The 52264-nt window shown below is 38.3% G+C and carries 43 protein-coding genes (1 of these 43 running past the window's edge); 21 read left to right on the top strand and 22 right to left on the bottom strand.

All coding sequences use genetic code 11. The features are described from left to right. Both ACIQZ6_RS02350 and ACIQZ6_RS02355 read left to right on the top strand, forming a co-directional pair. A protein-coding gene (locus tag ACIQZ6_RS02350) for a gluconate:H+ symporter (protein WP_395807819.1) crosses the window boundary here: on the top strand, positions 1-825 show its 3' portion. It extends 495 nt beyond the left edge of the window; the window shows 825 of its 1320 coding nt (coding positions 496-1320); its start codon lies off the left edge, out of view; the stop codon is at positions 823-825. A gap of 60 nt (positions 826-885) precedes the next feature. Beyond that, positions 886-2466: an amidohydrolase family protein gene (locus ACIQZ6_RS02355; protein WP_395807821.1), complete on the top strand. Its 1581-nt coding sequence runs from the start codon at positions 886-888 to the stop codon at positions 2464-2466. Between the two features lie 268 nt (positions 2467-2734). On the opposite strand, the gene ACIQZ6_RS02360 is transcribed toward ACIQZ6_RS02355, so the two are convergent. Continuing rightward, complete coding sequence (locus tag ACIQZ6_RS02360; protein ID WP_395807822.1) at positions 2735-3520, bottom strand: O-methyltransferase; 786 nt, start codon at positions 3518-3520, stop codon at positions 2735-2737. A 116-nt stretch (positions 3521-3636) separates the two neighbouring features. On the opposite strand from ACIQZ6_RS02360, the gene ACIQZ6_RS02365 reads away from it, so the two are divergent. After that, positions 3637-4521 (top strand): transglutaminase-like domain-containing protein, encoded by an 885-nt coding sequence (locus ACIQZ6_RS02365; RefSeq protein WP_395807824.1) that lies wholly within the window; start codon positions 3637-3639, stop codon positions 4519-4521. Between the two features lie 506 nt (positions 4522-5027). Here the strand turns inward: ACIQZ6_RS02365 and prfB are convergent. The 3 genes from prfB to ACIQZ6_RS02380 all read right to left on the bottom strand — a co-directional run bounded on the left by prfB (position 5028) and on the right by ACIQZ6_RS02380 (position 8904). Next, positions 5028-6105 (bottom strand): peptide chain release factor 2 gene (gene prfB, locus ACIQZ6_RS02370; protein ID WP_395807826.1). Its coding sequence is split into 2 segments (ribosomal slippage): positions 5028-6044 and positions 6046-6105, totalling 1077 coding nucleotides; the frame shifts between segments, so codons are not numbered across the junction. A gap of 77 nt (positions 6106-6182) precedes the next feature. After that, the gene (locus ACIQZ6_RS02375) at positions 6183-7586 is read right to left on the bottom strand and encodes a M16 family metallopeptidase (protein ID WP_395807828.1); all 1404 of its coding nucleotides are present in this window, start codon (positions 7584-7586) and stop codon (positions 6183-6185) included. A gap of 4 nt (positions 7587-7590) precedes the next feature. Next, on the bottom strand, positions 7591-8904 hold the full coding sequence (locus ACIQZ6_RS02380) for a M16 family metallopeptidase (RefSeq protein WP_395807830.1): 1314 nt from the start codon (positions 8902-8904) through the stop codon (positions 7591-7593). A gap of 99 nt (positions 8905-9003) precedes the next feature. On the opposite strand from ACIQZ6_RS02380, the gene pgi reads away from it, so the two are divergent. Continuing rightward, positions 9004-10665: a glucose-6-phosphate isomerase gene (gene pgi / locus ACIQZ6_RS02385; protein ID WP_395807832.1), complete on the top strand. Its 1662-nt coding sequence runs from the start codon at positions 9004-9006 to the stop codon at positions 10663-10665. 31 nt (positions 10666-10696) lie between these two features. Here the strand turns inward: pgi and ACIQZ6_RS02390 are convergent, their stop codons facing one another. The 8 genes from ACIQZ6_RS02390 to ACIQZ6_RS02425 all read right to left on the bottom strand — a co-directional run bounded on the left by ACIQZ6_RS02390 (position 10697) and on the right by ACIQZ6_RS02425 (position 21451). Beyond that, entirely contained in the window at positions 10697-11761 is a 1065-nt protein-coding gene (locus ACIQZ6_RS02390; RefSeq protein ID WP_395807834.1) for a glutaminyl-peptide cyclotransferase, read from the bottom strand. A 29-nt stretch (positions 11762-11790) separates the two neighbouring features. After that, positions 11791-12150, bottom strand: coding sequence for a YraN family protein (locus tag ACIQZ6_RS02395; RefSeq protein WP_395807836.1), 360 nt, complete (start codon positions 12148-12150; stop codon positions 11791-11793). Next, on the bottom strand, positions 12150-14072 hold the full coding sequence (gene dnaG, locus ACIQZ6_RS02400; RefSeq protein WP_395807837.1) for a DNA primase: 1923 nt from the start codon (positions 14070-14072) through the stop codon (positions 12150-12152). Before dnaG ends, ACIQZ6_RS02395 begins: the two co-directional genes overlap by 1 nt. A gap of 168 nt (positions 14073-14240) precedes the next feature. Further along, complete coding sequence (locus ACIQZ6_RS02405) at positions 14241-15179, bottom strand: hypothetical protein (RefSeq protein ID WP_395807839.1); 939 nt, start codon at positions 15177-15179, stop codon at positions 14241-14243. 33 nt (positions 15180-15212) lie between these two features. Beyond that, the gene (locus ACIQZ6_RS02410; RefSeq protein WP_395807841.1) at positions 15213-16397 is read right to left on the bottom strand and encodes a M20 family metallopeptidase; all 1185 of its coding nucleotides are present in this window, start codon (positions 16395-16397) and stop codon (positions 15213-15215) included. Then, positions 16397-16804, bottom strand: coding sequence for an SPOR domain-containing protein (locus ACIQZ6_RS02415; RefSeq protein WP_395807843.1), 408 nt, complete (start codon positions 16802-16804; stop codon positions 16397-16399). The genes ACIQZ6_RS02410 and ACIQZ6_RS02415 overlap by 1 nt, the downstream gene beginning before the upstream one ends. 4 nt (positions 16805-16808) lie before the next feature. Further along, positions 16809-20111 (bottom strand): preprotein translocase subunit SecA, encoded by a 3303-nt coding sequence (gene secA / locus ACIQZ6_RS02420; RefSeq protein WP_395807845.1) that lies wholly within the window; start codon positions 20109-20111, stop codon positions 16809-16811. 188 nt (positions 20112-20299) lie between these two features. Then, complete coding sequence (locus ACIQZ6_RS02425; RefSeq protein ID WP_395807847.1) at positions 20300-21451, bottom strand: amidohydrolase family protein; 1152 nt, start codon at positions 21449-21451, stop codon at positions 20300-20302. Between the two features lie 285 nt (positions 21452-21736). On the opposite strand from ACIQZ6_RS02425, the gene purD reads away from it, so the two are divergent. Next, a complete protein-coding gene (gene purD / locus ACIQZ6_RS02430; protein ID WP_395807849.1) occupies positions 21737-23032 on the top strand; it encodes a phosphoribosylamine--glycine ligase in 1296 nt (431 codons plus the stop codon). A 3-nt stretch (positions 23033-23035) separates the two neighbouring features. Here purD and ACIQZ6_RS02435 read toward each other — a convergent pair whose 3' ends face one another. Next, positions 23036-24181, bottom strand: a complete 1146-nt coding sequence (locus ACIQZ6_RS02435) for a redoxin domain-containing protein (protein WP_395807851.1) — start codon at positions 24179-24181, stop codon at positions 23036-23038. Positions 24182-24433: 252 nt separating this feature from the next. Between ACIQZ6_RS02435 and ACIQZ6_RS02440 the strand changes: the two genes are divergently transcribed. Then, entirely contained in the window at positions 24434-25639 is a 1206-nt protein-coding gene (locus tag ACIQZ6_RS02440) for a galactokinase (RefSeq protein ID WP_395807853.1), read from the top strand. 208 nt (positions 25640-25847) lie between these two features. On the opposite strand, the gene ACIQZ6_RS02445 is transcribed toward ACIQZ6_RS02440, so the two are convergent. From ACIQZ6_RS02445 to xylA, 4 genes are all read right to left on the bottom strand, one after another. Further along, entirely contained in the window at positions 25848-26156 is a 309-nt protein-coding gene (locus ACIQZ6_RS02445; RefSeq protein ID WP_395807855.1) for a helix-turn-helix domain-containing protein, read from the bottom strand. Between the two features lie 2 nt (positions 26157-26158). Beyond that, the gene (locus tag ACIQZ6_RS02450; protein WP_395807857.1) at positions 26159-26515 is read right to left on the bottom strand and encodes a type II toxin-antitoxin system RelE/ParE family toxin; all 357 of its coding nucleotides are present in this window, start codon (positions 26513-26515) and stop codon (positions 26159-26161) included. A gap of 185 nt (positions 26516-26700) precedes the next feature. Further along, positions 26701-27045 carry a DHCW motif cupin fold protein gene (locus ACIQZ6_RS02455; protein WP_395807859.1) on the bottom strand — a complete coding sequence of 115 codons (345 nt, stop codon included), beginning with the start codon at positions 27043-27045 and terminating at the stop codon, positions 26701-26703. 5 nt (positions 27046-27050) lie between these two features. Beyond that, positions 27051-28382: a xylose isomerase gene (gene xylA / locus ACIQZ6_RS02460; RefSeq protein ID WP_395807861.1), complete on the bottom strand. Its 1332-nt coding sequence runs from the start codon at positions 28380-28382 to the stop codon at positions 27051-27053. Positions 28383-28648: 266 nt separating this feature from the next. Here xylA and ACIQZ6_RS02465 point away from each other — a divergent pair, with 266 nt between their 5' ends. Beyond that, positions 28649-29854, top strand: a complete 1206-nt coding sequence (locus tag ACIQZ6_RS02465; protein WP_395807863.1) for a prolyl oligopeptidase family serine peptidase — start codon at positions 28649-28651, stop codon at positions 29852-29854. Between the two features lie 55 nt (positions 29855-29909). On the opposite strand, the gene ACIQZ6_RS02470 is transcribed toward ACIQZ6_RS02465, so the two are convergent. Together ACIQZ6_RS02470 and ACIQZ6_RS02475 are read right to left on the bottom strand one after the other, a co-directional pair. Then, a complete protein-coding gene (locus tag ACIQZ6_RS02470; protein WP_395807865.1) occupies positions 29910-31382 on the bottom strand; it encodes a xylulokinase in 1473 nt (490 codons plus the stop codon). A 160-nt stretch (positions 31383-31542) separates the two neighbouring features. Further along, positions 31543-32724: a formimidoylglutamase gene (locus tag ACIQZ6_RS02475; RefSeq protein WP_395807867.1), complete on the bottom strand. Its 1182-nt coding sequence runs from the start codon at positions 32722-32724 to the stop codon at positions 31543-31545. A 159-nt stretch (positions 32725-32883) separates the two neighbouring features. Here ACIQZ6_RS02475 and ACIQZ6_RS02480 point away from each other — a divergent pair, with 159 nt between their 5' ends. From ACIQZ6_RS02480 to ACIQZ6_RS02490, 3 genes are all read left to right on the top strand, one after another. Next, the gene (locus ACIQZ6_RS02480; protein ID WP_395807869.1) at positions 32884-33855 is read left to right on the top strand and encodes an NAD-dependent epimerase/dehydratase family protein; all 972 of its coding nucleotides are present in this window, start codon (positions 32884-32886) and stop codon (positions 33853-33855) included. After that, a complete protein-coding gene (locus ACIQZ6_RS02485) occupies positions 33836-35167 on the top strand; it encodes an HAD-IB family phosphatase (protein WP_395807871.1) in 1332 nt (443 codons plus the stop codon). Before ACIQZ6_RS02480 ends, ACIQZ6_RS02485 begins: the two co-directional genes overlap by 20 nt. 208 nt (positions 35168-35375) lie before the next feature. After that, positions 35376-36446: a branched-chain amino acid aminotransferase gene (locus tag ACIQZ6_RS02490; protein ID WP_395807873.1), complete on the top strand. Its 1071-nt coding sequence runs from the start codon at positions 35376-35378 to the stop codon at positions 36444-36446. A gap of 155 nt (positions 36447-36601) precedes the next feature. Here ACIQZ6_RS02490 and ACIQZ6_RS02495 read toward each other — a convergent pair whose 3' ends face one another. Beyond that, positions 36602-38401, bottom strand: a complete 1800-nt coding sequence (locus ACIQZ6_RS02495; protein WP_395807875.1) for a hypothetical protein — start codon at positions 38399-38401, stop codon at positions 36602-36604. Between the two features lie 160 nt (positions 38402-38561). Between ACIQZ6_RS02495 and miaB the strand changes: the two genes are divergently transcribed. The 7 genes from miaB to groL all read left to right on the top strand — a co-directional run bounded on the left by miaB (position 38562) and on the right by groL (position 45680). Further along, positions 38562-39983: a tRNA (N6-isopentenyl adenosine(37)-C2)-methylthiotransferase MiaB gene (gene miaB, locus ACIQZ6_RS02500; protein ID WP_395807877.1), complete on the top strand. Its 1422-nt coding sequence runs from the start codon at positions 38562-38564 to the stop codon at positions 39981-39983. Between the two features lie 55 nt (positions 39984-40038). After that, a complete protein-coding gene (locus ACIQZ6_RS02505; protein WP_395807879.1) occupies positions 40039-41274 on the top strand; it encodes a sigma-54 interaction domain-containing protein in 1236 nt (411 codons plus the stop codon). 14 nt (positions 41275-41288) lie between these two features. Further along, the gene (locus tag ACIQZ6_RS02510) at positions 41289-41807 is read left to right on the top strand and encodes an LptE family protein (RefSeq protein ID WP_395807881.1); all 519 of its coding nucleotides are present in this window, start codon (positions 41289-41291) and stop codon (positions 41805-41807) included. A 31-nt stretch (positions 41808-41838) separates the two neighbouring features. Next, positions 41839-43017 carry a hypothetical protein gene (locus ACIQZ6_RS02515; RefSeq protein ID WP_395807882.1) on the top strand — a complete coding sequence of 393 codons (1179 nt, stop codon included), beginning with the start codon at positions 41839-41841 and terminating at the stop codon, positions 43015-43017. A 5-nt stretch (positions 43018-43022) separates the two neighbouring features. Further along, positions 43023-43361: a preprotein translocase subunit SecG gene (gene secG, locus ACIQZ6_RS02520; RefSeq protein ID WP_395807884.1), complete on the top strand. Its 339-nt coding sequence runs from the start codon at positions 43023-43025 to the stop codon at positions 43359-43361. 218 nt (positions 43362-43579) lie between these two features. Continuing rightward, the gene (gene groES / locus ACIQZ6_RS02525; RefSeq protein WP_090705455.1) at positions 43580-43873 is read left to right on the top strand and encodes a co-chaperone GroES; all 294 of its coding nucleotides are present in this window, start codon (positions 43580-43582) and stop codon (positions 43871-43873) included. 163 nt (positions 43874-44036) lie between these two features. Next, positions 44037-45680, top strand: a complete 1644-nt coding sequence (gene groL, locus ACIQZ6_RS02530; protein ID WP_306551254.1) for a chaperonin GroEL — start codon at positions 44037-44039, stop codon at positions 45678-45680. Positions 45681-46229: 549 nt separating this feature from the next. On the opposite strand, the gene lipB is transcribed toward groL, so the two are convergent. Both lipB and ACIQZ6_RS02540 read right to left on the bottom strand, forming a co-directional pair. Beyond that, entirely contained in the window at positions 46230-46928 is a 699-nt protein-coding gene (lipB, locus tag ACIQZ6_RS02535; protein ID WP_395807886.1) for a lipoyl(octanoyl) transferase LipB, read from the bottom strand. Further along, complete coding sequence (locus ACIQZ6_RS02540; RefSeq protein ID WP_395807888.1) at positions 46918-47571, bottom strand: 4'-phosphopantetheinyl transferase family protein; 654 nt, start codon at positions 47569-47571, stop codon at positions 46918-46920. Before ACIQZ6_RS02540 ends, lipB begins: the two co-directional genes overlap by 11 nt. A gap of 70 nt (positions 47572-47641) precedes the next feature. On the opposite strand from ACIQZ6_RS02540, the gene dcd reads away from it, so the two are divergent. From dcd to ACIQZ6_RS02560, 4 genes are all read left to right on the top strand, one after another. Further along, positions 47642-48178, top strand: coding sequence for a dCTP deaminase (gene dcd, locus ACIQZ6_RS02545; protein WP_395807890.1), 537 nt, complete (start codon positions 47642-47644; stop codon positions 48176-48178). A gap of 168 nt (positions 48179-48346) precedes the next feature. Beyond that, the gene (locus ACIQZ6_RS02550; RefSeq protein ID WP_395807892.1) at positions 48347-51055 is read left to right on the top strand and encodes a TonB-dependent receptor plug domain-containing protein; all 2709 of its coding nucleotides are present in this window, start codon (positions 48347-48349) and stop codon (positions 51053-51055) included. A 2-nt stretch (positions 51056-51057) separates the two neighbouring features. Next, positions 51058-51825, top strand: a complete 768-nt coding sequence (locus ACIQZ6_RS02555) for an enoyl-CoA hydratase/isomerase family protein (RefSeq protein ID WP_395807894.1) — start codon at positions 51058-51060, stop codon at positions 51823-51825. Position 51826: 1 nt separating this feature from the next. Further along, positions 51827-52264 (top strand): SDR family NAD(P)-dependent oxidoreductase (locus tag ACIQZ6_RS02560; RefSeq protein WP_395807896.1); only part of this gene is annotated, 438 nt, incomplete at its 3' end.

Here is a 52264-nt window from a genome sequence, read left to right on the forward strand (position 1 = left end):
ATTATTTTTAAAGCAGATATTGGGAAAACATTATTGTATGGAACCCTGATATCTATTCCTGCAATAATTATGGCCGGATTAATTTTTCCTGAGTTTGTTAAAAAAATCAAAGCCAACCCACCTAAAGAAATTTTTAATATCAAACATTTTGAAGACAATGAAATGCCTGGGTTCAATACCAGTGTTATCGTAGCACTGATCCCGGTTATTTTAATGGGTTTTGCTACTGCAAGTACTTTATTATTGCCTACTACATCTTCTATTACAAAAACCCTGCAGTTTATTGGCGATCCCGGCATTGCCATGTTACTTGCCTTGTTGATAGCCATCTTTGTTTTGGGTATTGCTAGAGGAATAAAAATGAAAACGTTAATGGATAAATCAGCTTTATCCTTAAATGCCGTTACAACAATACTCATGCTAATTGCAGCTGGTGGTGCATTTAAACAGATATTATTGGATAGTGGAACAGGTGATGCCATAGTTGGCTTTTTTAAAGGCTCCACCTTATCGCCGCTTTTACTCGGATGGCTAATTGCAACGCTGCTTAGAATAGCGGTGGGCTCTGCAACAGTTGCAGGATTAACGGCAGCAGGAATTGTACAACCATTGATTGGACCTATGCAAGTTAATCCTGAATTAATGGTACTTTCTATTGGTGCCGGTAGCTTAATGTGTTCTCATGTAAATGATACCGGGTTCTGGATTTTTAAAGAATATTTTGGATTAAGCATAAAAGATACATTTAAAACATGGAGCATCATGGAAACCATTGTAGGCATTATGGGATTATTTGGAGTATTAGCCTTAAATACATTTTTATAAACCGCAGTAAATAATTTGAACAAACCGTGCATTTTTTGCTTGATTTTTAACACTAAGAACATGAAAACAATATTTCTATTGGGTTCTATATTTTTTTGCTCATTTGTTGTAAATGGACAAACAATAGCAGACCTGCTTATTCGAAATGGAAAAATTTATGACGGTACAGGAAATTCCTGGTATTATGGTGATTTGGCAATAAAAAATGGCAGAATTATCAAAACCGGACATATAGCTGATATGCAGGCCAAAAAGACCATTGATGCCAAAGGCTTGATCGTGGCACCTGGTTTTATTGATGTTCATGGGCATATTGAAGGGGGTATTACTGAAACTCCCACAGCTAATAACTATATTTTTGATGGCGTAACAACAGTTATTACTGGCAATTGTGGAGGGTCGGCTGAAAATATTGGCTCTTTTTTTCAAGAAATCAATACAATCAGGCCTTCTATTAATGTTGCCACTCTATTCGGGCATAATACCGTTCGAGCACAAGTCATGAACAGAGATAACAGAACTCCCACAAATCTGGAACAGAAAAAGATGGAAAGTCTGGTAGAACAAGCAATGAAACAAGGTGCTGTTGGTTTGTCTACAGGATTAATCTATATCCCAGGTACATTCGCCAAAACGGAAGAGGTTAGCGGACTGGCTAGGGCAGCAGGAAAGTATAAGGGTGTTTACGCATCTCATATCCGGAATGAGGAAAATAAAGCAGTTGATGCTATTAATGAGGCAATAAATATTGGTAAAGAAGCAAATATTCCTGTACAGATCTCTCACTTTAAGATAGGTGGTAAATCAAATTGGGGCAAATCAAACATTACCCTTGGCTTAGTAAAACAGGCGCGCCTTGACGGTTGGGATGTTACGATCGATCAATATCCATACACCGCAAGCAGCACGAATCTGGGAATACGATTACCAGACTGGGCGTTTGCAGGCGGAAACGATAGCATGAAGGTACGTTTGAACAACCCGCTTGTAAGAGCTCAGATCAAAAAAGAAATGTTGCAGCAGTTAGCCAGCTATAAATTTCCTAATTACAGCTATGCAGTTGTTGCCAACTATCCTTCAGACACCACTTACAATGGAAAGAATATCTCTGAAATTAATAAACTGATGGGAAGAAGGGCAAAAGTTAAATTTGAAGCCGAGACCATTATGGATATGGTTGAAAAAGGAGGTGCCCAAATGGTCTATAATAGCATGAATGAAGCCGATGTGAAAAATATCATGCAATATCCATTCAGTATGTTTGGTGCTGATGCTGGTGTTCCTGTACCAGGGCGCGGAATGCCACATCCACGTGGATATGGTTCTAATGCAAGGGTTTTAGGCAAATATGTCAGAGATGAAAACGTACTTTCCATGGAGGATGCTATTCGGAGGATGACCTCATTAGCTGCACAAAAATTCGGGTTAAATGATAGAGGCCTGTTACTCGCAAATTACGCTGCTGATATCGTGATATTCAGCGAATCAGAAGTAACCGACATGGCTACCTTTCAAAAACCACATGCTTACTCTAAAGGGTTTAAATATGTAGTTGTGAATGGTGAGTTAGTGGTTGAAAACGAAAAACACTTAGGTACCAGAAGTGGGAAAGCGTTGTATGGGTTGGGGTATGTGGAGTGAGGTAAGAAGTGTGTTGTCTGTTGTCTGTTGACTGAGGTAAGAAGTGTGTTGTCTGTTGTCTGTTGTCTGTTGACTGAGGTAAGAAGTGTGTTGTCTGTTGTCTGTTGTCTGTTGTCTGTTGACTGAGGTATGAAGTATGAAGTATGAAGTATGAGGTAGGAGGTCTGAGGTAGGAAGGAAGGGAAGGGGTGTTGTCTGTTGTCTGGCTATCGTACCCATCCTGATAACTGATAACTGATAACAGATAACAGATAACTGATAACTCACCTTAAAACCGAATAACAAAATCTTCTTTTGCCTGTGCTTTTCTGACGAATACCAGTCCGATTTGAAAAAGATCAAAAGTTACACTGACTTCTGGATGTGCTTTAATTTGTTCCCAGGCATCTTTCATGTCCTGACTCCTGTAAATATTATCAACTATCAGTATTGATTCCTCGCTTAGCTTTGGTAAACACCACCTAAAATAGTTCAGAATAGCTTCTTTAGGATGTTTGCCATTTATTAATACGAAATCAAGTTCAGTAATATCTTTAATGACTTCTGGAAACAACTCATCAAAATTCCCAACAAGGAGTTCTAAATTTTGAATATTGAGCTTATCAAGATTTTCATGCGTAATTTCTGCTGTTTCAGGATACCTCTCTAAACTAATAATCTGAGCATTTGGCGCTGCTTTTGCAAGGTATGCTGTGGTAATACCTAAGCAATTACCCAATTCAATAATAGTTGACGGATTTACATCTAAAACAAGGCGATGAATGAGCTGATCTAGCCTGGCAGGCTTTAAACTATTCCTGGCAAATGTGCTAATCTTCTTTTGTTTATTCTGGTTAAGAAGTGAACCAACTCCAAGATCAGTGATAGGTATACTGCGCACATCAAGGAATAATTCAGACCGTAATTTCTCAATGTCAGAATAAACCTTTTTGGCATGAAAATCATAAATAACTTGATCAACCAGACGGTAGGCAAAGGGTGAATGTACGCCATGCCGCGTTTTGGCTTTCAATCGATATTTAAGGAAATCAACCGCCACTTGGAGATTTATCATGGGGCTAAAGATAGTTTTCAGATGTGAGATCTGAAATATGAGATTTGAGATAGAAGAAGCTTATAGCCAAAACCTCATAAGAACAAGCACATTTTTGCGTAAATTTGTAATCACAAATGAACGAAAAAGAAGTACAATCTCTTATAAAATTGCTCGATGACCCGGATGTTGAAATATCCAGTCACGTGGAAGAAAAGCTCTTGTCTATTGGCAATGAGGTGATTGGCTATCTGGAAAATGCCTGGTCACATTCTTTAGATGCAATGCTTCAAGAGAGGATTGAAAATCTGGTACACAAGATCCAGTTTAGTAATGTAAAACGAGAACTCGAACTTTGGTATATCTCAGGATCATACGACCTTTTGCAGGGAATGCTAATCATCAATAAATATCAATACCCAGACCTAGATGAACAGAAGATAATCAATCAGATCGAAGATATTAAAAGGGATATCTGGATGCAGTTGATTTATGAAATGAGTGCGGTTGAAAAGGTGAAGATAATCAATCATGTAATCTATGAAACTCATGGATTTTCAGGCAATACTAGCAACCATCAGGATCCTCAGAATTCATACCTAAGTCAGGTATTGGAAAGTAGAAAAGGAAATCAGATCCTACTGGCAGTAATCTATTCGATTATTGCGCAAAAACTCGATATTCCCATCTATGGGGTTAACCTACCGCAGCATTTTGTGCTGGCCTATGTGGATGAAGAACCAGCAGAACATAACATTAATTCGGAAAACGATTTCGAAAATCGCATCTTATTTTATATTAATGCATTTAATAAAGGTTTTCTTTTTGGAAGAAAAGATGTGGATGGATTCTTAAAACAACTTAATCTCAAACCTCAGCATCATTTCTATGAGCCTTGCAGTAATGTTGAGATTATTCAGCGGGTACTTCGAAACCTCATCAGTGCTTATGAAAAGCTATCATCAGTAGAGAAAGTTGCTGAAGTTCAAGAGATGCTGGGGATTTTTCCGGAACCGAGATAAGGGAGGGGGGAAGGTTATAGGTAATAGGTTATAGGTTATAAGTAATAGGTTATAGGTAATAGGTAATAGGTTATAAGTTTAAAGCTGAAAGGGGGAAGCTGAAAGGGGAAAGCTGAAAGGAGAAAGGCAGTTGTCTGTTATCTGTTGTCTGAGGTATGAAGTATGAGGTCTGAAGCAGAATCTATATCCCAATACTCTATACTCACTACTCAATACTCAAAATCTGTTGTCTGTTATCAGTTGTCTGTTGTCTGAAGCAGAATCTATATCTCAATACTCAAAATCTGTTGTCTGTTATCAGTTGTCTGTTGTCTGAAGCAGAATCTATATCTCAATACGCTATACTCACTACTCACTACTCAAAATCAGTTATCAGATTTTGGGAAATAGAATAAATTTCAAATTAGCACTGAATTGTCTTGGTTCTTTGCTCTTGGTTCTTTGTTCTTTACTCTTTACTCCTTGTTCTTTTGTCTTGGATCTTGGTTCTTGATACTTGGATCTAACTAAAATTCCATCAAATAAGCCTTCAAAAATTCATCTAGATCGCCATCAAGAACTGCCTGAGCATTAGATGTTTCATAATTTGTGCGCAGATCTTTCACCAGTTTATATGGATGTAGCACATAATTCCGAATCTGTGAACCCCATTCTATCTTCTTCTTATTTCCCTCAATGGTTGCTGAAGCTTCTTGACGCTTACGCATTTCTGCCTCATAAAGCTGCGATTTTAATAGTCGGATAGCATTCTCTTTATTCTGAAGCTGAGAACGTGATTCCTGATTTTTAATGATAATCCCAGATGGTTTATGATATAAACGAACGGCGGTTTCTACCTTATTCACATTCTGACCTCCAGCACCGCCAGAGCGGAAGGTTTCAAATTCAATATCTGCCGGGTTAACATAAATCTCAATGGTATCATCTACCAATGGGTACACATACACTGAAGCAAATGAGGTATGTCGCTTTGCATTCGAATCAAAAGGTGAAATTCTAACCAACCTATGAACACCATTCTCGCCTTTTAAATACCCATAGGCAAAATTACCTTCAAATTGTATGGTTACAGTCTTGATTCCAGCTACATCGCCTTCTTGATAATCTTGTTCACTAACCTTAAATCCATGCTTTTCGCCCCACATAACATACATTCTGAGTAGCATAGCTGCCCAGTCGCAACTTTCGGTACCTCCAGCCCCGGCAGTAATTTGCATCACCGCATTCAGCTGATCTTCTTCAGAACTGAGCATATTTTTGAACTCTAGCTCTTCTATCTTTTTAACTGTAATATCAAATTGCTCCTTTAGTTCAGATTCTGTGGCATCTCCAGATTGGAAAAAATCGAGCATGACAGTAACATCTTCAACGGATGCTTCCGCAAGTTGGAACTCATCGGTCCATTTTTTCTTAGTGTTTATTGAATGTAATGCTTTTTCGGCCTCCTTAGGGTCATCCCAGAAATCGGGTCTCAGGGCAATATCCTGTTCATTTTTGAGATCATCTAACTTCTTGTCGATGTCAAAGATGCCTCCTCAGAGACGTTATTCTGTCTCTTAAATCCTGAATATTTTCTTTGGTCATAATGCAAAAATAGAAAAAAATTACTCATCAATTGAGTAAAAGCTGACAGGATATTGAATTTTGTCAGCCTATAAATCTTAAAATCCGTCGGCCTTAATATCCTTTTCTATAACAGGACCATACTTTGCTGCAATACTCCTAATATCTTCTGATTTACCAATCAATAAAAATTGAAGCTTATCTTTTGGAAAATATTTAGTGATGATCTCTTTTGACCTGGCCAACGTAAGTCCATCAACATTGCTCTGAAAATTATTAATGAACGACTCATTAAAGCCATACCAAAACATCTGAGTCAATAAACCAGCTAATTGCCCGGCAGTTTCATAACGCGGCGGAAACTGCCCTTTAACATAATTCTTTGCCGAAGCCAGTGTCTTTTCGTCAAAACCTGTTGCATGCAAACTATCCAGCACATGCAAGGTTTTTTCAACTGTTGGAAGCGTAGTTTTTACGGCTGTAAAAGTTGAAATGGAGAAGGTACCAGAGTTTTTTAAAGGTGAGAAACTACTTCTGGCTCCATAGGTAAGCCCGGAATTAACCCGAAGCTCATCATTTAACCAGGAAGTAAAGCGACCACCAAAAACGGTATTAACCACTTCAATAGCCACAAAATCGGGGTTATCGCGACGAATTCCCATTCCTCCAATTAAAAAAGTAGTTTCGCGAGCGTCTTCTTTATTCACCAGAAGTACCCGGGCCGTTTGGGGTATACTAACAGCCTGAGCAGCAAGGTTGCTCTGCGGAAGACCGGTCCTTTTCCATGCACCAAACAGGCTAGTTATACGTGCTTTCATCACTTTTGTATTGAAATCACCAACAATAGCAATTGCAGAACCTTGCGGACCATAATTATTTTTGTAAAAGGTCTTTAAATCATCCACATTGAATTTCCCAACAGTAGCTGGACTTCCATTTACAGCATTTGCATATACATGGGCACCATAGATGAATTTATCCCAGTAGGCATTGATCACATTTCTGGGGCTTAACTTTGCCTGCTCAAGATTTGAAAGAACACGCTTTCTCTCCTTTTCAAATTCGTCTTTATCAAATACTGGATCCAGCATCACTTCTTTAAGAATTGGGAGAACTTTTTCAGCATCCTTAGCTGCAAATTTTGAAGTAATTGTTGCTGATTCTTTACTTGCAAAGGTATTCAGATCTGCTCCTATAAAGTCAAGATCCTCCTCAATTTTGGTTTTTGAATACGATTTGGTACCATATTGTAAACCTGCGGCGGTTAAACTTGCCAGACCAGATTTCTCAGCATCATAGATAGCTCCAGCAGAAACAATGGCAGAAACACTGATCAACGGAACTTCATGCTGTTCCATTAAGTAAACGGTTAATCCATTGGGTAAAGTAAACTTTTCATAAACGGGCACTTTAAATGCCAAGGGTGTTTTTTGGGCAATTGCCGGGCTACAAAGTACCAATGCAATCAGAACAGCTGAGATATTTCTTATTAATTTCTTCATTTCCTTATTCTTCTACGTTCGATTTCAAAATACCAACAGTACGATTTGACTTATTAAAATATTGGCTTGCCACACGCTTCACATCCTCAATACTTACCTTTGAATATTCAGCAGGCGCATCGAACATCTTTCGGTAATCACCAAAAAACAATTCATACGTCCCAATATTATTCGACTTTCCATTGATTGTCTCAATCTGAGCATAAAACTCGACCAGCTTCTGATTCTTGATTTTTTGAAGTTCATTTTCAGTGATTCCATCTTTTTTTATTTTATCAATCTCTGCATAAATGGCTGATTCTATATCTACTTCCTTTACTCCTTTTGCTGCAATAGCATATATATTAAACAGGTTAGGATCGAAACTTTCGCTGAAATCAGATCCAACCATATTTGCCAGCTGCTTTTTATCAATCAATTCTGAATACAGTCTTGATGAATTTCCGCTACTAAGTACGGCGTTCAAAATACTTAATGAATAATAATCCTTATTTGTGGCTTCGGGCGTATGGTAGCCAATCATTAAATAAGGACTTGGAACTTCCTTCTGAATGCTTACCCTGCGCTCTCCTGTTTGTGGAGGCTCAACCAGATGAACCGCCTTGGGAGGTGCATTTGCAGGTATTGGAGCCATGTATTTCTCTGCCATTTTCTTAACTTCATCAACCTTTACATTTCCTGAAATTACTACCACACAGTTATTGGGGGCATAATAAGTCTTGAAATATTTTTCAAGATCTTCTTTTGTCCAATTTTTTATATCCGTCTCATAACCAATTACCGTCCAGTGATATGGATGCTCCTGAAATGCGCTTGCATTCAATGCATCACTTAACATATTCCATGGAGAATTTTCAAGACCAGTACTGCGCTCGGAAAGAACTACACCGCGCTCACTTTCCACCATTTTAGAATCTATATTCAAGCTGGCAATACGATCTGACTCGAGGTCAAAAATAGTCTCCATCGAATTTACTGGAAACCAATCTGTATAAACCGTAACATTTTGTGTAGTGTATGCATTATTAGCTCCACCATTAAATTCCATGGTTTGGTCAAACATTTTAGGCCCGTATTTCTTTGCTCCATTAAACATCATATGCTCAAAGAAGTGAGATAAGCCTGTGATACCAGGATGTTCATTTCGGGAACCTACCTTATAGAACAAGTACATATTGGCATTGGGAATTGAATTGTCTTCAGCGACTAGGAATTTCATTCCGTTATTTAAGGTAAATGTTTTAATATCATCGGCCTTGGTTTGTGCAAACAGGGGAATACAATAGCCCATGAGCAGAATGCTTAGTAATTTCTTCATTGGTAGGTATTTGGCTAATTGGAATTTTATTCAAATTAATAGATATTAAGTCTAATTTTACAATTAAATTGATTTTTCTTTAACCTATTATCGAAATTTATGCTTCCCCGCCATAATTTAACTTCAACAGATACATTCAAAGCCCTTTCTGACCATTTCAACAGGATCAAAAAGGAGAAAATAATCGATCTATTCAAGGATAATACACGATTTAAACAATTTTCAATCACCTTCGGAGATATTTTACTCGATTACTCTAAGAATAGAATCAATTCAGAGACCCATGAGCTATTATTGAAGCTAGCCAAAGAATGTGAGTTGAAACAAGCCATTGAAGCTATGTTCAGAGGTGAAAAGATAAATGAAACTGAAGGAAGGGCAGTTTTACATACCGCATTACGTAACCCAAACCATTCGGGTTTTAATCTGGAGGGTAAAGATATATTAGCTGATATTCATCGAGTTTTAACTAAAATGGAACTGTTTTCTGACCGGGTGATTGGCGGGCAATGGAAAGGTTATACGGGCAAAGCAATTACTCATATTGTGAATATTGGCATTGGCGGCTCGGATCTAGGACCCGTTATGGTAACTGAAGCACTAAAAGCCTACAGGAATCATATAAAATTACACTTCGTTTCAAATGTGGATGGCTCTCATATCGTAGAAACACTTAAAGAACTTGATCCGGAAACTACCTTATTCATGATTGCCTCCAAGACATTTACTACCCAGGAGACTATGGCTAATGCCTATTCTGCTCGCAACTGGTTTCTAAAAGGTAGCGCCGCAGAAGAAGATGTGGCCAAACATTTTGTGGCCATCTCAACTAATGAGCAAGAAGTTTCAAAATTCGGGATTGATACGGCTAATATGTTTGAATTCTGGGATTGGGTTGGTGGAAGATATTCGCTTTGGAGTGCCATCGGACTCAGCATAGCCTGCGGTATCGGATATTCCAATTTTAAGGCTTTATTGGATGGTGCACATGATGCCGATGAGCATTTCAGAAATACAGACTTTGATAAAAATATTCCGGTAACGCTGGCACTTCTAGGTGTTTGGTACAGCAATTTTTTTGGTGCTGAAAGTCATGCGATTTTACCATATGATCAGTATATGCATCGCTTTGCTGCCTATTTCCAGCAGGGAGATATGGAAAGTAATGGAAAATCAACTGACCGCAATGGTATGGCTATCCACTATCAAACTGGTTCAGTGATTTGGGGTGAGCCAGGCACTAACGGACAACATGCTTTCTTTCAACTCATACATCAAGGCACTAAACTTATTCCTTGTGATTTTATAGCACCCGCTCAGAGCCATAATCCAATTGGAAATCATCATCAGTTACTCTTATCTAATTTCTTTGCTCAGACTGAAGCTTTAATGAATGGCAAAAGTAAAGATCAGGTTGTGGCTGAGCTGAAAGCTGCCGGAAATACTGAAGATGAAATAAAAAACCTGGCGCCATTCAAGGTTTTTGAAGGTAATAGGCCTACCAATTCGATACTGATAAAAAAAATCACACCCCATACTTTAGGTTCGCTTATCGCGATTTACGAACATAAAATATTTGTTCAGGGTATAATATGGAACATTTTTAGTTTCGATCAGTGGGGTGTTGAGCTAGGCAAGCAACTGGCAGGGCGTATTTTGCCAGAGTTGAAAGATGAACAAGCGGTTACTGGGCATGATGCTTCAACTAATGGCTTGATCAATCAGTATAAGGTTTGGAGGGAAAGGAAAGGGGAAAGCTGAAAGCTCAAAGCTGAAAGGGTAAAGGGCAATCCTACTGCGGGCTCAGTTTAATCTGAAACAGTTTATCCCATTTCTTGCCGGTTACAAATAGGCGTTTGCCTTTGCTATCCCAAGCAATTCCATTCAGTACAAATCCATCAAAATCTTTCATGGTTCTGTCTGAATCTGGATAAAGATTGGTAAGATCAAGCTCGCCGGTAACCTGACCATTTACAGGGTCGATCATAACGATGCGATTGGAATTATAAATATTCGCAAAAATTCTACCATTAATAAATTCAAGCTCATTCAGCTCATTAACCGGCCCATTGTCATCGTAAACCTCAATAGAACCTTCCTGCATATACGTATCCTTATTCAGAATAAAAATTGAATTGCTGCCATTGGTGCTGTAAATAACTTTACCATCATTGCACAAGCCCCAGCCTTCTCTCTGATACTGGCCCTGAAATTCACGAAGTAATTTAAACGAATTCAAATCAAATTCAAGGTTCAGATTGTTTTGATACGTCAGCATCAAGATTTTATCGCCAACAATGGTTATCCCCTCAGAAAACAGCTCATCTCTAACCTTGGTAATCTGCAAAATTTTGCCTGTAGCAGGATCGGTTTTTCGCATACTTGACTCACCCAACAAACCATCGCTTTCATATAGAAATCCGTTATGAAATTCTAAACCCTGAGTATATGAACTGGTATCATGCTTCAAGGTTTGCTGAACAGTAAAATTGAATTTTTGGGGTACCAGCGTAGATTTTACGACAATATTAGTACTAATCTCTTCTGGCTCGGCATTTCCACGGTAAATTTTCGCGGTTATTGACTTAATTCCCAGTGGAAGTTGATTAGTTGGTACACTAACAGGCTTTTCACCTACCAACTTCTGCAATTTGACTCCATCAGCAAAATACACAATAGAATCTGCCTTAGCATTCAAACTAAGCTCCAGATTTACTGAATCACCAAGGTTTACTGAAGTCCCTGCCTCTGGACTGATCCAACTAGATGCAGAACTGGTGTTTTCTTTAGGTTCATTCGAGCAATTCGCAAACAAGAAAATAGAACCTAGAGAAAGACAAATTAATTTATTTCGCATGATTGCATTTTTAAAGTATTTAGCCAATCTTATGGCCAAAACGCATCTTCAATATGGTTAATAACAGGATTGCCAAAATTATCAAACAAAACTGAAATTATATCAAATCTTATTTCATGCTGATGGCTCATTAAATGAATGTACTCTTCAGCAGCAAGCACCAGATGTTTTTGTTTATCAGGACTTACAAAGTCTTCAGGTTCTGCAAAAGAGTTATTTCTTCGTGTTTTTACCTCAACAAAGATAATAGTAGAGTTTTTATAGACAATCAGATCAATCTCCGACTTTTTAAACACCCAGTTCTCTTCTAGAATCTCAAACCCTAATTCTTCTAGATATCCCTTTGCCAGCTTTTCACCATCCCTGCCTAAGATATTATGAACGGCCATTATTTGAGAATCACGGAACCCAGAAAATTGGAAATCCCCTTTTCAACTTCTTTCACCTGCATATAATGCCGCATCAGTATGGTCTGATTATCACTATCAGTCTCAGCCTGAATATCATCACGAATTTTCTTAAGAATACGGTCAACCTTACGCTTCTTTAAATGAAAAATTCCTCCTAGAATTGTTAATCTCAAATTTGTACTCTCATTCCTCACATAGATCTTCCTTTTTGCATACCAGTTATCACTTAAAATATAGGGCGATGACACCATTGCTATGGCAAGGTCGGCAATCTCATGATCTGTATGTTTAATAAAATCCTGTTCTGAAGGTAAGGCACCGTTTTCGAGCTGCTTTTTATATTCATCAATGATTCTGGCACATAAGACATTTTCGAAATTGACATCGGCCAGATTGGCAATAATGTAGGGTGCAATATAGGTATCGGTAATATCATCCCAATGCACTAATTCATGCCCATAGTTCAATAAAAGACGAATTATTTCTCGTTCCTGCTTTTCATCGGTGTCGGATATTCCGGCAAGTTCAGGCTCAATGGAAATAGGAATGGTATCCGGATTGTTTTGAGGTGTATAGCTATTGGTGTCCTTTTTTATCTTTCCTAAACGAATCTTATTTAATTCTGAAATAAGAACCCGCTCTTCAATCTGCAGCAGGGAACTGCACTCCCGAACAAAAACTGAGGCTTTGATACCATCAGGAATCTTGGCAATACTTTCAACTACCTCGCGGATAATTCCAGCCCTTTTGATTGGATCATTTCCGGCATCCTTTAACAGAATTCCGGTCTTGTATAAAATAAAATCCTTTTTATTCTGTTCAATATGAGTTTTAAAGGCAGCACTCCCAAATTCTTGCACATACGAATCAGGGTCATGGCTATCTGGGAAATTGACCACCTTTACGTTCAATCCCTCTTCTAGGATCATATCCAGCCCTCTTAACGAAGCTTTTATTCCGGCTTCATCCCCATCATACAGAATGGTAATATTTTTTGTGAACCGACCAATCATTCGAATCTGCTCAATAGTTAATGATGTGCCTGATGAAGCAACCACATTTTCTACCCCAGCCTGATGGACCGACAAAACATCGGCATAACCTTCTACCAAGTAGCAATTGTCTTCATCGCGCATTGATTTTTTAGCGAAGAACAATCCATACAGCACATTCGACTTATGATAAATATCGCTTTCTGGCGAATTAACATATTTAGGAACAGCCTTGTCTGTCTTTAAGGTACGGCCGCCAAAACCAATAACTCTTCCGGTAAAACTATGAATCGGGAACATGACTCTGCCACGAAAACGATCGTATAATTTTTCATTATCCTTGCGGATGGTTAAACCGGTATCTTCCAGGAATTGAATATTATATCCTTCCTTTAATCCTTGCTGGGTTAATGCATCCCAAATATCCGGCGAATAGCCTAATTCAAACTTTTTAATAATATCATCACGGAAACCTCTCTCCTTAAAATAGCTGAGTCCGATACTTTTTCCTTCATCTGTTTCCATCATTTGCTGATGGAAAAATTTAGCGGCCCAGCCGGAAACGATGTATAAACTTTCTCGCCGATCGTTTACAGCCTGCTCTTCAGGAGAATTTTCAACCTCCTCAATCTCAATACTATATTTATTGGCTAGGTAGCGAAGTGCCTCAGGGTAGGTGGCCTTTTCATGTTCCATAATAAAACGAACAGAATCGCCACCTTGGCCACATCCAAAACACTTAAATATGCCTTTCCCTACTGATACATGAAAAGAAGGAGTCTTTTCATTATGAAAAGGACAGAGACCAATCATACTGGTACCGCGCTTTTTCAAGGACACAAAATCACCTACAACTTCCTCTATACGGGATGTTTCAATGATCTTGTCTACGGTCTCTTTAGGAATCAAACTATTTATTTGGAATTTAAAATTAGTGATTTTTTTGTTCTGAAAATTGAAAGGCTAATAAATCAGAAAAAAATCTCAAGTCTACCCGTTCAAACTATAAAAATGCTTCATACCTGAAATATAAATCCAAACAGAAAGATTTATGATCCGATATAAGTAAACCTTAACTTATTTATAACCCTTATGCAGGATTAAAAAACTGGCTCTTTCCTCTCTTTTAAAAGGGATATCCCAATTGCCCTGATAAGTAATCTTGGTAGGTAACAGGGTCTGATCTGAGCCAAAATAACCTAATTCAATATTCATCTGCACATCAAATTCGAAGGCTAGATTATCATATTTCATATCTACATAACGACCAAGGATCTGAAAATTACGCATATCAAAGATCGTGGTTAATTCCTTGATCATCAATCCATCTTTGGTCCAATTGGAAAGATCAGGCTTCATTTTAACTTTAAATCGGTATACCGGGATTGAATCGAGGTAGGTTCCTCTATAAAAGGAGTAGTCATAGTACTGCCTCATGTTTGGAGTAAAGATCCGAGTCTTACTACCAATAAAAGGAACTCCCTTAATTGGCCGCCCAGGACTAAAAATCAAGGTCTTCAATTTATCTTTATACGACTCATTACTTTCTCCTTTGGCTCCGGTTATGGGTGCTGAAGGAACAAAATCTGAGTTATAGGCATTCATAAAAATGTAGTCAAACATCTCTACGGTATAGAGTGAAAATTTCCCATTATTTTTAAAGACCTTTCCTTCATCCTTCTTTTCAAGGAATTGCATTTTATAAGGCCCATCATTATTGTGATAAATTTTACGGTAAATCTTGCCCTCTACTGCATTCTTCTTATCATACGTAAAAACTCTGTTTTCGGCCGTGAATGTATACCTCTTCATGTTGCGGAAGGCCTCATAGAAGCTGGTATCATTGATAATTTCATTGATAAAACTTTCAACTGTTAAACGTGTTGAAGTAACTGTTATCGCCGAATCAATGGTGACAGTAAGTACAGTATCGGGGTTGAAACGAGGAATCTGCTGAGCAAAACTAACGCTGCAAATGCTCATTAGGCTCAGAATAAAATATAGTCTCTTTATCATAAATTTTACCTCTTTGACTAAACCGGCAGCTACTTAATTTCCTAACTGCTTCAGGGCAATGTAGGTCATTAAACCAGTGCTTAATCTAAGTGAATCTTCATCCACATCAAACGTTGGGGTATGTACTGAAGATGTGATTCCGCGTGAAATATTTCCAGTTCCTAATCGGTAGAAACATGCATCAGAAACCTGCGAATAATAGGCAAAGTCTTCAGCAGCCATCCAAATATCCAGATCAAGAACGTTTTCTTTTCCTAAATAGTCTTCGGCATAGGCACGAGCATCAGCAGTAAGCACTTCTTCATTGATCAGGAATGGATATCCACGAACAATATTAAAATCACAGCTCCCACCCATTGCTTCGGCAATACCTTCGGCCATTTTTTTCATTTTTTCATGTGCCTTAGCTCTCCATTCTTCATCCATAGTGCGGAAAGTACCTTCTAGATAAACTTCATTGGGAATTACATTGGTTGCACCATTGGCAATCACTTTACCAAATGATAAAACAGAAGGAGTTTTAGGATCAGCCACACGACTAATGATCTGCTGTAATGCAATGATAATATGGGAGGTAATCAACACAGGGTCTATATTCTGCTGAGGCTGAGCCCCATGACCACCCTTGCCATGCACAGTTACATAGATTTCATCTGTAGAGGCCATATATTTTCCGGAGCGGAAACCAACCTTACCTGATTCAATCAGTGGCATTACATGCTGACCAAGCACTGCATTGGGTTTTGGATTTTCTAAGACACCTTCTTTAATCATCATGTTTGCACCACCAGGTAATTTCTCTTCGGCTGGTTGAAATATCAATTTTACTGTTCCGCCAAATTCATTCTTCAGCTCAGTCAAGATTTTTGCTGTTCCCAGAAGTGATGAAGTGTGCACATCATGTCCGCAGGCATGCATAACCCCCGGATTTTTCGACTTATACACCACATCATTTGCTTCAACGATTGGAAGTGCATCCATATCGGCCCTAAGAGCCACTACCGCATCCGATTGCTTTGCTCCTTTGATCAAGGCTACCAATCCGGTATTTGCCATTTTCTTGTATTCAATACCAAGTTCATCCAGCTTTTGGGCTACAAAGGCAGCAGTCTCGTATTCGTGAAATGAAAGTTCAGGATTAGCATGCAAATGACGGCGGTTAGCTACAACATCGCTATGAATCTGATTGGCTAGGTTGGTAATTTTATCTTTTAACATTATTGAAGAATTATCATTTCAGAGAAAATGAACATAGACGAATAATACCTCTTTAGTTCATTCATAAATTTTTCAGCTTCGAGCCGAGTTCGGAAATCACCAACTCTAACCCTGTAATTTGGCTGTACATAACTAATATAAATTTTGTATGCTGGAAAGCGTACTTTAAATTTTGTATGCTCTGCATAAGCCTGTTGGCGCTCCAAACCTGAAAATATCTGTACCCTGAAACCGGATACTTCAATACTACTCCCAGATCTGTTATCCTTGCTCAGAGTCAAACGTTTAGCAATCAGGCTATCAATCTGTGGATCTTTTGTGACCTTCAGCGTTCCTATCTCCTGAGCTGAAACGCTAGAGATACAAACGATAAGAAACAAAAATCCGATAAAACTTTTCCAGCCCATTAGCCTATTCTACTCCAACACCATGACAGTTCTTATACTTCTTACCGCTACCGCAAGGACAAGGGTCATTTCTTCCGATCTTATTTTCAACGCGAATAGGCTGAGATTTTTGCAATTCCCTAGTATCATCTACCGGCATGCCACCTGCCGTTTGCCCTAGTTCAGGTTTTGACACCTTTAACTTACTCAAATCCTGGCGCTGTTGAGGACGAGCTTCACGAACTTGACTAGGGTCTTGCGATGGTATATTTCCTTTAAACAGGAAGCTGACAATATCTTTATTTACTGTAGCAAGCATTTGTTTGAACATATTAAATGCTTCCATTTTATACACGATCAATGGATCTTTCTGCTCATAAACGGCATTCTGAACAGATTGCTTCAGCTCATCCATCTCACGTAAGTGCTCTTTCCAGGCATCATCGATAAGTGCCAAAACAACGGTTTTTTCGAAGGCTTTGAACACATCATGGCCTTTACTATCCACTGCTTTTTTAAGATTGGCAGCTACCTGTACCGAGCGAACACCATCAGAGAATGGAACTACTATATTTTCAATCTGATCGCCACGCTCTTTTAACACGTCTCGAAGTACTGGGAAAGTTTGCTGGGCAATTGCTTCCAGTTTACGGTGATAGAAACTCTCAACCTTTTCAAAGATCCTGTCTGTAAGATTATGAATATTGGTCTCAGCAAATTGCTTTTCAGTCATTTCTGGATCTACCAAGAAAATACGGATGATCTCCATCTCAAAGCCTTCAAAATTACCTTGCTCTTTGTATTCTGTGCAAATGTCTTCCACCACATCAAAAATGGTATTATTCAGATCCACATCCAGACGCTCTCCAAACAACGCATTTTTACGTTTTGCATAGATTACCGAACGCTGAGAGTTCATCACATCATCATACTCCAGCAATCGCTTACGAACACCAAAATTGTTCTCTTCTACTTTACGTTGTGCACGCTCAATAGATTTGGTGATCATTGAGTGCTGAATTACTTCGCCTTCTTCAATACCCATTCTCAGCATAATATTGGAGATACGCTCTGATCCGAATAAACGCATTAGGTTATCTTCTAATGAAACGAAGAACTGACTTGAACCCGGGTCACCCTGACGACCGGCACGACCACGCAACTGTCTGTCGACACGACGAGATTCATGACGCTCAGTACCTACAATTGCCAAACCACCCGCTTCTTTCACACCTGAACCAAGCTTGATGTCTGTACCACGACCCGCCATATTGGTTGCTATGGTTACTGTTCCTGCCTGCCCTGCTTCTGCAACGATATCTGCTTCTTTTTGGTGAAGTTTTGCATTCAGTACATTATGTTTGATGCCTCTTAGTTTAAGCATTCTGCTCAGTAGCTCCGAGATTTCAACTGAAGTTGTACCCACCAATACTGGTCGGCCAGCTTGTGTTAATCTGGTAATTTCATCAGCAACAGCATTGTATTTTTCACGAACAGTGCGGTAAACCATGTCTTCCTCATCCTTGCGCTTAGCTGTAACATTGGTAGGAATTTCAACTACATCAAGTTTATAGATCTGCCATAACTCGCCAGCCTCTGTTACTGCAGTACCTGTCATACCACAAAGCTTGTGATACATTCTAAAGAAATTCTGCAAAGTGATTGTGGCATAGGTTTGTGTGGCATCCTCTACCTTCACATTTTCTTTAGCCTCAATCGCCTGATGTAATCCGTCAGAATAACGGCGTCCATCCATGATACGGCCTGTTTGCTCATCAACCAATTTAATTTTACCCTCGTCAACAATGTATTCCACATCAATTTCAAAAAGAGTATATGCTTTTAACAGCTGATTAACAGAATGTATACGTTCAGATTTGATTGAGAAATCGCGCATCAGCGCATCTTTGATTTCTACCTTCTGTTCTGTTGAAAGGTTTGATTTTTCGAGCTCAGCAATTTCAGTACCTACATCAGGCATCACAAAGAAATTCTGATCTTCGCCAGAGCTAGTGATCAGCTCGATACCTTTTTCAGTTAATTCAACCTGGTTATTTTTTTCATCAATCACAAAGAAAAGCTCAGAATCTACCTTTGGCATCTCCTTGTTTTGGTTTTCCATGTAATAGTGCTCTGATTTTGTAAGCACTTGCTTCATACCAGGCTCACTCAAAAATTTGATCAGCGCCTTACTTTTTGGCAAACCACGATAAGCTCTTAATAAGGCTAAACCACCTTCCTGCGGACCACCCTGCCCTTCGTTAATTGATTTTTTGGCCTCATTTAGAACACCGTTTATGAAATTTTTCTGCGCAGTGACCAATCGCTCAATACGTGGTTTCAGATCATAAAATTCATGCTCATCGCCTCGAGGAATCGGACCAGAAATAATCAATGGAGTTCTTGCATCATCGATCAAAACCGAATCCACCTCATCTACCATGGCAAAATGCAATTTACGTTGAACCAAACTTTCCGGATTCAATGTCATATTGTCACGCAGGTAGTCGAAACCAAATTCATTATTGGTACCAAATGTGATATCGGCCAGGTAGGCTTTACGTCTTTCTTCAGAATTTGGCTGATGCTTATCAATACAGTCAACCGTTAAACCATGAAATTCAAATAGCGGTCCGTTCCATTCAGAGTCACGACGAGCCAGGTAATCATTTACGGTTACAATGTGAACACCCTGCCCTGATAATGCATTTAGGTAGGCCGGTAAAGTACCAACAAGAGTTTTACCCTCACCAGTTGCCATTTCGGCAATCTTACCTTGGTGTAATACAATACCACCAATCAGCTGCACATCATAATGAACCATGTTCCAGGTTACTTCGGTACCTGCAGCAAGCCATGTATTATGGTGCGTAGCTTTATCGCCATTAATTACCACATTCTTCTTGCGGGCAGCTAGTTCACGGTCGGCCTGTGTTGCGCTTACCTCAATCGTTTTATTTTCAGTGAAACGGCGAGCGGTATCCTTCATTACAGCAAAGGCTTCGGGCAAAATTTCGATTAGCACTTTTTCAAGTTCAGCATCGCGATCTTTCTGAAGTTTATCCAACTGATCGTATAAAGCGGTTTTCTCATTGATCGGAAGATCTTCAGATTCAGCTTTAGCCTTTACCTCAGCAATTTCTACATCAATTTCGGCAAGGTATTCTTTAATGCGGACTTTAAAATCGAGGGTTTTTTGCCTCAATTCATCATTGCTTAAAGCAGATAATTTAGCGTATTCTTCTTTGGTTTTTTCAACTAAAGGCTGAATCAACTTTATATCACGGTTTGATTTGCTACCGAAAAGCTTACTAATAAGTGCTAACATATAAATGCGAAATAATAAAATCAAAATATACAACAACTACGCCACAGCTAATAATTAGCCATAATGGCACCATTGGAGTGCAAAATTACGATTATTAATTAGGAATTAAAGATTATGAGGGCACAGGATTTTCTGATTAAGAGAACATGGTCTAATTAATGTTGCTTTCTATTCTTAGTTGACTTATCTTATTCTTTCTTAAGCCGGGAAAACCATTTTTCAGCATTCTTGCGATATAGCTTATTTACCACTTCACGGGGTAATTTTAGCCCTCTAAATTCACCATCAACTTTTGGGACACGCATCTTTTGATCTGTAGTAAAAAACTTCCAGTGACGCATCCAAACTTCATGCGAATGTTTTTTGATTCCTTCAGAATCTGTTATTCCATTATTTACAATGTCCATGGCGCCTCTTCTAAGATCCGTTCCATAAATGATCCTATCCTGATATTTTATGAAAAAGTCATGTACTTTTTGCCATTCAGTTAATGTCTGATATTGAAGATGAGAAATACGTTCGGCCATGTCTACAGCCATATTCGGATATTTATCAAGGCGTTTTGCTAGTTCATCAACACTCCACTCCAAGCTTCCGAGATGGGCGCCTATAAATATCAAATCCGGATGTTTAGCAAGCATATTATCCCTAGCATTGATGTAATCTTCATAGGATGGACGTTCAGGATGCAAGTACATATGCTCTTCAGGATGTGCACGGGCATAGTCTCTATTTCCATTTACAGTCATTTTTTCTAAAGGCAACCAGGAATTTTTGTGCTCTCCTAAGTGACCAATTAATGGGATTTGATTTTTAGCCATGTAATCGAGTATGGGGTCAAATCGAGGGTTATCAATCATAACCAACTTGCCATTTTTATCCTTCAAGAAAAACCCAATGTTCTTCCATACTTTAACGCCAATAGCCCCTTTGGATACTGAATTTTTTATATCGGAAATTGCCTCTTGCTGCCAGCCATCATTGTTAAAATTTTCAAGTGAAAAGGCAGTGACCCAGGCCACGCGGCCAGGAAAAGCTTTGATCATCTTGATTGAAAATTCTTGCTGCTCTTCAATCGGTTTACCCTTATCCTTATATACATTCAAATTCAGGATACGGAAATTATCCAGTTCTGCCTGATTTACAAAAATTGTATCTGCATCAGAATTGATATGAAAATGGGCATCGATTTTATCAAGAGATTTAAAATCATCAAGAGTATAATACGCTGAATCAACTTGTTTATTTCCTGACTTTAAATTACTTATGTGGGTACACTGCTGAAAAAACCCTATAAGAGGAAATAGAAACAAATATTTACACCTTCTAAAACAGTTCATTATGTTAAATTTTAAATTCAAAACTTGGATAACATGAAGGATGAAAACTATTAAAAATCTATTCAAACAGGGGTGTTATTAAACGTATTTATAAGAAATTTAACTCAAACTAACTGAAAAAACTGTCTTTATAAAACTGTTATAGACTTACAGCCTTGGCGTGTTTCTTAACTTAAAAATAGTTGTTTTTATTTTAGAAAAATGCATTTTATTAGTGATCAAAAGACATCCCTTAGAAATTGACAATTTCCTTGCTCATTTGCTAATTCAGCCTATCTTTACAGAATGAATATCCTAATACTCGGCTCGGGTGGGCGTGAAAGTGCTTTTGCCTCAAAAATGGCACAAAGCAGTCTTTTATCTCAACTTTATATTGCACCCGGAAATGCTGGAACATCGGCTTATGGTAAAAATGTAGACCTAAAACCAACAAATTTTGAAGGCATTGCTGAATTTGTACTAAAAAATCAGGTTCAAATGGTGGTAGTTGGACCTGAAGAACCTCTGGTCAAAGGAATTCATGATTTTTTTCTTAATCACAAAAATCTGAAACATATCCCGGTTATTGGCCCCCAAATGCAGGGTGCCCAACTAGAAGGAAGTAAAGATTTTTCAAAGCAGTTTATGATCCGGCATGGTATCCCAACTGCAGCCTTCAGATCATTCAATAAAGAAAATCTGGAAGAAGGCCTATCCTATTTGGAAACTCAAAAACTTCCAATCGTTTTAAAGGCTGATGGCTTAGCCGCCGGAAAAGGTGTATTGATTTGCGAAAGCCTTGATGATGCAAAAAAAGAATTAAAAGCGATGATTTACGATGCTAAATTCGGAGAAGCCAGCAGCACCGTGGTTATTGAAGAGTTTTTAACCGGAATTGAACTTTCTGTTTTTGTGTTAACAGATGGTATAAGTTATAAGATATTGCCTGAAGCCAAAGACTATAAACGTATTGGAGAGGGCGATACAGGCTTGAATACTGGCGGAATGGGATCAATTTCACCTGTTTCATTTGCGAATGCCGAATTCATGAAAAAAGTTGAAGATCGGGTGATTATTCCTACGATTGAGGGATTGAAAAAAGATCATATTCCTTATAAAGGATTCATTTTTATAGGCCTGATGGCCACAGATACTCCTCAAGGAAGAGAACCTTACGTGATTGAATACAATGTGCGAATGGGTGATCCGGAGACCGAAAGTGTGATCCCAAGAATTGAAAGCGACCTGATCGATCTTTTTCTGGGTGTTGCCAATGAAAATTTAGCTGAAAAAGAATTAAAGATATCCTCAAAAACTGCTGCAACAGTCATGATAGTTGCCGGAGGATATCCGGGTGAATATGCAAAAGGAAAAACCATCACTGGCATTGAAAATTTGAGACATTCCATTGCTTTTCATGCCGGAACAGAACTTGATAATGGGGTGATCAAAACCAATGGAGGCAGGGTTATTGCCATCACCTCACTTCAGGATAACCTATTTGATGCTGTTCAGAATGCTACTGCTGATGCAGGAAGAATTTACTTTGACGGCCGTTATTTTCGTCCGGATATTGGCGTCGACTTGATGGAAATTTCTTAGATATTACTTTTTTTTATTTGCTGGAAATAGCTTTTCCAGTTTATCCAAAAGATCTTGCCCGCGCAGATCGCGTCCAATGATTTTACCGCTGGGATCTAGTAAAAAATTACGTGGAATACTAGTAATCCCATACAATATGGCGGCTTCACTACCCCAGAATTTGAGATCGGAAACATGCTGCCATTGTAAATTATCATCATGAATAGCCTTTAACCAGCTCTTTTTTTCCTTATCGAGAGAAACGCCAAAGACCGTAAACCCAGCATTATTATAGGTTTTGAAAGCCTGAACTACATTAGGGTTTTCTTGCCTGCAAGGCCCACACCAAGCAGCCCAAAAATCAAGGAGTACATATTTCCCTTTGAAATCAGACAATGCAATCTTCTTTCCTGAGGTATCAGCGAGTCTAAAATCTGGAGCCAGTGCACCTACTGAGGTTTTTTTCTGACTAATTAGGTATTCCCGAATCGCTTTTGCGGTAGCGCTTGATTCAATATTATCATTAAGTCCCGAAAGTAGACTGTCGGCCTCAATATAATTATTGGTAGATCCGGCAATATTTGGAATCAGCAATAAGGAAATAAAGGCAGAGGAGTTCTTTTGAACGAATTTTCGTTGAAAATCTGCCAATGCTTTGCTTGCATCACGGAAAGGTATACGGAATAGTCGACCAATAGAATCAGCTGCTATTCCACTGGTTGATAGCCTTTGGGCCTCTTTGTTGATGTCATTTATCTTTGCAGAATACGGAGCCTGTTCGATATTGTATTGAAAGAGATCATCTTGAGCTTTTGAACCTTTTACTACAGCAGAAGCGAGATCGGATGTAATTTCAACAGAAATTAGGCCCTTATCAAGGATAAACTCTTTGGGCTGAGTACCCATTTTCTTATAATCTTCAAATAGTGATAGAAATGCAGGCACGGGTTCATCGATCAGCCCTTTTATGCTGAATTTACCATCTAATACATCAATTTTTTGAGCACTTGCCTTCGGGTTAGTATTATAAAATGTGGTTTGCGTAAAATAAAGGGTTTTTATTTCAGGCCTATTTACTATTCCGTTGATGGTATACGTATTTTGCTGTGCAAAACACCAAACCGGACTTATCAACAAGAAAAATGAAAAAATTTTAGCTATGTATCTCATTCATTTGCTCCTAAAGGTGTTTGGCAAAATTAGATAAAATAAACGCTTAAAATAGGAACTATTGCTTGATGGAGTCAATATTCTTAATTTAATGTTTGAGAGCTAAAATCTAGAATCTTTTATTCCTTGCATTATTTGAAGTTTTCTAATAAAAATTAATGGTGGTAATCCAATAGTACATGATTCATTTCAAAACCAATCCTACAAAAATTAAAAGCCCATCTATAAAAAACTCCAAATAAATCAGGATGTTTGGAAAAGAACAGCACAGAAAAAATGATTCACGATATTTCCAATTATCCAAGTACAATTCGCAGCAAATTTCAGCAACTATTTGGGCAGGAAGCCCTAATCATTCGTTCACCAGGCAGAATCAACCTGATTGGTGAACATACTGATTACAATATGGGATTCGTTCTACCGGCAGCGATCAATAAAGCCATTTACCTGGGCATACAAAAGCGTAATGATGGATTAATAAAAATACACTCGCTAGACTTTCAAGATGATTTTGAATGCGATATCAAAACAATAAAAACCTCAGGTAAATTATGGCCCGACTACCTTTTAGGAGTAGTGGAGCAGATTCAAAAAAAGCATCAAATTCAGCAAGGTTTTAATATTGTTTTTGGTGGAGATATTCCACCTGGTGCCGGCCTGTCATCATCGGCTGCACTTGAATGTGCAACGGCCTATGGATTAAACCATATTTTCAATCTTTCTTATGAAAAATTGGATTTGGTCAGATTGGCGCAAGCTGCTGAAAATGAATTTGTTGGGGTAAAATGTGGTATCATGGATCAGTTTGCCAGCATGTTTGGTAAAAAAAATCAACTCATCCAACTAGATTGCCGCAGTCTGGAATATGCCTATGTTCCTTTTCATTCCGATAAGCTTAAAATCGTGTTGTTCGATACCCGTGTAAAGCATTCTCTTGCCTCATCGGCTTATAATGAACGTAGAGAGCAATGCGAAGCAGGGGTAAAATTGATCCAAACTGTTCATCCAGAAGTGTTGAGTTTACGGGATGCCTCAGAAGAAATGTTATTGGAATTTGTAAAACCGGTTAGCGAGATTGTTTATAAGCGATGCAGCTTTATTGTTGGAGAAATCAAAAGATTACTAAATTCTTGTAATGATCTAAAAAACAATAACATGGCAGCCTTTGGTAAACGCATGTTTGAAACTCATACCGGATTAAAAGATTTATATGAGGTGAGTTGCCAGGAACTAGATTTTTTGGTTGACTTGGTTAAAAATGATCAAAATGTGATCGGCGCCCGCATGATGGGCGGTGGTTTTGGAGGCTGTACCATTAACCTAGTAAATTCTGAAGCGGTTGAAGCACTTATTAAAAAAGTTGGTGATACTTACCATGCCAAAACAGGTACTGAAATGCTAGCCTATGTGGTTGAGATTGAGGACGGAACAGGTGTCTTAACGAAATTCAGCCTTTAGCCGATTGGTAATTTTCATTAAATGAGACATAATGAACTTATTCGATGAGTTTTGAGAAGTATATGCGATGTGCTAGCAAAAGTAAAATTGAATTCTTTAGAAACCTAGTTTCCACCAATGCCAGGAGAATTAAAGGTGGTGGTTCTTCTAAGATTTCTCCAATTTTATCTTAAGTATACCTATATGCTTAAATGGCATTTTGTAATCATTAGCTATTCATTTCAACACTAAAACTAATCTTTGCGTTAAGGGCTTTGAAGACTTTGAGGATTGTTTCAACCCTGGCATCAGTAAGACTATTTTCCAGCTTGGAAATCTGAGCCTTTTGAACACCAACAATTCTTCCCAATTCTTGCTGCGTAAGTTTCCGGTCTAGACGTGCTTGCCTGATGGCTTCGCCAAGCAAATCAAGTCGTAATTCATTATCGAAAATTTCGCGCTTTGATGTTCCAACTACACCAATATGTTGATCGGTTATTTCTTTCAGAGAAAAAGTCTTCAATTTTTTATTGCTCATTTTTAGGGCACATTGAGTGTCAAATATAATTTTCTAAGGCGGGTTGCTTTATCCAGATCAGCTTGAGGTGTTTTTCCTGATTTCTTAATTAAACCGTGGGTAGCAATAATTAAAGTTTCAGCTTCCGAACGCTTGTCCCAAAATGCAAAAACTCTGTAATGAGCACTCTTATAATAAGTTCTAAACTCCCAAATATCTCCGTTTAGCTTTTTAAAAAGCTCCTTATCAGTTGAATATCTTGCCTTCGTGATATTGTAAATTACCTTATCCCTTACCTTCTCATCCAAATGTTCAAGAAATTCAACTGCTCCTTCCAAAAATTCAATGTCAAATTTTGACTTCTGAAAATCATTATTCAAAGTTAAAAGTTTCTTATTAAGGAAACAAACTATTTCCTCAATAAATCTTATAATAGCTTAGCAAAGGGCGAAAGAAAATCTTTAAAAGGATATACTAATTTAGTAAACGGTAAAATTCAGGCTTGAATGATTCAATAAATGCAAAGACAGATTTTAGAGTTAAAGGAAGTTATCTGTAAATTATTTTAATCCAAGCTCAAAAAATCACCATCTACGATGAGCAGTTTAACGCCACTTTCAGTCACAGAGCGATGTGAGCTTAGTTCATCCGATACGACATACGTTTCTCCTTTTTTCAGGCTTAGCCGCTCACCACTAATCAGCTCAGAATCGAACTCTCCTTCCAAACAATGCACAATATGTCCCTTTTGACACCAGTGGTCGGCCAAATACCCTTCCGAATACTCTAACAGGCGAATACGCAATCCGGGAAACTGTATCGTTTGCCAAAAGGAGGTTCCTGTTTCTCCCTTATGTTCGGTTTTTTCAATACCAGACCAGTCAATGGTTTGGAAAGGAATATGGCTCATTAATACTAAATAAACCTATTCACCACATTTTCTAGATACTCCTGCTTTCCGCTTTTCACTTCAGGCTCTCCATTTTCAATGGCATAGGCTCTAAGATCTTCTAGGCTCAATTTACCAGCTTCAAAGTCTTTTCCTTTTCCGGAATCAAATGATGCATAGCGCGCTGTTCTAACTTTTTTATAATCCGATTTATTAAGAATATTATCTGCGGCAATCAATGCACGTGCAAAATTATCCATACCACCAATATGGGCATAAAATAAGTCGGCAGGATCGGTTGAGTTTCTTCGAATCTTGGCATCGAAGTTAATACCTCCACCCTGAAAGCCACCGGCCTCAATGATCACAAGCATGGCCTCGGTCAGTTCATTGATATTATTCGGAAACTGATCTGTATCCCATCCGTTCTGGTAATCGCCACGGTTAGCATCCATAGATCCTAATAAACCTGCATCGGCACTTACCTGCAACTCATGCTGAAAGGTATGTCCTGCAAGCGTGGCATGGTTCACTTCAATATTCAATTTAAAATCGTCCATCAAATTGAACTGACGAAGAAAAGCGATCACAGTTGCTGCATCATAATCGTACTGGTGCTTACTTGGCTCGCATGGTTTAGGTTCAATGAAGAAGGTGCCTTTAAAACCATGCTTGCGCGCATAATCTTTTGCCATATGCAGGAATTGGGCTAGATGCTCTTGCTCGCGCTTCATATTGGTATTCAGCAAACTCATATACCCTTCTCTGCCACCCCAAAAAACGTAGTTTTCACCACCTAGACTGATAGTAGCATCTAAAGCTGCCTTAACTTGTGCCCCTGCATGACTCAAGACATGAAAATCAGGATTAGTAGAAGCTCCATTCATGTACCGGCGATGTGAGAAAAGGTTGGCTGTTCCCCAAAGTAATTTTACGCCACTGGCTTCCTGCTTTTGTTTGGCATAAGCTGTTATTGCCTGCAGTCGCCTTTCATTTTCTGCTATATCATTTCCATAATCCACCACATCCACATCGTGGAAACAATAGAACGGAAGATTCATTTTGGTTATGAATTCAAAAGCGGCGTCCATTTTATCCTTAGCACGCTCTACTGCATCGGTTTTTGCATCCCACGGAAAGATATGGGTTGGTTCGCCAAAAGGATCTGCTCCGTTGCCTACAAAAGAATGCCAGTAAGCACAGGCAAAGCGCAACGTTTCCTTCATAGTTTTTCCAGCTACTATTCGGTTCTCATCGTACCAGCGAAATGCTAATGGATTATCTGATTCAGGGCCTTCATATGCAATCTGGCCAATACCTTTGAAAAATTCTTTATCTCCTGTAATGATGTTTGACATGTTCGTATGTTTGGTTCAACTATTAAGATCAACCCCGCAAACCGCGAATTGATAAGACCTCTATTTTGGTTTCGTAATTTATAGAATTTTTTGAATTGTTAAAGAATAGGATTAGTTGAAAAATTGTGTGTGCGTTGAAAGAGTCATGCCGCAACGCTAGCGCACGCGTGCCGCGTGTGCTTTTTAATTCCAAAAAAATCACTACCATTCTATACGTTAAAACGAGATTGCATGACGTATATTTAGTCCAACAAAAAAAATCCATAATGAAAAGCATCCTATCCCTGCTCCTGTTATCTTGTATTGCAATCCAACTCCATGCACAAAGGCCAGCATCTACAAATTATGATGAGTTGAAAGTGCCTGAATATACATTGCCACCGGCTTTAAAAACAAGCAGTGGGAAGAAAGTAACATCAGCTAAATCTTGGGGAAAAACCCGACGCCCAGAGATACTGAATCTTTTTGCAGAAAATATTTACGGACAGATGCCTCTCAAATATGATAGAATAACTTACTCTTTAATTAATGAGAATAAGAAGAGCATGAGCGGGAAAGCACACTTGAAGGAAGTGCTGATTGAAGTTTTCAACCAGAATAAAAGCGTGAAAATTAACCTGACCCTATTTATTCCAAATCATAAAACCGGACCTGCACCTGTATTTTTACTGATCAATAACCGGCCAAAAGAGAATACAGATCCTAGCAGAACAGTAATAAGCGAATTTTGGCCAGCAGAGGTATTGATTGAAGGGGGCTATGCCATTGCAGCCTTTCAAGTGAATGACCTGGCACCAGATAACAAACTATCTTTCATGAATGGGGCATTGCAATTGTATCCTGAACTGCTGAATGCAGATAATGGAATGCGAGCAATTGGTGCATGGGCATGGGGAGCAAGCAGGGTGATGGATTATTTTGAAACAGACCCTCAGCTAGATAAAAAACGAGTAGCCATAACCGGACATTCGCGGGGTGGAAAAGCATCTTTATGGGCGGCAGCTAACGATCAACGATTTGCGCTCTGCATCAGTAACTGTTCCGGAAACTCGGGTGCTGCGCTAGCAAGAAGGCAATTTGGTGAACGAATAAAAGTGATTAATACTTCTTTCCCTCATTGGTTTAATACCAATTATAAAAAATACAATGAGCATGAAGATCAACTTCCTGTAGATCAGCATATGCTAATATCTTTAATCGCTCCAAGGCCGGTGTATGCAACAAACGCATCCGAAGATCTTTGGGCAGATCCAAAAGGAACCTATTTATCTCTAAAAAATGCAGAAGAAGTTTATGGATTATATGGCTTAAAGTCAACGCTACCAAAGGTTCAGCCAGAATTGAACATACCCATTATTGAATCGCCGATGGCCTATCATAACCGCGAAGGAAAGCATGATTTGACGGTATACGACTGGAAGCAATTTATACGATTTGCAGATTATCATTATACTAAGAAGGAAGGCAGATAGCAGTAAAAGTGCTAGCGCAGGCGTGCCGAGTGTGCTCTAATAAAACTAGAAAACACTACAAATGCTTCTCTAACAGGGCCTTCCACTCTTGATAAACAGTCTCGTATTCTGAATCCTTTTTCGGTTCTACAACCTTCAAAGCCCTCACATTGCTGAATGCATTTTCTGTAGTAAATTCTCCTTTTCCAATACCGGCGCCAATGGCCGCACCAATGCTGCCTTCATTGCTATGCAGCTCAAGAGGTACCCCGCAAGAATTAACAAAAGCTTGTATAAAAAATTCACTAGAAAACATATTCGCATGTCCGGCACGAATCATACTGGGGTTCATCCCATTTCCACGCATGATATCCAAACCATAGCGGAAAGCAAATGCAATTCCTTCCTGAACGGCCCTGAAAATGTGCGAACGACTATGAAGATTGAAATCGATATGATGAAAATGAGCGCCTATATTTCGATTATTCAACATACGCTCTGCTCCATTTCCAAAAGGAAGTATCCTCAAACCCTGACTTCCTACCGGAATTTTAGCAGCTTCCAAATTCATAGTATCGTAGCTTAGCCCCGATGCCACCACATCTTTAACCCAGCGGTTCAAAATTCCTGTTCCGTTGATACACAGTAAAACCCCAAGACGTTTTTGCTGCAAGGTATAATTCACATGCGCAAAGGTGTTTATCCTTGACTGCTCATCATAGGTCAGCTTATCAGAAACACCATAAATAACTCCCGAAGTACCACCATTTGCAGCAACCTCTCCGGGCTTTAAGACATTCAGAGATAGCGCATTATTTGGCTGATCGCCTGATTTATACGTAACAACAGTATCTGTAGCGAGAAAAAGTTTAGCGGCAATAGCCTTATCCAGCTTGCCATGTTCAGAAAATACTGGCAAGATCTTGGGAATGATAGCGGTATCAAATCCGTAATATCCAAAAACATCTTTTGAAAGTTCTTCGTTCTTGAAATCCCAGAAAATACCTTCAGAAAGTGCAGAAATACTGGTACTAATCTCGCCTGTGAGCTTCATTGCTATAAAATCGCCAGGAAGCATCACCTTATGTATTTGCTCAAAAATAACAGGTTCATTTTGCTTGACCCATGCCAATTTAGAAGCTGTAAAATTACCGGGTGAGTTTAACAGGTCTGAAAGGCATTTTTCTTTGCCAATAGCCTTAAATGCTTCATTTCCAATTTCCACTGCTCTGCTATCACACCAAATAATAGAATTCCTAACTACCTTTTGCTGCTTATCAACCAGTACTAACCCGTGCATCTGATAAGCAATTCCAATAGCTCCAATATCAGCAGGATCATACACTTTTAAAGCATGAGCTTTAAGAATCGCCTGTTGTATATTTTCCCACCATAACTCAGGCGACTGCTCTGCCCAACCCGCTTGCTCCGCAATAATTATTGTTTCGGTGTCAGGATATTGTACAGTGCAAAGACACCGCTGTGTAGCAGAATCAATAACTGAAACTTTAATGGATGAGGTGCCGAGGTCAATTCCGAGTAGAAGCATATTAGGGGTTGTCTGTTGTCAGTTATCTGTTGTCAGTTATCTGTTGTCTGTTATCTGTTAGCTGTTAGCTGAGGTATGAGGTAAGAGGTATGAAGTATGATGTATAATTACTTATAACCTATAACTTATAACTTATAACTTATAACTTATAACTTATAACTTAAATCAATTTCTGATACGTCCTCAACCATAAATCTGGCATTTCGCCAGCATTTGCCAGCTGATAATCTTCATAGCTGCAGGGTACCAAATGATGCCTTGCATTCCTAGATGATCCTGTAGGATAAGGAACCTGCATCCACCAACGGTCAGATTTCTTACTCTTCACAAACACAAGCTCATGCGAACCATCTTTCAGGCTGGTGCGGAACGTAATGTATCGTGATTTTGGAAGCATCGGAAATTCATTTTTCCGATTATAAAACCCATCAATAAAATACCATACTATTTGTGAAAGCAGCATAGCAGTTTGCCCCTTGGGGTCATGTTCAGGATTGTATTCATAAAATCCGATAGACGACAATTTATCATTCATTCCGGAATATCGAGCAATCTGACAGGCATCCTCCCCATAAAAACCATTGGGACTTGCATTACCATTTCCGGCTGCATCTGAAGACCTGATCGCTGAAATATCAAAGCTGATCATATTCGCATTGCGGATAATTGGCTCTGCTGTACTCACACTATTTGTAAAATCACCTAGGCGGTGAACGTCAAAGTAAAATTTATCCATCACTTTCAAACTTTCCTGATTAACAAAAAAGGTTTGATAACCGATATTGCTAAAGTTAAACAGGTAGTTAGGCTGGTGTAGAAATATTTTATTGAGGTAGGATACTGAGTTGGTCTCAATCGTATCGTCTAGATTTTCATCCAAATCAAAATGGGAATCAACAACCAACAGGTCTACTTTTTGCTCCAGTTCCTCATAAGCCATGAATTGCGGATAGGTAAGGTCCTGACCTCCGCCAATAATAATGGGCAAAATATTTTTCCTGATCAGTTCGGCAACCACTAGCTTTAAGGCCACATAGGTATCTGAAACCTGATTTCCCGCCTTTATATTTCCAAGGTCAACAATACGGGTAACATAGTTACCTTCATTCAGTTCATAAAATTTCTTTCTGAACAAATCTGGAGCTTTAGCTGTTCCCTTATTATTTATTGAATTACGATCTTCCAGAACTCCAATTAGGGCCACATCAAATTGATTATCATCCAGATCGGGAAAATCAGTTTGGTAGACCTCAATTTTTGAGCCTAAATGACTGGTATAAAAACCATCTTCAGGGCTTAGGCTATTAAAATCAACAGGACTTAGAAAATCGGATAATGACATAATTTATTTTGCACCTGTTAATTGATAAATATAATGATCTTCAACTCCCCAATTTAAACATGTTTTGGGAAAACTGAAGATTATTAGTTTTTGAGTATTCTCAAAGCAAATATCAGTTTATTCAGTTACTTTTGAAAGCATTTAAAAAAATTCATCCGGATGATTTTAGTTACCGGTGCTACCGGGTTTTTAGGCTCAGAATTAATCAGACAATTGCTTCTCAAAGGTGAACAGGTCAGGGCAATCATGCGTGATACATCCGTGATACCGGCATTGCTCAAAAACGAAAAAAAAATTGAATGGTTTAAAGCCGATATCCTAGATTATTTTGCACTGAACGATGCCATGGAAGGTATCAGTAAGGTTTATCATTGTGCTGCATTTATATCTTTTGACCCTGCCGATAAGAAAAAAATGAACAAGATAAATGTGGAAGGCACAGTAAATTTGCTCAATGCTTCCATTGAAAAAAATATTTCCCGCTTCTTACATGTTAGTTCGGTAGCAGCATTGGGCGAAAATAACAAAGACGAATTCATCACCGAAAAAGATCAATGGGAATATTCTCCTGATCGCAGCGCCTATTCGATCTCAAAATATGAGAGTGAAATGGAAGTTTTCAGAGCCACTGCCGAAGGCTTGAATACCATAATTGTGAATCCATCGATCATTATTGGAAAAAATGCGGGTAAACAAGGTAGCGGTGCCTTATTTGAAAGCATTCAAAAGGGATTGAAATACTATCCAGGAGGAAGTTTTGGCTATGTTCATGTTGAAGATGTCGCAAAAGCCATGATCTTATTAATGGATTCAGATATTTCTGATGAACGTTTCATAATTAACGCCGAGAACTGGAGCTATCACGATCTTTTTACTGAAATTGCCTTGAATTTTAAAAAAAATCCTCCAGAAATTGCCCTAAAACCTTGGATGATGCAATTAGCCTATATGGGAACACAAATTGTTAGTGCTTTTACAGGCAAAAAATTCAATTTGACAAAAGATACAGCAAACAGTGCCTTTAAAAAACGAAAGTATTCGAATAATAAAATTAAAAAGACCTTAAATTTGGAATTTAAATCCATAAAAGACTCTATCGGCGAAATTTGCCATGATTTTCAACAACAATAATATTCAAAACAATAATCCATTGAAGCAGTTTTACATCATAGATTTCGACAGTACATTTACGCAAGTGGAGGCACTTGATGAATTAGCCCGTATCTCATTACAAAATCATCCCGACAGGGAAACGATCTACCAAAAAATTGAAGATCTAACCAATTTAGCGATGGAGGGTAAAATGTCTTTCCGTGAAAGCCTAACTGGCAGGGTACGACTATTAGAAGCAAACCGCGACCATCTAAAGCAATTAATATCCGTACTTAAAAAAAAGGTGTCATCTTCTTTCTCTAGAAATAAAACATTCTTCAAGAAACATTCAGCATCAGCCCTGATTGTATCTGGTGGATTTAAAGAATTTATTATTCCAGTTGTTCTTCCCTATCATATCCTAAAAGAAAACATTTACGCCAATACCTTTATTTTTGATGATCAAGATAAGATCATCGGGTATGATGAACAAAACCCGCTTTCAAATGAAGGAGGAAAAGTGACCTTGTTGAAGGAGCTGAATCTTAAGGGCGATATTTATGGTATAGGCGACGGGCATTCAGATTTCCAGCTTAAAGAATTTGGGATGATCAAGAAATTTTACGCCTTTACCGAAAATATTGAACGTAAAACTGTTGCTGAAAAGGCTGATCATGTTACGCCAAGTTTTGATGAATTTTTGTATGTCAATAACCTTCCAAGAGCTATTTCTTATCCCAAAAATAGAATCCTTTGCTTGGTGATTGGAGATGTTCCTGAACTGGCTGTCCAAGCATTAAAGAAAGATGGATTTTCTATCCGTCATAAGTCAAGTTTTGAAGAAAAATATGTAGCCGATGTAGGCATGATGCTACTAGCCAATGGCGAAATACTAGACCGCGAAAAACTGGAACGCGCGGTAAAATTAAAAACCATCGGCTATCTGGGTAAAAGTGAATCGAAGCTTTCGCACGGGCTGTGTACCGATATGGGTATTGTGATTTTTGATGACCCAAAGAACAGCCCTAGAAACCCCGAATTTATAGCCAAAAGAATGATTAATTTTATTAATCATGGTCATACCTTTGTGAGTGCAAATTTTCCGAATCTGCAGCTTCCACGTATTAAAGGGGCACATCGCCTGATACATATTCACAAAAATATGCCGGGTATTATGGCTCAAATCAACAAAGTATTCGCCGACCATCACATTAATATTGTAGGACAGTATCTTATGACCAACCCAAGCATTGGTTATGTAATTACCGATGTGAGTGATGAATATGATAAAAAAGTATTGAAAGCTTTGAAACAGATCAATCATACGATTAAGTTTAGGATTCTTTATTAAAGTAGTAGGTTTTAAGTAGTAAGTTTTAGGTAGTAAGTGTAAAGCTGAAAGGAGAAAGGTAAAAGGTAAAAGTTATAAGTTGTAGGTTATAAGTTATAAGTAGAAAGCTGAAAGGGGAAAGCTTAAAAAACGGGCTAAAAAAGGAGGTTTCAGTACTGTTTTCGAACAAAAATCATTAAATTGCGCAAAAATTCTAAACAATACCAAGGTGTCTGATAAACTTAATATCTCTATAACGAAAACTGCTAAATCACGATTAGCTGAAACCGATTTCGATAATTTGCCATTCGGAAAGACTTTTTCCGATCATATGTTCATGGCAGATTACAGCGATGGCGAATGGAAAAACTTCCAGATCCTTCCCTTCGGAGAGATCGGTATCAATCCGGCGATATCAGCACTCCATTACGGACAAACATTTTTTGAAGGCATTAAGGCCTATAAACATGCTAATGGCAAGGTTTCAATCTTTCGTCCGGATAAAAACGGCGAGCGATTCAATCTTTCTGCGCAACGTTTGTGTATGCCAGAGCTACCTGTGCAAACATTTTTACAAAGTATTGCAACATTGATAGACATTGACAGAGACTGGGTTCCAGGAAAAGAAAATCATTCCTTGTATATCAGACCATTCATGTTTGCTACTGATCCATTCCTTGGAGTTACTCCATCAACGAGTTATAAATACATGGTTTTAACCGGACCCGTAGGCCCTTATTTTTCGAAGAACCTAAAAGTTAAAATTGAGACCCATTATTCAAGAGCCTGTGATGGAGGTTTTGGTTTTGCAAAAGCTGCCGGCAATTATGGTGGCTCGATGCTGCCCAACTTAAAAGCTACTCAAGAAGGCTTTGATCAGTTAATCTGGACTGATTCGCGTGAACATGCATACATTGAAGAGTTAGGAGCTGCTAATGTGATGTTTTTGATGGATGGGACATTAATTACTCCTTCAACAAGGGATACAATTCTGAAAGGCGTAACCCGTGATACCGTTCTTACATTGGCCAGAAATTGGAATTTAAACATTGAAGAACGCAGAATTTCTGTGGATGAAATCATAGCCGGAATAAAAGAAGGCCGCATTTCTGATGCCTTTGGAGTAGGAACTGCTGCAACCATTGCACATATTGCTGAAATTGGATACAATGGAGCGCTTTATACCCTTCCGGATCCTGCGCAGCGTGTATTTTCAAACAAAGTTTTGAATACGCTAAATAACTTACGCTACGGTAGATCAGCCGACGAATTTGGCTGGAATTACATGGTAGGACACTAAAAAATAGTAATGTAATTATCATAAAGCTGCTAACTATTAAGCAGCTTTTTTTGTTTAAAAAAACTATTAATGGAGCTTAATTTTGCCGAATATTCGGAATTCTAATAATCTTAGAGACACTCATTTACAAGAAAAAATCCAAAGTAATAATTGCCTCAATTTCTATTACTCCTACGTGCATCTCTTTTCCTCAACCTATCGTCTCTACGTCCATCTCTGGCGATACGTTCGTTTTCCATTTTTCGCAATCTGACTTTGATCTCATTTTGTGTTCTAGAATCAAAACCGATGGTCTCGAGTAAAGCTTGAGCAAAGCCTTTCCATATCATATTAAAGAAGGAAGAATGCTGTGGACGGTTAAATATAAAATTAGATGTTCGAACAGGTGCCCCTGGAGATGGATTATCATCTTTTATAATCAGAATATTTGCAAAGATCGAAGCAATTCCTTTTCTTTTTAGTCTGATTGTTTCACCAGTCATTTCGAGCAGTGCTATCTTAAGATCCTTATAATAGCAGGTCAGTTTACCTCTAACACCTTTTAAACTGCCGGTTCCTTTGAATATCATTTTATCAATAAACCCAGATTTGACCTCAATAAGAGATAGAGGCCTAATTGCAGAATTAAGCATTGCAGCATCAATATTACCCAGTCGGCCATCAAATGCAAATGCTCCACCTGAATCATTCAAATTAAATTTCATAGTTACATCTAGTCTACCCCGATCCATCAGGAGCGAAGTAAGTTTCACGTCACTGTATTTGTTTTTGATCAGGCTAATCGAATCGTTCGTTACATTAGTTATGGTTCCATTTATTTGGCTGAAAGTAACTTTTCCTTTGCGTAGAGAATTTGGATTATACTCCGAATAATCTACTCTAGAATTCTGCAATAAAACTGAATCGACTGTAGTATTTATCTTAAAACGCTGCAAAGCTAATTGAGGAAAATTTACTCCCTTATTCCTTATTGAATCAGGAAACTGTCTGTTTAGGAAAATGGACAAATTAGCCTTGTTTAAGCTCAATGAGGAAGCAGAAATTCGTCGGTCTGTATTCAGAAGTTCATAATCAACCTTATTGAGCTGCAAATCTTCAATATTGAAGGTGTATCGGGGTTTAAGAAATTTAAATCTTCGCGAAAACTCCATTTCACCAAAACGCGGAACCACCCGAATGCCATTCATTCGAACATAAGCACCAGCAGTTGAAGCTCTAAATTCCTTAATTTGAACGCTATAGTTTTTGTCTAATGTGATCGTATTGTAATCCATGAATTCTGCATATATATCTCGGGTATAATACAAACGCGACTTATCAAATTGGGATGCAGAATCAATAAGAAGATCACTAATTTTAATGTAGATGCTTTTTAGGGCAGTTACATTTTTGCTGTTCAAGCTATTATCAATATAGTTAAGGTTGGCATTTTTGAAAATAATATTCCCAATCTTAACCGATCTCAAATAAGGAGCTAATCGCTGGTAGGCTGTACGCCTATTTCCGTTCAAAGCGCCGTTATTATTCTTTAAATCAGTAAAATTAAGCTCCAAACTAGGACGATCGATCTCTATTGACCCCATTTCCAGATCCCTGTCAAAATAAACCTTCCAGGGCTGGATTCTTTTCAGGATAAGTTCAGCAACAGCAACTGTATACAAATGCCGGGGAGCAATACTGTCCCTTTTCATTTTGTTGTACACCAGGGTATCCGGTGTAAAACGAATATTGAGAATATTCATTCTCCCTGTAACAAAATTGATCCTCACATTGTCGAAATGAACACGATACAAACCATCCGTAGATTGGTGAATGGCTTCCTTTATTCTTTCTGTAATAATAGGTTTCCAGTAATAATTTAAATATATGGCCAAACCTGAAATCACTATGATTAGAGTTAAAAATCCAATCAAGACCCATTTCCGGATAAAGGCATAACTCGTTATTTCAGTCATATATCTGTCTAGAATTTAAACTTATACAATTAATACCAATAAATATCTGTAGGATATGTCAGCGCAAAATAAAAATAGTGGAATTAACATAAAAAAGTATGCCTGACAAATTGTCATTCAATAGAAATTTACGTATTTTTGTACGCTAATTAAAATTCAAATGTCTAACCGCCCCTTAAACTTGCAAGATTCATCAGAAATTGCCTTACACGATGAATCCCGTCAGGGTGAAGCCTTACTAATTGAAAGGCCAAAACAATATACCGGACGCAAACTTTATATCGAGAGTTACGGCTGTGCAATGAATTTTGCTGACAGTGAGATCGTTGCATCTTTGATGCTGGATATGGGGTTCGAAACCACTGCTCAGTATAAAGAGGCAGATGTAATATTTATCAATACCTGTTCTATACGTGATAATGCTGAACAAAGAGTAAGAAACAGGCTCCGCGAGTTCAGCGCAGCAAAAAAGAAAAGTCCCGGAATGACAATCGGTGTATTGGGATGTATGGCTGAGCGCCTAAAATCTAAGTTTTTAGAGGAAGAAAAACTAGTTGATATCGTTATCGGACCAGACTCATACCGAGATCTACCCAATTTACTCTCGCAAGTTGACGAAGGAGTGCGTGCTGTAAATGTTCTTCTATCCCGTGAAGAAACCTATGCGGATATTAGTCCGGTTCGGTTAAATAGTAATGGTATTTCTGCTTTTGTTTCCATCATGCGTGGATGTGATAATATGTGCTCATTCTGTGTAGTTCCATTTACAAGGGGAAGAGAACGAAGCAGAGATCCAGAGTCAATTGTCAGAGAAGCTAAAGAGTTATTTGAAGAGGGCTATCGTGAAGTAACACTTTTGGGTCAGAATGTGGATTCATATAAATGGGAAGACCGTCTAAATTTTGCAGGCCTTTTGGAGTGTGTTGCTCAAATTGATCCGCTATTACGTGTTCGTTTTTCTACATCTCATCCAAAAGATATCACCAATGAGGTATTACATACCATGAATAAGTATGATAATATCTGTAATCATATCCATCTGCCAGTACAATCAGGAAATTCACGGGTACTTGAACTGATGAACCGAACCTATACCCGAGAATGGTATCTTGAACGGATCGATACCATCAGGCGTCTGATCCCTGAATGCTCCATTTCAACGGATATGATCATCGGTTTTTGTACTGAAACAGAAGCAGAACATCAGGATACATTAAGTTTGATGGATTATGTAAAATTTGATTTTGCATATATGTACACCTATTCGGAGCGTCCGGGTACGCTTGCAGCCAAACGTTTTGAAGATGATATACCTGAGGATGTTAAAACACGTCGTTTTAATGAGATTCTGAAAATGCAGCAGGCCTGTTCATTATATCGGCTGGAGCAGCACATTGGCAAAATACATCGCGTACTGATTGATGGCTTTTCGAAAAAATCTGATCAGGATTTTTCAGGTAAAACTGAACATAACATCACCGTTGTTTTCCCAGTCAATGAAAACAATAAGCAAGGCGATTACGTTAATGTATCGATAGTTCGTTGCACGCCGGCTACGCTAATTGGTCAAATTATTAATTAATAAAAAACAATGTAAATGATGGTCAATCATCATTCGCATCTAGAAGGATTAGAATATGGATGTTCAGGATATAAAAAATCGATTTGGAATAATTGGCAGTTCACCTTTACTCAACAGGGCTATTGATATTGCCAGACAAGTAGCACCTACAGATATTTCGGTACTAATCACAGGCGAAAGCGGAAGCGGTAAAGAGGTATTCTCACATATTATTCATTCATTAAGTGCACGTAAACATGGTCCGTTTATCGCGGTAAACTGTGGCGCGATACCAGAAGGAACCATCGATTCAGAATTATTCGGCCATGAAAAAGGATCATTTACCGGTGCCCATGATGCCCGAAAGGGATATTTTGAAGTGGTAGATGGGGGCACAATATTTTTAGATGAAGTTGCAGAATTACCAATCGGTACACAGGCCAGGTTGTTACGAGTATTAGAAACCGGAGAATACATTCGAGTAGGTTCTTCAAAAGTACAGAAAACAAATGTGCGTGTAATAGCAGCTACCAATAAGGATGTTTTTGATGCTGTAAGTGCCGGCAAATTCAGGGAAGATCTTTACTATCGCTTGAACACTGTTCCATTGAAAATACCAGCGCTAAGAGAACGTAAAGAGGATATCAATTTATTATTCAGGAAGTTCGTTGCCGATTTCACGGATAAATACAGAAGCCCTACAGTAGTACTAGATCAAAGTGCACAGCAGATCTTAATGCATTATAACTGGCCAGGAAATGTTCGTCAGCTAAAAAATATTGCCGAGCAAATTGCCGTACTAGAGAAGGAAAGAAATTTAACAGCAGAGCACTTACAAAACTACATCCCTAAAGAGGCTGGAAATACCCTTCCGATGCGAATTCAGAGCCAAAACAAAGATGATTTTTCGGAACGCGATATCCTCTACAAGGTTCTTTTCGATATGAAAAAGGACATGACAGATCTTAAAAAACTAGTTGCAGAAATCATACAAAACGGAGGGAATACTTCAAGTATACAATCAAACCAAAATGTGATTAATCAGCTTTACCGTGATATTGAAATTCCGGGAGATAGTAACATTCCATCAGATCCGCATCAATTGGTCATTCATCAGCCCAATACTGATAAGTCGTACGATATGATGGATGAAGCCGAAGAAGTGGAAGAGTCATTATCTTTGGTGGATAAAGAATCTGACCTAATTAAAAAGGCCCTGAAAAAACATAAGGGTAAAAGGAAACTAGCAGCACAGGAACTTGGAATATCTGAGCGTACTCTGTATCGTAAAATAAAAGAATTGGAATTATAAGCACATCTTTAACTATGTATAAGTTTATTTTAAAAATTAAGTGTCTTATTGTTCTGTCGAGCATCCTGGTTTTTCAGTCGTGTGGAACTTATTCATTTTCAGGCGCTTCGATTCCTGCAGAAATGAAAACGATCTCTGTGCAGTTTTTCGAGAATAACTCTGCTTTGGTAGTTCCTTATTTAAGTCAGCAATTCACTGAAGCATTAAAAGAAAGGATTCGTAATCAATCCAGACTGAGTATTGTAAGAGTTGATGGAGATGCTAATTTAGAGGGCAGGATTACCGATTACACAATCAGACCGGTAGCTATTCAGGGTAATGATCGAGCAGGATTAAATAGGGTTACAGTTACAGTCAGCGTAAAATACACGAATAGCCTAAATCCAGAATTGAATTTTGAACAAAGTTTTCAGGCATTTCAGGAATTCAGTCTTAACCAGGGGCCAATACAAACGCAGGAACAAAAATTATTAACATTGATCAATCGGCAGCTAACTGAGGATATTTTTAACAAGGCTTTTGCCAATTGGTAAAAAATATTTAGCTTTCAAAAAATGAGTAAAAGTGGAAGAGGTAAATAACCAGAATTTTGACATCAAATTATTTTCAGAATATGTTGCAGATCCATCGGCAACAAGCTTGGCTGAACCTAAAGAATTACTATCTGCACTTGAAAAATTTCCATATTGCCAGCTGCTTCATATTATCTATTCAGGCGCTACAGCTGCTCAAGATTTGTCAGAAAATACAGCCAATTTTACAAGAACGGCATTACTGATTCCTGACAGAACGGTTTTATACACAGCACTTAACACCCCTGAAAAATTAAAAAGTAAGCCTCCAATAGCTACAGATATTAAAGGAATCGAGCACACTGATACACTTATTGAGGAACTAGAATTTGAAGAACGTTCATTAACAGAACAAATCCAGCCACAGGATGAAAGCCAAGTTGAAGAACGTATTGATGTAGAGTTCAACAGTGAAGAGATTATTCAGGAAGAAAGCAATACTAATTCTGTTCAGTTAATTGAGGAACAAGAAATCAATGCAGAGGTTCAGCAAGTAGGCAGAACCGAAGCACAAACCATACCAACAAATCAGGAAGCAGAAATACAGGCAGAGCCAGAAGTTGAAAGCAAAACCGAAGAAATCGAAATCGTTGATACGGTATATGTACCGGTTACAGAATCTCTGATAAAGACTGCCCAATTCAAGGAAACGGATCAGAATGTATCAAAATACAATGATGATAAAATGCCCTATTCATTTTTATGGTGGCTTAACAAAACAAGAAATGAGCATTCCGAAACCTATCAGCCATTTGTAGAATTTAAACTGGATACTACACAGAACATCAAAAGAAATTCAGTTGATCAGTTAAGTAGTCAAATCATTGAAAATATATTCCATTTGCAATCACCTCTTGAGGCGATAGAGAATGCGCCAAAAACTGTCCCGTTTCAGGTTAGGCGGAAAGAAGACTCGATCCTGGATAAGTTCATTAAAGAAGAACCGCAGATTAAACCACCCAATTCACAAAAATTAGATACCGAGAATAAAGCCCGTAAAAGTGCCGAGGATCCAAATGACTTGGTTTCAGAAACATTGGCTCAGATCTACACCGATCAAATGTTGTTTCAAAAAGCGATCGATACCTACAAAAAATTAAGTTTGAAATTTCCGGAAAAAAGCACGTACTTTGCCGACCAAATTCTTGAATTAGAAAAGAACGTAAATTAATTACTATGTTATATACAATTATTATTCTGGCAATCATTGTTTGTTTTCTGCTAGTGGTGATCATTCTGATCCAAAATCCGAAAGGCGGCGGCCTATCATCAGGTTTTGCAGGTTCTAACAATATCATGGGAGTTCAGAGAACAGGTGATTTTCTTGAAAAGGGAACATGGGTTCTTGCGGTAACATTGATGGTTTTAGCTTTGATGGTTAATGTTGTTGTACCCCGCGGAGGAGTTGTTGATCAAGAAAAAAATGAAATTCAAAATCAGATCAATAAACCTACTGCACCGGTTGCTGCTCCATCAAATCTTTCACTTCCGGTAGACACTGCAAAAAAAAATTAATAAGAAATCAATAGTAAAAGTCACCTAATCGTGGGTGACTTTTTTTTTGGAATAGGCTGACATTCAACTGACAGCTTGACACCGAAAATGATTGAATAAAGTAGTTCAAAGTTTCTATTAATGAAAATTTGACAAGAATTCTGACCAAAAATCATTTGGCATAATTAGTGACTTCAATAAGGAAGAAAAATTTAATTAATTAAATACATAACAACAATATGGCATTAAATATCAAACCTAGCGCAGACCGGGTAGTTATAGAAGCTGCTCCAGCTGAAGAAAAAACAGCCTCAGGACTTTATATTCCTGATACTGCAAAAGAAAAACCTCAAAAAGGAACTGTTGTAGCCGTTGGTCCGGGTAAATATGCGGAACAAACCGGTAATTTGATCCCTATGGCTTATAAAGTAGGCGATGTGGTATTATACGGAAAGTATGCTGGTACCGAGATTACTCATGATGGTAAAGAATATCTTATCATGCGTGAATCTGATATTTTCGCAACATTATAAGGAAGAAGGAATCCGGGAGTCGGAAATCAGAGGTCGGAAAATCATACCTCAGACTACAGACTACAGACTTCAGACCTCTTAACCAAAATCTAATAAATTGAAACCCAGGAGCCTAATCCAAACATCTATTTTGAATTAGCTCTAGCATTTAAAATCTTTAAACATGTCAAAACAAGTTAAATACAACGTTGAAGCACGTGATGCTCTGAAAAGAGGCGTGGATATCCTTGCCAATGCAGTAAAAGTAACTCTTGGACCAAAAGGACGTAACGTAATTATTGATAAGAAATTTGGTTCGCCAGCAATCACTAAAGATGGTGTTACCGTTGCCAAAGAAATTGAATTAAAAGACGCCCTTGAAAATATGGGTGCTCAAATGGTTAAAGAAGTTGCATCAAAAACAGCTGATCAGGCTGGTGATGGTACTACTACTGCAACGGTTTTGGCTCAAGCAATTGTTACAGCAGGTATTAAGAACGTTGCTGCTGGTGCAAATCCAATGGATCTAAAGCGTGGTATCGACAAAGCAGTTACCGCTGTAGTTGCCAATCTAAAGAAACAATCTCAGTCTGTTGGTGAAGACAACAAAAAGATCAAACAAGTTGCTTCTATTTCAGCAAACAATGATGAAATAATCGGAACTCTGATTGCTGATGCAATGGCTAAAGTTGGTAAAGATGGTGTAATTACTGTTGAAGAAGCAAAAGGTACTGAAACTGAAATGAAAACAGTTGAAGGTATGCAATTTGACCGTGGTTACTTATCTCCATACTTTGTTACCAATGCTGATAAAATGGAAGTTGAGTTGGAAAACCCATATATTCTTATCTACGATAAGAAAATCTCTTCTATGAAAGAATTACTTCCGGTACTTGAAAAGCAAGTTCAAACCGGTAAGCCATTACTGATCATTGCTGAAGATCTTGATGGTGAAGCTTTAGCAACTCTTGTTGTGAATAAGATCCGTGGTTCACTGAAAGTTGCTGCAGTTAAAGCTCCTGGATTTGGTGATCGTCGTAAAGCAATGCTTGAAGATATCGCTATTCTTACAGGTGGAACAGTTATCTCTGAAGAAAGAGGTTATAAATTAGAGAATGCAGATCTTACTTACTTAGGTCAGGCAGAAAAAGTAGTAGTTGATAAAGATAATACCATCGTAATTAACGGTGCTGGAAAATCTGCTGATATCAAAGCTCGTGTTAATCAAATCAAAGCACAAGTTGAAACTACAACTTCTGATTACGATAAGGAAAAACTACAAGAGCGTTTAGCTAAACTTTCTGGTGGTGTTGCTGTACTTTATGTTGGTGCTGCTACTGAAGTTGAAATGAAAGAGAAAAAAGACAGAGTTGATGATGCTTTACATGCAACCCGTGCTGCGGTTGAAGAAGGTATCGTTGCTGGTGGTGGTGTTGCTTTCATTCGTGCAATCGAAGCATTAGCTAACCTTAAAGGCTCTAATGAAGATGAGAATACAGGTATTGCAATCATTAGACGTGCCATCGAAGAACCATTACGTCAAATCTGTCAGAATGCAGGTATTGAAGGATCTATCGTGGTTCAAAAAGTAAAAGAAGGTAAAGAAGACTTCGGATACAATGCACGTACAGATGTTTATGAAAACCTTATCGGTGCTGGTGTTATTGACCCTACAAAGGTTGGTCGTATTGCATTAGAAAATGCAGCATCAATTGCATCGATGTTATTAACTACTGAAGTGGTTTTAGCTGATGAGCCTGAAGAGGACAAAGGCGGTGGCCATATGCCTCCAATGGGCGGCGGCGGTGGTATGGGCGGAATGATGTAATATCATTAACCCAATACATGACAAAGCCTCGGATTAATTTCGGGGCTTTGTTGTTTTATTAGGTCAGTTATCAGTTGTCTGTTGTCTGTTGTCTGTTATCAGTTGTCTGTTGTCAGTTATCAGTTATCTGAGGTAGGAGGTCTGAGGTAGGAGGTCGGAGGCAGGAAGTATGAGGTATGAAGTCGGAGGTCTGAAGTCGGAGGTAGGAAGTAGGAGGTCTGAAAAAAGCAGAGAATTTCAATTAGCTCTACACAGTCTTAGTTCTTTGTTCCTGGTTCTTGATTCAGTTGTCTGTTGTCTGTTATCTGTTGTCTGTTATCTGTTATCAGTTATCAGTTATCTGAGGTATGAAGTCTGAAGTGAAGCAGAATTTATCTCAATACCCAATACTGTGGTTATCAGTTGTCTGTTATCAGTTATCAGTTATCAGTTATCTGAGGTAGGAAGTTAAGGTTAAGCAGAATTTATCTCAATACGCAATACTCAATACCCAATACTCAATACCCAATACTGTAATTATCTGTTATCTGCATACTACTAGTCTCAAGATCAAAGAATTTCCATTTCAAAAAGTTGAGCAATGTGCGCTTTTAATTTTTGCTTTACTTCATCCATATCCAGCTTGAATCTCAGTTCCCGTTCCATTGAAGTAACGTCTTTGTCATCGATTCCACAGGGAACAATGTTTTTAAAATAAGACAGATCTGTATTAACATTAAATGCAAGTCCGTGCATAGTAACCCAGCGGCTACACCTCACTCCCATTGCGCAAATCTTTCTAGCACGCTCATTATCCGCATCAAGCCAAACTCCTGTATACCCTTCATACCTGCCACCTTTTATCCCATAATCGGCAAGTGTACGTATCACAGCCTCCTCCAGAGTACGCAGATACAGATGTATATCCGTAAAAAAATTATCAAGATCGAGAATCGGATATCCTACCAGTTGCCCAGGACCATGATAGGTTATATCACCACCCCGATTAATTTTATAATAAGAAGCATTTTTTCTCTTCAGCCCCGCCTCATCAAGCAGCAAATTTTCAGGCTTGCCACTTTTACCAAGTGTATAAACATGCGGGTGTTCAACGAAAATGAGATGGTTTTTAACCGGATCAGTGGTGTTGTTATTTCTATTCTGTGTTTTTGCCTGAACCGTCTCCGAAAAAACCTGCTCCTGCCTATCCCAAGCCTGCTGATAATCAAGCAAACCCCAATCCTGAAAAATTACCTTCTTATTCTTCATTATTATCGTCTGAAACAAACCCGATCATATATTCATCAAATTTTTCATAATGAACCTTGAACTCCTTATGAATAGACCCAACATCCAGATTTGCAGCAAATGATCCATTTCCACTGTAATGAAATGGCTTTAAATCAATATTCTCTACAAAACTCACATTTTTTTTTCCATGAAGCTTATAAATAGCCTCCTTTGCGCACCAGCAGACATATAACTGCTCAATCCTTTCTTGTTCCTGGATGAATTCTAGTTCCTTTGCACTTAAAAACTTATTGGCAATACGTTCAATCTTGTCTTTAATCAATTCAATATCAATTCCTACTGCTTTGTTCTTACTCACCATGACTGCGGCATAATCATACGAATGACTAAGAGAAATATAATGAGGAAAATTACTGAGGTATGGCTTGCCGCTTGAGTCAACTCTACAATCAATGTACTGATCAGTGTCCATCATTCTGCGAAGTAAGACACGGGTGCTCAACCAATGCATATTTCTCTTGCCATTAGCCAAACCATCAAGATATGTTTTTTCATGCTCTTTTAACTGCAATTGAGCAAAAAGTTCATCTGCAGATTCTTCAATCTTCCAAATTGCGAAAGATGTAAAGGGGTCAATTTCTTTATGATAAGCAAGAGCCATTTTAAAATATAAAATACCTGTAAAACTATCTCAAATAAATCATAATTTAGTCCAAATCTTAAGCTTATTTATGATACTTTCTGATAAAATTATACTAGAAGAAATTGAAAAAGGGAATATTATCATTGAACCCTTCAAAAAAGATTGTTTAGGCACAAATTCGTATGATGTTCACCTGGGCAAATATCTGGCAACGTACAGAAACAGGGTATTAGATTCAAAAGCACACAATGAAATTGATCATTTCGAAATACCAAAAGATGGTTTTGTACTTCAGCCAAACACACTTTACCTAGGAGTAACCTTAGAATATACGGAAACTCATAGGCATGTGCCTTTTCTGGAAGGAAAATCTAGTACCGGCCGCCTAGGAATTGATATCCATGCTACTGCAGGAAAGGGCGATGTAGGGTTTTGCAATACCTGGACTCTGGAAATTTCATGTGCCCAACCTGTAAAGATTTATGCTGGAATGCCTATTGGTCAATTGATCTACTTTGTTGTTGAAGGAGATGTAGAAACCATGTACAATACCAAGGCAAATGCTAAATACAATAATAAAACTACCAAGCCTGTAGAAAGCATGATGTGGAAGAATGCATTCTAAAATCTAACTGTCAAATAATTCGTATATATTACATAGTTGAGCCTCAATTTTTAATAAATTGAGGCTTAGTACTTTAATTATCAGTCGATTCCTAAAACTGTTCATCATGTTTTACCCCGAAGCTCATACCTTTCGAAATTATCTTGCTAACTGTCTCTAAAGAACACTATGAAAAAATACGTTATTCTACTATTTTTTGTCATTGCATCTATACTGGTACTGGGATTTGTCAGAGATGATGAACCTTTGAAAAAAATAATCCAGCAGATTGAAAAATATCGGTTACAGTATCCACAGGAAAAAATTCACCTTCATATGGATAAGCCATATTATGCAATTGGCGATAATATATGGTTCAAGGCCTATGTAGTAACTGCTGAAGAGAATGAGCTATCAGACCTAAGCAAAATTCTATATGTTGAACTAATCAATGATAAAGATTCTGTGAAGCAATCAATAGTATTGCCTTTAGAAATGGGGCTTGCCTGGGGTGATTTTTCACTTACCGACTCTTTAAAAGAGGGAAATTATAGAATTAGGGCCTATACTAACTGGATGCGAAATTTTGATGAAGAGTACTTCTTTGATAAAACCTTTACTGTTGGTAATTCTATTGCTAATAGCGTAATAACTCAGGCAGATTATACCTACAGTAAAGATGTAAAAGGGCAAAAAGTAATGGCGAGTTTAAACTATGCCGATATGGCTGGTAAGCCTTTGATCAATAAGGAGGTTACTTATCAGGTGGTATTAGATTTCAGAACCATCCTGAAAGGAAATGGCATAACCGATTCGAAAGGTAATTTACTAATCAGCTTTGTCAATAATCAGCCATTTATATTGAAATCAGGAAAGATCTTGACTACAATCCGCCTGGATGAGAAAATCAGTGCCAGTAAAAATTTTCCGGTTAAATCCACTTCAAACGAAACCGATGTGAAATTTTTTCCTGAAGGTGGCGACATGATCAATGGCATCAGTACCCGGGTTGCCTTTAAAGCACTTGGATCTGATGGACTTGGAATTGCTGTAAGCGGATACATTGCCGACCAAAATAATGTCAGGATGAACGAATTCCAATCGGAACATGCAGGTATGGGTTCTTTTAAAATAAAACCAAGCGCATCAAGCACCTATACTGCATATATCACCTTTAAAGATGGCTCAGAAAAAGCCATTCCTCTGCCAACGGTTAAAACACAGGGCTATGTATTAACAGCCGATAATACAGACCCCAATGAACTCAAAATAAAAATTTCTACAACAGAACTGGATCAACCAGATTCAGAACTTACACTAGTAGCACAAACAAACGGACAAGTACAATTTGTATCAAAGAACAAGATGAATAGCCGAACTTTCAACGCGTCTATTCCCAAATCACGTTTCCCAACAGGGATTCTTCAGTTAACCCTGTTTTCTCCTAAAAATGAGCCAGTTGCAGAGCGCCTAGTATTCATCAATCACTCTGATTTTCTTAAAATAAATCTACGTACTGATAAGGCTGAGTTCCAAAAAAGAGAAAAAGTAAAGCTCATGCTAGATGTTAGTGATCCTAAAGGCAAACCTACACTTGGTAGTTTTTCAATTGCAATAGTTGATGAAACAAAAGTTCCGGTTGATGAGGCAAGTGAAACGAGTATTATTTCGAATTTACTACTGAGTTCAGACTTGAAGGGTTTTATTGAACAAGCCAATTACTATTTCACCGATACGACTGAAGCTAAAGTAAGACAGCTCGACAATCTGTTATTAACACAAGGATGGCGTCGCTTTGAATGGAAAAATATCTTGTCAAACAACTATCCAACATTAGTATATGGCCCGGAAAAAAGCATGCAGGTTAGCGGAAAAGTAACTTCACTAAATGGAAAACCTGTTATTGGCGGCAAGGTTACGCTATTTTCATCTTCAGGAACGTCAATTTTGTTAGATACGCTAACAGATAGGAATGGATTGTTTCGATTTGACAATCTCTATTTCAATGATAGCACAAAATTCATAGTTCAGGCCCGGAATGAAAGAGATAAGAAAAATGTAGAGATATATCTTGACCGAATACCGGCGCAGCTAGTAACAAAAAATAAGAATGAGGCCATGCTCGAGGTTAATGTAAATAAATCGATGTTTGCCTACCTTAAGAATAGCCGTGCTCAATATGATGATCTTAAAAGAAACGGAATGATTGTTAGGAATATCCTTCTAGATGAGGTTAAGGTAGTTGATACAAAAGTAGAAGCAAAAAACTCATCCAATTTAAATGGAGCGGGCAGAGCCGATGCCATAATTAAGGCTGAACAGCTTCAAAATTGTTTTACTATTGTTCAGTGTATTCAGGGTAGAATTGCAGGAATCATGGTGAATAATGGCATAGTCTACTCCATGAGAAGTATGTATTCTCTCTCTGGCCCAATTCCAATGCAATTAATTCTGGATGGGGCCTTTTTGGAACCAGAATTTCTTTCATCCATAAATCCAAACGATGTAGAAACCATTGAAATATTAAAAAGCGGTGCAAATACTGCTATTTACGGAAGCCGTGGTGGTGGTGGTGTACTTATAATAACCACCAAACGAGGAGATAGTAATAGAACCTACAAAAATTACGCTCCGGGAATTGCAGGCTATAATCCGAAAGGTTATTACAAAGGGCGTGAGTTCTACTCACCAAATTATGATGATCCGAAAATTAATTCAAAGATTGCCGACCTCCGGACCACCATTTATTGGAATCCGAATGTGGTCAGCGACTCAACCGGAAAAGCAAGTGTGGAGTTCTTTAATTCGGATGGAACCGGAAATTACAAGGCCATTGTTGAGGGAATCAATGTGAATGGAACAATAGGAAGACAACTTTTCAGATTCAGCGTTAAATAAATATGAATACAATCAAGGTTAATATCAAAGATAAAATTGCTGTTCTGTCAATGAACCGCGGTCGTTCAAATGCCATCAACGCAGAAATGGTTGCTGAACTTCATCAAATGGTCAGAAACATAGAAAATGACGATTCGATTGCGGGATTAATTTTGACAGGTAAGGATGGTTTTTTCTCTGCCGGTCTTGACCTTATTGAGCTTTTTAATTACGATGAGGAAACAATAAAAAGCTTCTGGATTGACTTTTTAGATTTGGTAACCACATTGGTTTCATTTAAAAAACCAATGATAGCTGCCATCAGCGGACATAGCCCAGCAGGTGGTTGCGTACTTGCCCTTTGCTGTGATTACAGAATAATGGCCGAAGGTAAATTCATCATCGGACTAAATGAAGTTCCGGTTGGAATTATCGTTCCGGAAAGCATTTTTCATTTGTATTCATTCTGGCTCGGTGAGCCAAATGCGTATCGCTTTTTGCTTGAAGGAAAACTGATGAACACGCAGCAAGCATTAAGCACCGGTTTGATTGATGAGGTAGTTAACCCAGAAAGTATTTTACATGCTGCCGAGCGCAAAATGCTTACTTACATTCAATTGGAACGTAATACATGGCAACAAAGCAAAATGAATATGCGTGCAGAGTTATTAAAAAAGGTAAGTGCAGATCCAACAGAAATGCTCAGACCTATGCTTGCACAATGGTGGTCGGCTTCTACCCGATCCATTCTTAAAACAATCATTCAAAATCTTCAACAAAAACCGGCCTAATATGTATAATGAACCCATGTTACGTGATGATGCCCTGAGTGGTAAAACAATACTAGTTACAGGTGGAGGAACCGGTCTTGGAAGAGCAATGAGCACTTACTTTCTAAAGCTTGGGGCCAATGTGGTGATCACCAGCAGAAAGATGGATGTGCTCCTTAAAACTGCGGCAGAAATGGAACAAGAAGCTGCTCCAAGCAATAAAGGAGGAGCAAAAGTGTTGGCGGTTCAATGTGACGTACGCAAACCTGAAGAAGTTGATGAGGTTTTAAGAAAAACATTAGAAACTTTTGGTCAGGTACACGGGCTCTTAAACAATGCAGCCGGCAACTTCATTTCACCTACTGAACGCCTTTCAGCCAATGCCTTTTCTACGATCATCGATATTGTATTAAAAGGTACTGCAAATTGTACCATGGCGGTAGGTAAACATTGGATTAAA

It is taken from the genome of Daejeonella sp., assembly GCF_044348475.1.
GTDB lineage: Bacteria > Bacteroidota > Bacteroidia > Sphingobacteriales > Sphingobacteriaceae > Daejeonella.

Excerpts from the sequence above, each read along its gene's own strand:
- ACIQZ6_RS02475 (WP_395807867.1), bottom strand. The coding sequence starts at position 32,724 with ATGTCATTATCCGATTTTCTAAGTCCTGTTGATTTTAATAGCCTAAGC.
- purD (WP_395807849.1), top strand. The coding sequence starts at position 21,737 with ATGAATATCCTAATACTCGGCTCGGGTGGGCGTGAAAGTGCTTTTGCC.
- ACIQZ6_RS02390 (WP_395807834.1), bottom strand. The coding sequence starts at position 11,761 with ATGCGAAATAAATTAATTTGTCTTTCTCTAGGTTCTATTTTCTTGTTT.
- ACIQZ6_RS02505 (WP_395807879.1), top strand. The coding sequence starts at position 40,039 with ATGGATGTTCAGGATATAAAAAATCGATTTGGAATAATTGGCAGTTCA.
- ACIQZ6_RS02360 (WP_395807822.1), bottom strand. The coding sequence starts at position 3,520 with ATGATAAATCTCCAAGTGGCGGTTGATTTCCTTAAATATCGATTGAAA.
- ACIQZ6_RS02365 (WP_395807824.1), top strand. The coding sequence starts at position 3,637 with ATGAACGAAAAAGAAGTACAATCTCTTATAAAATTGCTCGATGACCCG.
- ACIQZ6_RS02555 (WP_395807894.1), top strand. The coding sequence starts at position 51,058 with ATGAATACAATCAAGGTTAATATCAAAGATAAAATTGCTGTTCTGTCA.
- ACIQZ6_RS02395 (WP_395807836.1), bottom strand. The coding sequence starts at position 12,150 with ATGGCCGTTCATAATATCTTAGGCAGGGATGGTGAAAAGCTGGCAAAG.
- ACIQZ6_RS02425 (WP_395807847.1), bottom strand. The coding sequence starts at position 21,451 with ATGAACTGTTTTAGAAGGTGTAAATATTTGTTTCTATTTCCTCTTATA.
- ACIQZ6_RS02510 (WP_395807881.1), top strand. The coding sequence starts at position 41,289 with ATGTATAAGTTTATTTTAAAAATTAAGTGTCTTATTGTTCTGTCGAGC.
- ACIQZ6_RS02435 (WP_395807851.1), bottom strand. The coding sequence starts at position 24,181 with ATGAGATACATAGCTAAAATTTTTTCATTTTTCTTGTTGATAAGTCCG.
- ACIQZ6_RS02550 (WP_395807892.1), top strand. The coding sequence starts at position 48,347 with ATGAAAAAATACGTTATTCTACTATTTTTTGTCATTGCATCTATACTG.
- dcd (WP_395807890.1), top strand. The coding sequence starts at position 47,642 with ATGATACTTTCTGATAAAATTATACTAGAAGAAATTGAAAAAGGGAAT.
- groL (WP_306551254.1), top strand. The coding sequence starts at position 44,037 with ATGTCAAAACAAGTTAAATACAACGTTGAAGCACGTGATGCTCTGAAA.
- ACIQZ6_RS02415 (WP_395807843.1), bottom strand. The coding sequence starts at position 16,804 with ATGGGCTGGAAAAGTTTTATCGGATTTTTGTTTCTTATCGTTTGTATC.
- secA (WP_395807845.1), bottom strand. The coding sequence starts at position 20,111 with ATGTTAGCACTTATTAGTAAGCTTTTCGGTAGCAAATCAAACCGTGAT.
- pgi (WP_395807832.1), top strand. The coding sequence starts at position 9,004 with ATGCTTCCCCGCCATAATTTAACTTCAACAGATACATTCAAAGCCCTT.
- ACIQZ6_RS02470 (WP_395807865.1), bottom strand. The coding sequence starts at position 31,382 with ATGCTTCTACTCGGAATTGACCTCGGCACCTCATCCATTAAAGTTTCA.
- ACIQZ6_RS02380 (WP_395807830.1), bottom strand. The coding sequence starts at position 8,904 with ATGAAGAAATTACTAAGCATTCTGCTCATGGGCTATTGTATTCCCCTG.
- ACIQZ6_RS02410 (WP_395807841.1), bottom strand. The coding sequence starts at position 16,397 with ATGTTAAAAGATAAAATTACCAACCTAGCCAATCAGATTCATAGCGAT.
- ACIQZ6_RS02495 (WP_395807875.1), bottom strand. The coding sequence starts at position 38,401 with ATGACTGAAATAACGAGTTATGCCTTTATCCGGAAATGGGTCTTGATT.
- lipB (WP_395807886.1), bottom strand. The coding sequence starts at position 46,928 with ATGAAGAATAAGAAGGTAATTTTTCAGGATTGGGGTTTGCTTGATTAT.
- ACIQZ6_RS02405 (WP_395807839.1), bottom strand. The coding sequence starts at position 15,179 with ATGATAAAGAGACTATATTTTATTCTGAGCCTAATGAGCATTTGCAGC.
- ACIQZ6_RS02485 (WP_395807871.1), top strand. The coding sequence starts at position 33,836 with ATGATTTTCAACAACAATAATATTCAAAACAATAATCCATTGAAGCAG.
- ACIQZ6_RS02540 (WP_395807888.1), bottom strand. The coding sequence starts at position 47,571 with ATGGCTCTTGCTTATCATAAAGAAATTGACCCCTTTACATCTTTCGCA.
- ACIQZ6_RS02445 (WP_395807855.1), bottom strand. The coding sequence starts at position 26,156 with ATGAGCAATAAAAAATTGAAGACTTTTTCTCTGAAAGAAATAACCGAT.
- miaB (WP_395807877.1), top strand. The coding sequence starts at position 38,562 with ATGTCTAACCGCCCCTTAAACTTGCAAGATTCATCAGAAATTGCCTTA.
- groES (WP_090705455.1), top strand. The coding sequence starts at position 43,580 with ATGGCATTAAATATCAAACCTAGCGCAGACCGGGTAGTTATAGAAGCT.
- ACIQZ6_RS02375 (WP_395807828.1), bottom strand. The coding sequence starts at position 7,586 with ATGAAGAAATTAATAAGAAATATCTCAGCTGTTCTGATTGCATTGGTA.
- xylA (WP_395807861.1), bottom strand. The coding sequence starts at position 28,382 with ATGTCAAACATCATTACAGGAGATAAAGAATTTTTCAAAGGTATTGGC.
- ACIQZ6_RS02465 (WP_395807863.1), top strand. The coding sequence starts at position 28,649 with ATGAAAAGCATCCTATCCCTGCTCCTGTTATCTTGTATTGCAATCCAA.
- secG (WP_395807884.1), top strand. The coding sequence starts at position 43,023 with ATGTTATATACAATTATTATTCTGGCAATCATTGTTTGTTTTCTGCTA.
- ACIQZ6_RS02355 (WP_395807821.1), top strand. The coding sequence starts at position 886 with ATGAAAACAATATTTCTATTGGGTTCTATATTTTTTTGCTCATTTGTT.
- ACIQZ6_RS02480 (WP_395807869.1), top strand. The coding sequence starts at position 32,884 with ATGATTTTAGTTACCGGTGCTACCGGGTTTTTAGGCTCAGAATTAATC.
- ACIQZ6_RS02455 (WP_395807859.1), bottom strand. The coding sequence starts at position 27,045 with ATGAGCCATATTCCTTTCCAAACCATTGACTGGTCTGGTATTGAAAAA.